The 54,406-nt window shown below is 71.9% G+C and carries 56 protein-coding genes, 1 tRNA gene and 1 pseudogene (1 of these 58 cut by a window edge); 27 read left to right on the plus strand and 31 right to left on the minus strand.

The window, feature by feature from the left end:
* The first annotated feature begins 81 nt into the window (after positions 1–81).
* Both ACLQ3K_RS08505 and ACLQ3K_RS08510 read left to right on the plus strand, forming a co-directional pair.
* Positions 82–381: a DUF2516 family protein gene (locus ACLQ3K_RS08505; RefSeq protein ID WP_224651762.1), complete on the plus strand. Its 300-nt coding sequence runs from the start codon at positions 82–84 to the stop codon at positions 379–381.
* A gap of 24 nt (positions 382–405) precedes the next feature.
* On the plus strand, positions 406–1,458 hold the full coding sequence (locus ACLQ3K_RS08510; protein WP_425998546.1) for an alpha/beta fold hydrolase: 1,053 nt from the start codon (positions 406–408) through the stop codon (positions 1,456–1,458).
* A gap of 103 nt (positions 1,459–1,561) precedes the next feature.
* Here the strand turns inward: ACLQ3K_RS08510 and purU are convergent, their stop codons facing one another.
* A complete protein-coding gene (gene purU, locus ACLQ3K_RS08515) occupies positions 1,562–2,437 on the minus strand; it encodes a formyltetrahydrofolate deformylase (RefSeq protein ID WP_425998548.1) in 876 nt (291 codons plus the stop codon).
* Positions 2,438–2,444: 7 nt separating this feature from the next.
* On the opposite strand from purU, the gene deoC reads away from it, so the two are divergent.
* Entirely contained in the window at positions 2,445–3,149 is a 705-nt protein-coding gene (gene deoC / locus ACLQ3K_RS08520) for a deoxyribose-phosphate aldolase (RefSeq protein WP_425998978.1), read from the plus strand.
* Between the two features lie 44 nt (positions 3,150–3,193).
* Here the strand turns inward: deoC and ACLQ3K_RS08525 are convergent, their stop codons facing one another.
* The 7 genes from ACLQ3K_RS08525 to ACLQ3K_RS08555 all read right to left on the minus strand — a co-directional run bounded on the left by ACLQ3K_RS08525 (position 3,194) and on the right by ACLQ3K_RS08555 (position 8,905).
* On the minus strand, positions 3,194–4,492 hold the full coding sequence (locus ACLQ3K_RS08525; RefSeq protein WP_425998550.1) for a cytochrome P450: 1,299 nt from the start codon (positions 4,490–4,492) through the stop codon (positions 3,194–3,196).
* Positions 4,489–5,058, minus strand: coding sequence for a hypothetical protein (locus tag ACLQ3K_RS08530; protein WP_425998552.1), 570 nt, complete (start codon positions 5,056–5,058; stop codon positions 4,489–4,491). Before ACLQ3K_RS08530 ends, ACLQ3K_RS08525 begins: the two co-directional genes overlap by 4 nt.
* Positions 5,059–5,069: 11 nt before the next feature.
* On the minus strand, positions 5,070–6,116 hold the full coding sequence (locus tag ACLQ3K_RS08535) for an LmeA family phospholipid-binding protein (protein WP_425998554.1): 1,047 nt from the start codon (positions 6,114–6,116) through the stop codon (positions 5,070–5,072).
* 17 nt (positions 6,117–6,133) lie between these two features.
* Positions 6,134–6,940, minus strand: a complete 807-nt coding sequence (locus ACLQ3K_RS08540; protein ID WP_425998980.1) for a carbon-nitrogen hydrolase family protein — start codon at positions 6,938–6,940, stop codon at positions 6,134–6,136.
* A gap of 148 nt (positions 6,941–7,088) precedes the next feature.
* Positions 7,089–7,856, minus strand: coding sequence for a class I SAM-dependent methyltransferase (locus ACLQ3K_RS08545; RefSeq protein WP_425998556.1), 768 nt, complete (start codon positions 7,854–7,856; stop codon positions 7,089–7,091).
* 5 nt (positions 7,857–7,861) lie between these two features.
* Positions 7,862–8,371, minus strand: coding sequence for a DUF2505 domain-containing protein (locus tag ACLQ3K_RS08550; RefSeq protein WP_425998558.1), 510 nt, complete (start codon positions 8,369–8,371; stop codon positions 7,862–7,864).
* Between the two features lie 18 nt (positions 8,372–8,389).
* Positions 8,390–8,905, minus strand: a complete 516-nt coding sequence (locus ACLQ3K_RS08555; protein WP_425998560.1) for a DUF2505 domain-containing protein — start codon at positions 8,903–8,905, stop codon at positions 8,390–8,392.
* A 24-nt stretch (positions 8,906–8,929) separates the two neighbouring features.
* Here ACLQ3K_RS08555 and ACLQ3K_RS08560 point away from each other — a divergent pair, with 24 nt between their 5' ends.
* From ACLQ3K_RS08560 to ACLQ3K_RS08570, 3 genes are read left to right on the plus strand one after another with little or no spacing between them, the layout of a single operon-like run.
* A complete protein-coding gene (locus ACLQ3K_RS08560; RefSeq protein WP_425998562.1) occupies positions 8,930–9,991 on the plus strand; it encodes a UDP-N-acetylmuramate dehydrogenase in 1,062 nt (353 codons plus the stop codon).
* Positions 9,992–10,010: 19 nt separating this feature from the next.
* A complete protein-coding gene (locus ACLQ3K_RS08565; RefSeq protein WP_224649798.1) occupies positions 10,011–11,186 on the plus strand; it encodes a L,D-transpeptidase in 1,176 nt (391 codons plus the stop codon).
* Positions 11,153–11,998 carry a transglutaminase-like domain-containing protein gene (locus ACLQ3K_RS08570; RefSeq protein WP_425998564.1) on the plus strand — a complete coding sequence of 282 codons (846 nt, stop codon included), beginning with the start codon at positions 11,153–11,155 and terminating at the stop codon, positions 11,996–11,998. Before ACLQ3K_RS08565 ends, ACLQ3K_RS08570 begins: the two co-directional genes overlap by 34 nt.
* A gap of 504 nt (positions 11,999–12,502) precedes the next feature.
* Here the strand turns inward: ACLQ3K_RS08570 and otsB are convergent.
* From otsB to ACLQ3K_RS08600, 6 genes are all read right to left on the minus strand, one after another.
* Entirely contained in the window at positions 12,503–13,267 is a 765-nt protein-coding gene (gene otsB / locus ACLQ3K_RS08575; RefSeq protein WP_425998566.1) for a trehalose-phosphatase, read from the minus strand.
* Positions 13,264–14,709 (minus strand): alpha,alpha-trehalose-phosphate synthase (UDP-forming), encoded by a 1,446-nt coding sequence (locus ACLQ3K_RS08580; RefSeq protein WP_224649780.1) that lies wholly within the window; start codon positions 14,707–14,709, stop codon positions 13,264–13,266. The genes otsB and ACLQ3K_RS08580 overlap by 4 nt, the downstream gene beginning before the upstream one ends.
* 7 nt (positions 14,710–14,716) lie before the next feature.
* On the minus strand, positions 14,717–14,878 hold the full coding sequence (locus ACLQ3K_RS08585; protein ID WP_170181081.1) for a hypothetical protein: 162 nt from the start codon (positions 14,876–14,878) through the stop codon (positions 14,717–14,719).
* A 55-nt stretch (positions 14,879–14,933) separates the two neighbouring features.
* Positions 14,934–16,361, minus strand: a complete 1,428-nt coding sequence (locus ACLQ3K_RS08590; protein ID WP_425998569.1) for a threonine/serine ThrE exporter family protein — start codon at positions 16,359–16,361, stop codon at positions 14,934–14,936.
* A 137-nt stretch (positions 16,362–16,498) separates the two neighbouring features.
* The gene (locus ACLQ3K_RS08595) at positions 16,499–17,845 is read right to left on the minus strand and encodes a flavin monoamine oxidase family protein (RefSeq protein ID WP_425998571.1); all 1,347 of its coding nucleotides are present in this window, start codon (positions 17,843–17,845) and stop codon (positions 16,499–16,501) included.
* Between the two features lie 99 nt (positions 17,846–17,944).
* On the minus strand, positions 17,945–19,144 hold the full coding sequence (locus ACLQ3K_RS08600; protein WP_425998573.1) for a PucR family transcriptional regulator: 1,200 nt from the start codon (positions 19,142–19,144) through the stop codon (positions 17,945–17,947).
* Positions 19,145–19,310: 166 nt separating this feature from the next.
* Between ACLQ3K_RS08600 and ACLQ3K_RS08605 the strand changes: the two genes are divergently transcribed.
* Positions 19,311–21,017 carry an aldehyde dehydrogenase family protein gene (locus ACLQ3K_RS08605; RefSeq protein ID WP_425998575.1) on the plus strand — a complete coding sequence of 569 codons (1,707 nt, stop codon included), beginning with the start codon at positions 19,311–19,313 and terminating at the stop codon, positions 21,015–21,017.
* A gap of 85 nt (positions 21,018–21,102) precedes the next feature.
* Here the strand turns inward: ACLQ3K_RS08605 and ACLQ3K_RS08610 are convergent, their stop codons facing one another.
* Both ACLQ3K_RS08610 and ACLQ3K_RS08615 read right to left on the minus strand, forming a co-directional pair.
* Positions 21,103–21,270: a hypothetical protein gene (locus ACLQ3K_RS08610; RefSeq protein WP_425998577.1), complete on the minus strand. Its 168-nt coding sequence runs from the start codon at positions 21,268–21,270 to the stop codon at positions 21,103–21,105.
* Between the two features lie 14 nt (positions 21,271–21,284).
* Positions 21,285–21,359: transfer RNA gene (locus tag ACLQ3K_RS08615), tRNA-Thr, on the minus strand.
* A 41-nt stretch (positions 21,360–21,400) separates the two neighbouring features.
* Between ACLQ3K_RS08615 and ACLQ3K_RS08620 the strand changes: the two genes are divergently transcribed.
* Genes ACLQ3K_RS08620 through ACLQ3K_RS08630 form a run of 3 tightly spaced genes read left to right on the plus strand, consistent with a single transcriptional unit; the run spans position 21,401 to position 23,237 of the window.
* Complete coding sequence (locus ACLQ3K_RS08620; RefSeq protein ID WP_425998579.1) at positions 21,401–22,279, plus strand: crotonase/enoyl-CoA hydratase family protein; 879 nt, start codon at positions 21,401–21,403, stop codon at positions 22,277–22,279.
* 49 nt (positions 22,280–22,328) lie between these two features.
* Positions 22,329–22,739, plus strand: a complete 411-nt coding sequence (locus ACLQ3K_RS08625; protein WP_425998581.1) for a VOC family protein — start codon at positions 22,329–22,331, stop codon at positions 22,737–22,739.
* 9 nt (positions 22,740–22,748) lie between these two features.
* Positions 22,749–23,237 carry a GNAT family N-acetyltransferase gene (locus ACLQ3K_RS08630; RefSeq protein ID WP_224649762.1) on the plus strand — a complete coding sequence of 163 codons (489 nt, stop codon included), beginning with the start codon at positions 22,749–22,751 and terminating at the stop codon, positions 23,235–23,237.
* A gap of 23 nt (positions 23,238–23,260) precedes the next feature.
* On the opposite strand, the gene ACLQ3K_RS08635 is transcribed toward ACLQ3K_RS08630, so the two are convergent.
* The 3 genes from ACLQ3K_RS08635 to ACLQ3K_RS08645 form a co-directional block, all read right to left on the minus strand.
* Positions 23,261–23,563 carry a hypothetical protein gene (locus tag ACLQ3K_RS08635; RefSeq protein ID WP_425998583.1) on the minus strand — a complete coding sequence of 101 codons (303 nt, stop codon included), beginning with the start codon at positions 23,561–23,563 and terminating at the stop codon, positions 23,261–23,263.
* A 134-nt stretch (positions 23,564–23,697) separates the two neighbouring features.
* A complete protein-coding gene (locus ACLQ3K_RS08640; RefSeq protein ID WP_425998585.1) occupies positions 23,698–24,537 on the minus strand; it encodes an alpha/beta fold hydrolase in 840 nt (279 codons plus the stop codon).
* 55 nt (positions 24,538–24,592) lie between these two features.
* A complete protein-coding gene (locus ACLQ3K_RS08645; protein ID WP_425998587.1) occupies positions 24,593–25,408 on the minus strand; it encodes a hypothetical protein in 816 nt (271 codons plus the stop codon).
* 144 nt (positions 25,409–25,552) lie between these two features.
* On the opposite strand from ACLQ3K_RS08645, the gene ACLQ3K_RS08650 reads away from it, so the two are divergent.
* Positions 25,553–25,918 (plus strand): hypothetical protein, encoded by a 366-nt coding sequence (locus ACLQ3K_RS08650; RefSeq protein ID WP_425998589.1) that lies wholly within the window; start codon positions 25,553–25,555, stop codon positions 25,916–25,918.
* 22 nt (positions 25,919–25,940) lie between these two features.
* Here ACLQ3K_RS08650 and ACLQ3K_RS08655 read toward each other — a convergent pair.
* Both ACLQ3K_RS08655 and ACLQ3K_RS08660 read right to left on the minus strand, forming a co-directional pair.
* A pseudogene (locus tag ACLQ3K_RS08655) lies at positions 25,941–26,480 on the minus strand (LacI family DNA-binding transcriptional regulator); the annotation flags it as partial.
* Positions 26,481–26,569: 89 nt separating this feature from the next.
* Entirely contained in the window at positions 26,570–27,034 is a 465-nt protein-coding gene (locus tag ACLQ3K_RS08660; RefSeq protein WP_425998591.1) for a carboxymuconolactone decarboxylase family protein, read from the minus strand.
* Between the two features lie 18 nt (positions 27,035–27,052).
* Here ACLQ3K_RS08660 and ACLQ3K_RS08665 point away from each other — a divergent pair, with 18 nt between their 5' ends.
* From ACLQ3K_RS08665 to ACLQ3K_RS08680, 4 genes are all read left to right on the plus strand, one after another.
* Positions 27,053–28,057: a pirin family protein gene (locus ACLQ3K_RS08665; RefSeq protein ID WP_224649751.1), complete on the plus strand. Its 1,005-nt coding sequence runs from the start codon at positions 27,053–27,055 to the stop codon at positions 28,055–28,057.
* Complete coding sequence (locus ACLQ3K_RS08670; RefSeq protein ID WP_224649749.1) at positions 28,054–28,377, plus strand: GNAT family N-acetyltransferase; 324 nt, start codon at positions 28,054–28,056, stop codon at positions 28,375–28,377. The genes ACLQ3K_RS08665 and ACLQ3K_RS08670 overlap by 4 nt, the downstream gene beginning before the upstream one ends.
* A gap of 108 nt (positions 28,378–28,485) precedes the next feature.
* A complete protein-coding gene (locus tag ACLQ3K_RS08675; protein WP_425998982.1) occupies positions 28,486–29,169 on the plus strand; it encodes a response regulator transcription factor in 684 nt (227 codons plus the stop codon).
* A 6-nt stretch (positions 29,170–29,175) separates the two neighbouring features.
* On the plus strand, positions 29,176–30,582 hold the full coding sequence (locus tag ACLQ3K_RS08680) for a sensor histidine kinase (protein WP_224649747.1): 1,407 nt from the start codon (positions 29,176–29,178) through the stop codon (positions 30,580–30,582).
* 6 nt (positions 30,583–30,588) lie between these two features.
* Here the strand turns inward: ACLQ3K_RS08680 and ACLQ3K_RS08685 are convergent, their stop codons facing one another.
* Positions 30,589–30,990, minus strand: coding sequence for an HIT family protein (locus ACLQ3K_RS08685; protein ID WP_224649745.1), 402 nt, complete (start codon positions 30,988–30,990; stop codon positions 30,589–30,591).
* A 39-nt stretch (positions 30,991–31,029) separates the two neighbouring features.
* Here ACLQ3K_RS08685 and purD point away from each other — a divergent pair, with 39 nt between their 5' ends.
* The 6 genes from purD to ACLQ3K_RS08715 all read left to right on the plus strand — a co-directional run bounded on the left by purD (position 31,030) and on the right by ACLQ3K_RS08715 (position 38,017).
* On the plus strand, positions 31,030–32,268 hold the full coding sequence (gene purD, locus ACLQ3K_RS08690; RefSeq protein WP_224649742.1) for a phosphoribosylamine--glycine ligase: 1,239 nt from the start codon (positions 31,030–31,032) through the stop codon (positions 32,266–32,268).
* Positions 32,269–32,356: 88 nt separating this feature from the next.
* Entirely contained in the window at positions 32,357–32,959 is a 603-nt protein-coding gene (locus ACLQ3K_RS08695; protein WP_224649740.1) for a TetR/AcrR family transcriptional regulator, read from the plus strand.
* A 58-nt stretch (positions 32,960–33,017) separates the two neighbouring features.
* On the plus strand, positions 33,018–34,445 hold the full coding sequence (gene purB, locus ACLQ3K_RS08700; RefSeq protein WP_224649738.1) for an adenylosuccinate lyase: 1,428 nt from the start codon (positions 33,018–33,020) through the stop codon (positions 34,443–34,445).
* An 87-nt stretch (positions 34,446–34,532) separates the two neighbouring features.
* Complete coding sequence (locus tag ACLQ3K_RS08705) at positions 34,533–35,423, plus strand: phosphoribosylaminoimidazolesuccinocarboxamide synthase (RefSeq protein WP_224649736.1); 891 nt, start codon at positions 34,533–34,535, stop codon at positions 35,421–35,423.
* The gene (locus ACLQ3K_RS08710) at positions 35,420–37,510 is read left to right on the plus strand and encodes a S9 family peptidase (RefSeq protein WP_224649734.1); all 2,091 of its coding nucleotides are present in this window, start codon (positions 35,420–35,422) and stop codon (positions 37,508–37,510) included. Before ACLQ3K_RS08705 ends, ACLQ3K_RS08710 begins: the two co-directional genes overlap by 4 nt.
* A 9-nt stretch (positions 37,511–37,519) precedes the next feature.
* Positions 37,520–38,017 carry a hypothetical protein gene (locus tag ACLQ3K_RS08715; protein WP_336671023.1) on the plus strand — a complete coding sequence of 166 codons (498 nt, stop codon included), beginning with the start codon at positions 37,520–37,522 and terminating at the stop codon, positions 38,015–38,017.
* Positions 38,018–38,085: 68 nt separating this feature from the next.
* Here the strand turns inward: ACLQ3K_RS08715 and ACLQ3K_RS08720 are convergent, their stop codons facing one another.
* Both ACLQ3K_RS08720 and ACLQ3K_RS08725 read right to left on the minus strand, forming a co-directional pair.
* Entirely contained in the window at positions 38,086–39,693 is a 1,608-nt protein-coding gene (locus tag ACLQ3K_RS08720; RefSeq protein WP_224649730.1) for a DHA2 family efflux MFS transporter permease subunit, read from the minus strand.
* Positions 39,690–40,184 (minus strand): MarR family winged helix-turn-helix transcriptional regulator, encoded by a 495-nt coding sequence (locus ACLQ3K_RS08725; protein WP_224649728.1) that lies wholly within the window; start codon positions 40,182–40,184, stop codon positions 39,690–39,692. The genes ACLQ3K_RS08720 and ACLQ3K_RS08725 overlap by 4 nt, the downstream gene beginning before the upstream one ends.
* 82 nt (positions 40,185–40,266) lie before the next feature.
* Here ACLQ3K_RS08725 and ACLQ3K_RS08730 point away from each other — a divergent pair, with 82 nt between their 5' ends.
* Positions 40,267–40,758: a glutathione peroxidase gene (locus ACLQ3K_RS08730; RefSeq protein WP_224649725.1), complete on the plus strand. Its 492-nt coding sequence runs from the start codon at positions 40,267–40,269 to the stop codon at positions 40,756–40,758.
* A gap of 68 nt (positions 40,759–40,826) precedes the next feature.
* The gene (locus tag ACLQ3K_RS08735) at positions 40,827–41,525 is read left to right on the plus strand and encodes a DUF2334 domain-containing protein (protein WP_224649722.1); all 699 of its coding nucleotides are present in this window, start codon (positions 40,827–40,829) and stop codon (positions 41,523–41,525) included.
* 22 nt (positions 41,526–41,547) lie between these two features.
* Here ACLQ3K_RS08735 and ACLQ3K_RS08740 read toward each other — a convergent pair whose 3' ends face one another.
* Both ACLQ3K_RS08740 and ACLQ3K_RS08745 read right to left on the minus strand, forming a co-directional pair.
* Complete coding sequence (locus ACLQ3K_RS08740; protein WP_224649720.1) at positions 41,548–42,912, minus strand: SLC13 family permease; 1,365 nt, start codon at positions 42,910–42,912, stop codon at positions 41,548–41,550.
* 90 nt (positions 42,913–43,002) lie between these two features.
* Positions 43,003–43,647, minus strand: a complete 645-nt coding sequence (locus ACLQ3K_RS08745; protein WP_224649718.1) for an MBL fold metallo-hydrolase — start codon at positions 43,645–43,647, stop codon at positions 43,003–43,005.
* 140 nt (positions 43,648–43,787) lie between these two features.
* Here ACLQ3K_RS08745 and purS point away from each other — a divergent pair, with 140 nt between their 5' ends.
* The 3 genes from purS to ACLQ3K_RS08760 are packed head-to-tail and all read left to right on the plus strand — an operon-like array spanning position 43,788 to position 45,972.
* On the plus strand, positions 43,788–44,027 hold the full coding sequence (purS, locus tag ACLQ3K_RS08750; protein WP_224649716.1) for a phosphoribosylformylglycinamidine synthase subunit PurS: 240 nt from the start codon (positions 43,788–43,790) through the stop codon (positions 44,025–44,027).
* Positions 44,024–44,698 (plus strand): phosphoribosylformylglycinamidine synthase subunit PurQ, encoded by a 675-nt coding sequence (gene purQ, locus ACLQ3K_RS08755; protein ID WP_224649714.1) that lies wholly within the window; start codon positions 44,024–44,026, stop codon positions 44,696–44,698. Before purS ends, purQ begins: the two co-directional genes overlap by 4 nt.
* Positions 44,695–45,972 carry a M18 family aminopeptidase gene (locus tag ACLQ3K_RS08760; protein ID WP_374201350.1) on the plus strand — a complete coding sequence of 426 codons (1,278 nt, stop codon included), beginning with the start codon at positions 44,695–44,697 and terminating at the stop codon, positions 45,970–45,972. Before purQ ends, ACLQ3K_RS08760 begins: the two co-directional genes overlap by 4 nt.
* Positions 45,973–45,994: 22 nt before the next feature.
* Here the strand turns inward: ACLQ3K_RS08760 and ACLQ3K_RS08765 are convergent, their stop codons facing one another.
* The 3 genes from ACLQ3K_RS08765 to ACLQ3K_RS08775 are packed head-to-tail and all read right to left on the minus strand — an operon-like array spanning position 45,995 to position 49,287.
* On the minus strand, positions 45,995–47,026 hold the full coding sequence (locus tag ACLQ3K_RS08765; protein ID WP_336671024.1) for a zinc-binding dehydrogenase: 1,032 nt from the start codon (positions 47,024–47,026) through the stop codon (positions 45,995–45,997).
* A gap of 11 nt (positions 47,027–47,037) precedes the next feature.
* On the minus strand, positions 47,038–47,808 hold the full coding sequence (locus ACLQ3K_RS08770; protein ID WP_224649242.1) for an SDR family oxidoreductase: 771 nt from the start codon (positions 47,806–47,808) through the stop codon (positions 47,038–47,040).
* Positions 47,809–47,817: 9 nt separating this feature from the next.
* Positions 47,818–49,287, minus strand: a complete 1,470-nt coding sequence (locus tag ACLQ3K_RS08775; RefSeq protein WP_224649240.1) for an MFS transporter — start codon at positions 49,285–49,287, stop codon at positions 47,818–47,820.
* Positions 49,288–49,479: 192 nt separating this feature from the next.
* Between ACLQ3K_RS08775 and ACLQ3K_RS08780 the strand changes: the two genes are divergently transcribed.
* Positions 49,480–50,952 carry an amino acid permease gene (locus ACLQ3K_RS08780; RefSeq protein ID WP_224649238.1) on the plus strand — a complete coding sequence of 491 codons (1,473 nt, stop codon included), beginning with the start codon at positions 49,480–49,482 and terminating at the stop codon, positions 50,950–50,952.
* Between the two features lies 1 nt (position 50,953).
* Here ACLQ3K_RS08780 and ACLQ3K_RS08785 read toward each other — a convergent pair whose 3' ends face one another.
* Together ACLQ3K_RS08785 and dinB are read right to left on the minus strand one after the other, a co-directional pair.
* Positions 50,954–53,164, minus strand: coding sequence for a molybdopterin-dependent oxidoreductase (locus ACLQ3K_RS08785; RefSeq protein ID WP_224649235.1), 2,211 nt, complete (start codon positions 53,162–53,164; stop codon positions 50,954–50,956).
* A gap of 75 nt (positions 53,165–53,239) precedes the next feature.
* Positions 53,240–54,406, minus strand: the 3' portion of a protein-coding gene (gene dinB, locus ACLQ3K_RS08790) for a DNA polymerase IV (RefSeq protein WP_425998601.1). 45 nt of this gene lie beyond the right edge of the window; 1,167 of the gene's 1,212 nt are visible here — the last part of the coding sequence; its start codon lies off the right edge, out of view; it ends in the stop codon at positions 53,240–53,242.

Genomic DNA, 54,406 nt, shown 5'->3' on the forward strand with positions numbered 1-54,406 from the left:
CGTGTATGCCGCGAAAGGCACAGCCCCCCCCCGGCCCCCCGGCGGACGGGCCGCCGGGCGCCCGACCTTTAGGCTGGTGTCATGGACGTCCTCCTCTACGGATTCGGCACCCTCAGCCTGCTCGCGTCGCTCGTGATCACGGTCGCGCTGCTCGCGACGGGCGCCTTCTGCCTCATCCACGCCCTGCGCGCTCCCGCCGACGCCTTCACGGCCGCGGGGAAGTGGCAGAAGAACTACTGGGTGATCACGCTGGTCGCGAGCCTGCTGCTCGTGCTGGCGGGCCTGAACTACATGGGCACGGTGATCGGCGCGGTCGGCATCCTGGTCTACCTCCTCGACGTGAAGCCCAAGCTCGACGAGATCCGCCGCCCGCGCTATTGAGTATTAGTTAGTAAGGTTGCTCGCATGAAGATCTCCAGGAAGCTCGTCGTCGGCGCCGCGGGCGCCCTCGGCGCCGGTGCCGCCGCCATCGCCGCGAGCGTCGCCGCCTACGCGCTGTCGTCCCCGGCGGAGCCGGCGAACGCCAAGCTGATCGACGACTACGACGGCGCGCACGAGGACGGCGTCGTCGTCTCCGGCGACGGCACCCGCCTGCACACCAGGGTGTGGGGCCCGGCCGACGGTCCGATCGCCGTGCTCATCCACGGCTGGACCTGCAACCTGGCCAACTTCCCGCGGCAGGTCGAGCACCTCGTCAGCCGCGGCTACCGTGTCGTGGCCTACGACCAGCGCGGCCACGGCGAGTCCGAGGCGGGGGCCTTCGCGTTCTCCGCCGGCGTCCTCGCCGACGACCTGCACGCCGTCCTCGCCGCCCACGTGCCGGCGGGCAAGAAGGCGCTGCTCGTCGGGCACAGCATGGGCGCGATCACCATCATGGCCTGGGCCGACAAGTACACCGACGAGGTCGCCGAGCGCGCCCACCACGCGGTGCTCGCCTCCACCTACGCTCGCGACGCCGTCGCCGGGTTCGCCGGCGCCACGCCGCTCGCCGCGCTCCCGCGCGTCGCGCCGCGGCTCACCCAGAAGGTCGGCGACGGGGTCCTCGGAGCCAACGTCAAGGTGCGGCACAACCGCGCGCACACGGCCGTGATCCGCTACACGGCGCTGTGCGGCTACGCCTCCTACGGCGCGGTCAAGTACACCGAGGACATGGTCGCCTCCTGCCCGTCGGACGTGCGCGCCGAGTGGGGCCACGTGCTCGCGAACGTCGACGTCACCGCCGGCCTGCGCAAGATCACGATCCCCACGTCGGTCGCGGTCGGCCAGTTCGACCACCTCACCCCGCCCGCGGACGCCGACATCATCGCCGGCGAGCTCCGCGTCGCCGGGAAGCTGGACCGCTTCGCCGTGATCCGCGACTCCGGCCACATGCTGCCGCTGGAGCAGCCGGAGAAGTTCAACGCCCTCCTGGACTCCATCCTCGACGGTCGCCCCGTCGCCTCCGGGGCGCCGGAGTAGCACCCCGTCGGAAAGTAGCACCCCGTCTGGAATTGAACGACGTTCTGGAGAGGAAAACCGCAGGTCGGACTCTCCAAAACATCGTTCAATCGCGGGGAGCGGGTCAGGAGAAGACGACGGTCTTGCGGCCGTGCACCAGCACGCGGTTCTCCAAGTGCCAGCGCAGGCCGCGGGCCAGCACGACCTTCTCGATGTCGCGGCCGCGGAGCACCATGTCGGCCGCGGCGTCGGCGTGGTCGACGCGCGCGACGTCCTGCTCGATGATCGGGCCCGCGTCGAGGTCCGCCGTCACGTAGTGGCAGGTCGCGCCGATCAGCTTCACACCGCGCGCGAAGGCTTGGTGGTACGGCCGCGCGCCGATGAAGCTCGGCAGGAAGCTGTGGTGGATGTTGATCGCCCGCCCGGCCCACGCCTCGCACAGCTCCGGCGGCAGCACCTGCATGAACCGCGCCAGCACCACCGCGTCGGGGTTCAGCGCGTCGGTGAGTTCCGCGACGCGGGCGAAGGCCGCCGACTTGTCCTCGCCCGCGCCGGGGAAGGGCACGTGGTGGAAGGGGATGTCGAGGCGCTCCACGAAGTCGCGCAGGTCCTCGTGGTTGCCGATCACCGCGGCGATCCGCGCGTTGAGCTCGCCCGTCGCCACCCGGCCGACGAGGTCGTGCAGGCAGTGCCCCTCCTTGCTGACCAGCACGACGATGTCCTTGGGCTCGGCGCTGGACGTCAGCCGCCACTCGGTCTCGGGGCCGAGCTCGGCGACGACCTCGGCCTCGAACCGCGCCCGCAGCTCGTCGAGCGGGATCGCGACGCTGTCCGCGCGCACGGCCTGACGGGTGAAGAACCAGCCGGAGTCGGCGTCGGAGTGGTACCCCGCCTCGACGATCCACCCGCCCACGTCGGCGAGGAAGGTCGAGATGCGCGCGACGATGCCGGTGGTGTCCGGGCAGCCGAGCGTGAGCACATAGCGTGTATCGCGGGTCACGCCCGGTATCGTCTCAGACGTGCTCACACGCTCCGAAGTCGCCGCCCTCGTCGATCACACGCTGCTCAAGCCCGAGGCCACGGAGGCCGCCGCCGCCGCGGCCTATGCGGAGGGGCTGGACCTGGGCGTCTACGCCGTCTGCCTCTCCCCGTCGATGCTGCCGTTGCGCGCCGCGATCGACGCGCACGAGGCGGATCGCCGCGCGCCCAAGGTCTGCGTCGTCGCGGGCTTCCCCTCCGGCAAGCACCACACCCTGATCAAGGCCGCCGAGGCGCGGATGGCGATCGAGGAGGGCGCGCACGAGGTCGACATGGTGATCGACGTCGGGCTCGCGCTGGCCGGCGAGCTGGACCGCGTCTTCTCCGATGTGCTGACCGTCCGTGAGGCCATCGGCGCCGACCCCGTGCTCAAGGTGATCGTCGAGTCCGCGGCGCTGCTCGAGTTCGGCGACGCCGACCTGCTCGCCGAGGTGTGCAAGCGGTCCGTCAAGGGCGGCGCGACCTTCGTCAAGACCTCCACCGGCTTCCACCCGTCGGGCGGCGCGTCCGCGGAGGCGGTGGCGCTCATGCGCGCGGCCGTCGGGCCCGACGTGGGCGTCAAGGCCTCGGGCGGCATCCGCTCCGCCGAGGCCGCGCAGGAGATGATCGACGCCGGCGCCAACCGCCTCGGCCTCTCCGGCAGCCGCGCGGTGCTCGCCGGCTTCCCCGAGTAGCGCTCGGTCCGCCTGCCCGACGGTGCCGCCCGGCCCCGTCGGGCTCAGGCGAGCTTCGCGGGCAGCGAGGCCCAGCCGTACAGCGTGGAGAGCCCGCGGTGCGTGCCGGGCCCGTCGAGCGCGAGGCCCGGATACCGCTCGAACAGTGCGGACAGGGCGACGACGCCCTCCATCCGGGCCAGCGCCGCGCCGATGCAGGCGTGGATGCCGTAGCCGAAGGCGACGTTCTTCTTGGCCTCGGGCCGCGCGACGTCGAACTCGTGCGGCCGGTCGAAGACGGCGGGGTCGCGGTTCGCGCCCGCCAGCAGCAGCGAGACGACGGTGCCCTCGGCGAAGGCGAAGCCCTCGATCTCGCCGGCCTCCCGCGCGACGCGGGCGGTGCGCTGGACGGGGCTGGAGTAGCGCAGGATCTCCTCGACGGCGTTCGGCCACAGCTCGGGCTCGGCGCGCAGTCGCTCCAGCTGCGCGGGGTGTTCCAGCAGCGCGACGACGCCGTTGCCGATGAGGTTCACCGTGGTCTCGAAGCCCGCGCCGATGAGTAGCGCCGCGTTCGTCACCAGCTCGTGATCGGTGAGCTCGCCGGAGGCTGCGAGGAGTGCGAAGGGATCGTCCGCGGCGGGGTTCGCGCGAACCCGCGCGAAGTGCGCGGTGAGGTACTCGTCGAGGCCGCGCAGCGCGTGCTGGGCGCGCCGGTAGACGGGCCAGTCGAGGCCCGGGTCCAGCAGCGGCGCGGCGGCCTCGCCCCACTCGAGCATGTACTCGTCGTCGGCCTCGGGCAGCCCCAGCAGCCGCCCGATCATCGTGACGGGCAGCCGCGCGGCGTAGCCCGTGACCAGGTCGGGGCGGGGCGCCGCGGCGAGCTCGTCGAGGAGTTCCTCGCTGACCGTCCGCGCGCGGTCGGTCAGCGTGGCGATCGCCTTGGGGGTGAAGGTCCGCGCGATGGGGTGCCGGTACGCGGTGTGCGCCGGGGGCTCGGTCACCAGCATCGACGGTGGCTCGACGGGGTTGGGCAGGTGCGGGTCGGACCGCTCGAGGACGGGGATCAGCGGCCGCGGGAAGCCGAAGTCCTTCGGCTGGATGGTCGCGAACCGCGGGTCGCGCAGCACGGCCTGGCACAGCGCGTGATCCGCCGTCGCCGCGCCGGCCTCGGTGCCGATGATCCGGCCCTGCTCGCGGATCCGGTCGAGCCGCTCGTACTGGCCGCCGGGCGCGCCGCTGTAGCCGAGGAGCATCTCCGCCATGGTGTCGCCGCGGGCCGCGCGGCGGGGCAGCGCGTAGCGCGGCAGCCCGTGCAGCACCGCCCAGCGCACCCGCAGCTTCAGGTCCGGCCGCGGCGCCCTCACGGCCGCACCACCGTCGGGTCGAGGACCTCGGCCAGCAGCGGACCGTCGGGCGTGGTGCGCCAGACCCGCACCGGCGAGCCGACGCCCGGGACCTGGGGCTGGAGCAGCTCCTCGCCGGTCGACCGCCACTGCGCGGAGAAGGGCGCACCGTCGCCGACGATCTCGAGGACGAACGCGGTGACGCCCCCGGTGTCCGAGGTGCGCACGCGCCGGTCGTCGACGGTGCCGTGGCCGAGCCGGGCGGTGCCGCGCAGGTCGGCCCACCGCCGCTCGACGTCCCGTTCCTTCGCCGCGTCCCCGAAGGAGGCGAGGTAACCGAACCAGAACCCGACCAGGACGAGGCCGGGGAAGGCGGTGAACAGGAGCTGGAACCAGAGGCCGGGCGGATCGTCGGCCGCCCAGAGCTGGTACACGAGGACGGCGACGCCGAGGGTGGCGAGCGCCAGCCCGGCGCCGAGGATCGCCTTCGCGGCCGCGGTCAGCCGGGTCGGCAGCCCCAGTGCGGCAGGTGGATCCGCGCTGAACTCACGCACGACGTGCACCACCTGGCCGACCGGGGCGTCCATGGCCATCGTCGTTAGACGACCGAGCAGTTCGTGGCGCCGACGTCGGAGCCGCTCTCGATGTCCTTCGGCAGGACGTTCTGGCCCGAGTAGCGCAGCGAGATGCCCTCGTCGGTCATCTTCAGGTCGCTGGCGGTGAGGCCCTTCGGGGTCGGGATGTCGGCGACGGCGGTGATCAGCTGCTGCGCCAGGTCGTCCGGGACGCCGATGCCGAAGACCGACGCCTTGCTCGCCGTGAGCACCACCTTGTTGTCCTTGATGGTGGGCTTGAGGTTCACGGTGACCGGCAGGATCACGGCGGTGCCACTGATCTCGATCTGGTTCGCGGCGGTGTTCAGCGTGACCTTCGGGTCCGAGATGACCTGCGAGCTGACGACCTTGTTCTTGATGCCGTCGGCGGTGAAGGTGCCGAGGATGGTCGCGTCGTCGATCTTGTTGTCGCCGCTCGGCTCGACGCCCTTGAGCAGGAGGTGCGCGTTGAGCCCGGCGGTGCCCTGCATGCCGTCGACCTGGATGTCGATCGACGGGATCTTGCCGCTCGCGTTCTGGATCAGCATCGGCGTCTTCTCGAAGCTGACCTTGACGTCGTTGGCGCTCGTACCCTTCTTGATGTTGTCCGCGAGGCAGTTCTGCACGTGGTTGCGGATGTACAGCTCGGAGCCGACGAGCACGATCACGAGCACCGCCACCAGGCCCGCGGCCGCCAGGCCGATGAGCTTGCCGGTGGAGCGCTGCTTGGCGGGCTTGGCGGGTCCGCCCTGGCCCGACGGTCCGCCGGGCGGGATCTGGGTGGGCGGCACCGGCGGCACGGGCGGCTGCTGGCCCGGCTCCTGGCGCGCGTGCGCACCCGAGGGCCGCGCCGCGGACTCGATCGGGCGGGTCAGGCCGTCCTGCGGGCCGGGGCCCTGCGGTGCCTGGGGCTGCTGCGCCGGCGGCTGCTGGGGCTGCTGCTGCGGTGCCTGCTGCTGCCGGTCGGCGGGGGCCATCGGCCGGGTCAGGTTCGGATCCTGCGGGCCGTTCGGGGGGCCGGGGTTCTGCGGGGCGTTCGGGTTCGTGTCCATCGGCGTTAGATTGTTCCTCATCCCTGGGTGGCGACGGTGAAGTCCCTGCGGTTGGCGAGCACGGGCAGCGCGGCCCGCACCTCGTCGACGCGCGCGAGCGGCAGGTCGACGACGATCTGTTCCGGCCCGTCGCCGGCGGAGGCGAGCACGGCACCGTCGGGCCCGACGGCGAGCGAGCCGCCCACCCCGCGCGGCGCGGTGCCGGGCTCCGGGTCGGACGGCCGCGCCTGGTCGACGGCGACGACGTAGGTGGTCGAGTCGAGCGCCCGCGCGCGGGCGAGCGTGGTGAAGGCGTCGAGCTTGCCGGGGCCGTCGCCCCACGAGGCGGGCGCGACGATGACCTGCGCCCCGGCGTCGGCGAGCCCCTGGTACAGGGCGGGGAAGCGCAGGTCGTAGCAGGTGCTCAGTCCCACGGTGACCCCGGCGACGTCGATCAGCACCGCGTGATCGCCCGGCTCGACGGTGCGCGACTCGGCGAAGCCGAAGGCGTCGAAGAGGTGGATCTTGTCGTAGGCGGTGCGGGTGCCGTCGGGAGCGACGGAGAGCAGTGTGTTGCGGACGCGACCGTCGGCGGCGGGGGTGAACATGCCCGCGACGACGTGCACGCCCGTCGCCCGCGCGGCCTCGGCGACGCGCGTCGCCCACGGCCCGTCGAGCGGCTCGGCGACCGGCCCGAGGGGCACCCCGAACCGGCACATCGTGGCCTCGGGGAAGACGGCGAGGGCCGCCCCCGTCTCCGCGGCGCGCCGCAGACCGTCCTCGACCAGCGCGGCGTTGGCCGCCGGGTCGGTCGTGGCCTCGATCTGCGCCAGCGCGACGGTCAGCGATGTCATGCGCACCACACTACTGACTCGCGCTCGATACGGGACGCCGCGCCGAGACGAGCTGCTCCTGCCTCACGATGTCGACTTCTACGGCGACGCGCGTGCGTGAGAACGCCTCCGATGCCGCGGACGTCGACATCGTGAGCCGCTACGGCGCGACGAACGACCAGTCGACCGTGAGCAGGTTGTCGCGGACCGGGCGACGGGGCGGGCGGGCCGCGCCATCGGTGCGGGCGGCGAGCGCGGCGGCCGCCGCGCGCCAGCGGATCCGGTTGCCGTAGGGCGCGTAACCGGCGGCCTCGTCCCAGCAGCGATCCGCCAGCGCGAGCAGGGTGTGGATCCGCTCGCCCGGCACGTTGTGGTGGATCAGCGCCTTCGGCAGCCGCTCGGCCAGGTCCGACGGACGGTCGGTGTACCCGGGGTGCCAGGCCAGCGTGAGCGTCCGCGGGCCGGAGGCGTCGAGGGTGAGCCAGCAGCACCGTCGGCCCAGCTCGTCGCACGTCCCCTCGACGAAGACCCCGCCGGTCGCGAGGCGCGAGGTGACCATCGCCCAGGCGTCGGCCACCTCGGATTCGTCGTACTGCCGCAACACGTTGAAGGCGCGCACCAGGTTCGGGCGCAGGCCCGCGAGCTCGAAGCCGCCGCGGGCGAACTCCACGCCGTCGCGGCCGGGGACCACGCGGTCGGGATCGATCTCCAGGCCCGTCACGCGCACCGTCGGCGACACGCGCCGCAGCCAGGAGGCCCACTCGAGGGTGGTGTTCGGGCGCGCGCCGTAGCCCACGTCGACGGCGAGCGGCGACGGCCCGCCCAACGCCGCGGCCACGAGCGGCGAGTGCACCGACCAGCGGTCGCTGCGCCGCAGCCGGTTCAGGCCGGTGGTGCCGCGGGTGATGCGGCCCTCGGGCGAGGGCACAGCGGTCAGTGGTTCTTGTCGACCCAGTACTTGAGGTACTCGGCCTCGGCGCGGAACAGGTCCACGAGGTTGATGAGGATGAGCTGCTCGAGCTTGGTGCCGACGAAGGGCACGAAGACCTTCACCACGGTGGTGTACCGCATGGTGCAGCCGGTCTCGGTGTTGAACAGCGAGGCCTCACCCTTGAGCGAGCCGGGCCCCGCGGGGATCGACGCCTTGTAGTCGCCGATCGAGCTCTCGCCGTCCCACGCGCCGTAGAACTCCTCGCGCGTGATGATCATGTCCTTCTTCACGACGCCCTGCGCGATCGGCGGCAGGTACTCGTGCGGCAGGTTCTGCTTCTGGACGACCGTGATGCCCTCGTCGTCGACGTCGAACTCGGAGAGCTCCGACAGCGGGGTCAGGTTCCGGAAGTCGGTCATCTTCTCGGTCCAGTACTCCTTGGTGGAGTACGCGTTGTAGAAGACGTCGGCGGGGAACGGGAAGCGCGCCGAGTAGCTGAGACGTCGTGCCATGTGGGGGAACCTTACCGGTCAGGGATGCTCCGCGATCCACTGCAGGGTGAACTCCCGCTCGCTCTCCATGAGCTCCTGCAGGTTCTCGACCACCAGCGACTCGACCTTCTTCGCGACGAACGGGATCGACACGCTGGCCTCGCCGTCCGCGGTGATGCGCGCCCCGTCGGGGCCCGCCTCCAGGACGGCCGTGCCCGACAGCTGCGCGGGAACGCCCTGGATCTCGGCCGAGAAGGCGCCCTGGCAGCGCGTGCCGTCGAACGGGCCCCACTCCTCGACGCGGTGGATCTCCAGCCCGCCGGGGCGGATCGCGGTCACCACGGGCGGCAGCTTGTCCTCGCCGATCACGTGCACCACGAGCACGCGCACCGAGCGCGCGGCGCCCTCGCCGGTGATGGACAGCTCCGCGACGCGGGCGCCCTCGCCGCCGACCTCGGCCACGCGGGCGGGCCAGTACGCATCGTCGGTGAACGCGGCGTGCAGCGCGGCCGGACTGGTGGCGTAGTCGAGCGAGCGCTCGAGACGGGTGGTCATAGCCGGACACGTTACCGTTGCGGGGTGCCTGAACTGCTATCGGAGTTGACCACGCTGCGCCTGGGCGGCCCCGCCCGCGCCTACCTGCGTTGCGATTCCGCCGCCGCGGTCGCCGAGGCCGTCGCGCGCTGCGACGCCGCCGGCGAGCCCGTGCTGCTGGTCGGCGGCGGCTCCAACCTGGTGGTCTCCGACGCGGGCTTCGCCGGCACCGTCGTGCACCTCGCGCACGACGCGATCACGATCGACGGCACGGTGCTCACCGCCGACGCGGGCGCCGTCTGGGACGACGTCGTCGCCGCGTCCGTCGCCGCCGGACTCGGCGGCCTCGAGTGCCTCTCCGGCATCCCAGGCTCCGCGGGCGCGACGCCCGTGCAGAACGTCGGCGCGTACGGCGTCGAGGTGTCCGCGTGGCTCGATGCCGTCGAGCTCTTCCACCGCGCCACCGGCGAGACCGCGTGGGTCGCGCCCGAGACGCTGGGCCTCGCCTACCGCACGTCGCGGCTCAAGCAGCACGACGCGACCTCGGGCCCGGCGGACGTCGTGCTCCGGGTGCGGTTCGCCCTGTCCGACGGTGCGTCGGCCCCCGTCCGGTATGGCGAGCTCGCGCGGGCCCTGGGCGCCGAGCCCGGTGCCACCGTCGACCCGGCACTCGCGCGCGAGCACGTGCTGGCGCTGCGCCGCGGCAAGGGCATGGTGCTCGACCCGGCCGACCACGACACCTGGAGCGTCGGCTCCTTCTTCACCAACCCCGTCGTGCCGGCCGCGACCGCCGCCGCGACGGTGCGGCGCATCGAGGAGGCGACGGGAGAGAGCACGCCGCAGTACCCCGCGCCCGACGGCGTGAAGCTCTCCGCGGGCTGGCTGATCGAGCGGGCCGGCTTCGGCAAGGGCTACGACGGTGGCCGCACGGGAGTCTCGCTGTCGACGAAGCACACCCTCGCGCTGACCAACCGCGGCACCGGCACGACGGCGGAACTGCTCGCCCTCGCGGGCGAGGTCCGGGATGGGGTGTTCGCCCGGTTCGGCGTCGAGCTGCGGCCCGAGCCCGTGCTCGTGGGTGCGGAGCTTCCCCCGCTGCGCCAGTAGAATTCATACGGTGTTCGACATGTTTCGCGCGCCCGTGCGTCGGCGTGCCTTCCTCGGCGGTGCCGCGGCGACGGTGGCCGTCGCCGCGACCGCCTGCACCCGCGACGGCGGCATCGGTGAGACCAGGGCCGATGCTCCCACCTTCGAGTACGCCCCCGGGGCCGGGAAGAAGATCGGCCCCCGCGACACCGTCTCCGTGCGGGTCCGCGGCGGCACCTTCCGTCCGGGCGTCGCGCTGACCAACACCCAATCGGGCAAAAAGGTCGAACTGACCGCGTCGCCCGACGGTGTGACCTATTCGACGAGCGAGCCCCTCGGCTTCGGCGCCACCTACCGCTGGTCCGGCGCCGCGGACGGTGAGGGCGGCACCTGGTCGAGCCTCGACGGCGAGGTCTCCGTCGTCTCGCCCGACGCGACGATGTCCGTTCAGGTCAACATCGCCGACGGTGCCGAGGTCGGCATCGCCGCGCCGCTCATCCTCAAGTTCGCGGGCACCGTCGAGAACAAGGCGGCCGTCGAGAAGGCCCTCGAGGTCACCACGACCCCGCACACCGAGGGCGCCTGGGCCTGGCTGCCCGAGGACAACGGCTCCCGCGCCCACTGGCGCCCGCGCGCGTACTTCGCGCCCGGCACCAAGGTGGCGATGAACGCCAAGCTCTACGGCCTCGACCACGGCGGCGGCCAGTACGGCGCCAGCGACGTGACCAGCGACTTCGTCGTCGGGCGGTCGCAGATCGTCAAGGCCTCGGCACCGTCGCACCGGATCCGGGTGATGCGCGGCGACCAGGTGCACCTCGACCTGCCCTGCTCGTACGGCGAGGGCGACCTGCCGCGCAACGTCACCCGCTCGGGCATCCACGTGGTGAGCGAGAAGCACGAGGACTTCGCCATGTCCAACCCCGCCGCCGGGTACTTCAACGTGCGCGAGCGCTGGGCGGTGCGGATCTCCAACAACGGCGAGTTCATCCACGCCAACCCGAACACCGTCGGGAACCAGGGCGCGTCGAACGTCACCAACGGCTGCATCAACCTCTCCCTCGAGGACGCGCAGCGCTACTTCGAGAGCGCGCTGTTCGGCGATCCGGTCGAGGTCACGGGCACGTCGATCGAGCTCTCGGAGGCGGACGGGGACATCTACGACTGGACCCTAGACTGGCCGACGTGGCAATCGATGTCGGCGCTGTCGAAGAACTAGTGATCCCCGGCGCGCGGAGGATGTCCGCGCGGGTGGCGTGCACCGTGCTCGCCCCCACCGTGCTGGAGTATCAGGCCACCGTCGCACGGGTGCCGGGCCTGCAGGTGCAGGAGTCGCTCGTCGTCACGCTCGACGGTGCGCCCCTGCCGGTCCACGAGGTCGTCGGGCCGCACGGCGGCCGCATCCACCGCGTCGACGCCGGGCCCGGGACGGTGCTGCTGGAGTACCACGCGCAGGTCGCGGGCTTCGCGGCGCCGGAGCCCGGCGACGCGTACCTGCGGTCGCTGTACCTGCGGCCCTCGCGCTACTGCGAGGTGGACCGGTTCTACGGCTACGCCGCGAAGCAGTTCGCGGGCGTGATCGGGGATGCACAACGTGCTGTGGCGGTGCGGGAGTTCGTGGCGAACCGGCTCGACTACCTGCCCGGCGCCAGCCGCTCCGTCGACGGTGCCTCCGACACCCTGCTCGCCTCCGCCGGCGTCTGCCGCGACTACGCCCACCTGACGATCGCGCTGCTCCGCGCCCTGAAGATGCCCGCCCGGATGAGCGCGGTCTTCGCGCCGGGCTGCGACCCGATGGACTTCCACGCCGTCGCCGAGGTGATGGTCGACGGCCGCTGGTGGGTGCTCGACGGGACCGGGCTCGCCCCGCGCGGCGCGATGGTGCGCATCGCCACCGGCCGCGACGCCGCCGACATCGCCTTCCTCGACAACCACGGCGGCTCCATCCGCTTCGACCGCCTGACGGTGACCGCCGAGTCCGCCGCGCCCCTGCCCTACGACGACCCCCATGCGCTGATCCCCATCGCCTGAGCCGCGCCTCCCCGCTGCTCGGCGGGGCGGTGTTGCTGCGCGAGAGTCATGCGCGCCACGCATGCCTGATGAATTCGCAGTTCACGCGGTGTTTCTGAATCAGAGGGCATGCGTCCCGCGCATGCCCTCCGAGCCGGCTACCCGTGCCCGCGCCGCCACGGGACGGCCGCACCGCACGGTCAGGGGCCGCCGCCCGTCGGATGTGCGCGGCTGCGGGTGGGGGAGGGAACGTGGCGCGGGGGACGGCCCGTACCCCCACGGGAAGTGTGTGGCGTGCGGTGGGGGAGGGAAACGCCGCGTGGGGGTCGGCCGAGCCCCTGCTCCACGAGCGGCGTGTGGTGGGGGACCGAATGCGGGGTCCGCGGATCGGCGCGGCGCGGGGGACGACTGCGCGGCGCGGTCGGCGGCCACCGCACATGCACCCGGCCCGGCGATCCCAGCCATGCGTACCGCGCATGGCCTGCCGCGGAGACGCACCCGCCTCCGGCGGAGCTTCGACGAGACTCAGCCGCGACGCAGCGCGAGCAGCTCCTCGAAGACGGACCGCGCGGCGGCGGGCCCGGCGCCGCGGAAGCGGGCGGCGGTGGCACCGTCGCCCACCTTCACGGAGACGTCCTCGGCCTCGGTGAGCACCGCGAAGGCCTTCTCGTCGGTGACGTCGTCGCCGAGGTACAGCACAGCGGCGGCGCCGGTGCGCTCGCGGAGCGTCTGCAGCGCGCGGCCCTTGGACGCGTCGAGCACCGTCAGCTCCAGGACGGCTTTGCCGTCGGTGGCGTGCACGCCGGGCAGGGCGGCGGGGCCCCGTCGGGCCTCCTCCAACGCGACCGGCCCCGCGGACGGATCGACGACGTTGCGCACGTGCAGCGCCGCGCCCAGCGGCTTGGGCTCGACGGCCGCGCCGGGGAAACGCTCGGCGATCGCGGTGAGGCCGGACAGCACCGTCGCCCGCAGCTCCACCAGGTCGGCGGTCAGGGCCCCCTCGAAGCCCTCGTCCCACTCGGCCCCGTGGCTGCCCACGGTCACGATCGGCTCACCCGCTCCGGACAACCTTCCCAGCGTCGCGCGGTCGCGGCCCGAGACGAGCGCCACCGTCATGCCGGGCAGCCCCGCGAGGGACTCCAGCGCGGCGACGGTCCCCGGCAGCGGGAACGCCGCGGCGGGGTCGGCGACGATCGGCGCGACGACCCCGTCGTAGTCCGTGGCCACGAGCACCGCCGGCAGCCCGGCGAACCGCGTCAGCGCCTGCGACAGCTCGGCGGGCAGGCTCACGCGGGCGTCTCGTCGACGGTGCCGGCGAGGGTCTGCAGGAAGGAGCGGGCCCAGCGGTCGACGTCGTACTGCAGGACCTGGCGGCGCATGGTGCGCATGCGGCGCTTGCCGTCCTCGGATTCCTGGTGCACGGCCTCGTCGATGGCGTTCTTGACGCCCTCGAGGTCGTGCGGGTTGCACTGGTAGGCCTGGCGGAGCTCGGCGGCGGCGCCGGTGAACTCGCTGAGCACCAGTGCGCCCGTGGAGTCGTTGCGGCAGGCGATGTACTCCTTGGCCACCAGGTTCATGCCGTCGCGCAGCGGGGTCACGAGCATGACGTCGGCCGCGGCGAAGAAGGCGAGCAGCTCGCGGCGCGGCACGGGGCGGTGGACGTAGTGGATCACCGGCCGGCCGATGCGGCCGAAGTCGCCGTTGATGCGGCCGACCTGCCGCTCGATGTCGTCGCGCATCACCTTGTAGGACTCGACGCGCTCGCGCGACGGGGTCGCCAGCTGCACGAAGACGTGCCGCTCCGGATCGAGGCGGCCCTCCTGGTACAGCTCGCCGATCGCGCGCAGCCGCACGTCGATGCCCTTGGTGTAGTCCAGCCGGTCGACGCCGAGCAGGATCTTCTCGGGGTTGCCGAGTTCCTTGCGCAGGGCCCGCGCCCGCTGCTTCGTCTCGGGCAGCTTCGCCGTCGCGGAGAGGTCGGCGGAGTCGATGGAGATGGGGAAGGCGCCCACCCGCACGGACCGGAAGCCGACGGTGACCACCCCGAACTTCGAGCGCACGCCGATCGAGTTCTTGCTCGTCGCGTAGCCCGCGAGCTTGCTGGCGAGGTAGAGGAAGTTCTGCGCGCCGCCGGGCAGGTGGAAGCCGACGAGGTCGGCGCCGAGGATGCCCTCGATGATCTCGCGCCGCCACGGCATCTGCATGAACAGCTCGACGGGCGGGAAGGGGATGTGCAGGAAGAAGCCGATCTTCACGTCGGGCCGCAGCATCCGCAGCATCTTGGGCACCAGCTGCAGCTGGTAGTCCTGCACCCAGACGGTGGCGCCCTCGGCCGCGACCTTGGCGGTCTCCTCCGCGAAGCGCCGGTTGACCTCGACGTAGGTGTTCCACCATTCGCGGTGGTACTCGGGCTTGACGATGACGTCGTGGTACAGCGGCCACAGGCTGCCGTTGGAGAAGCCCTCGTAGTGCTCCTCGACCTCCTGGGCGCTGAGCTTGACCGGCACGAGGAGCATGTCCTCGCCCTCGATCGGCTCGCCGCCGACGTCCGGGGCGCCGGGCCAGCCGACCCACGCGCCGTTGCGGGCGCTGAGGATCGGCTTGAGGGCGGTCACGAGGCCGCCGGGGGCCTCCTTCCAGGTCAGCGTCCCGTCGGGCGCCTTCTCGACGTCGACCGGAAGCCGGTTCGCCACGACGATGAAATCAGATGATCCGAACGCCGCAGCGGCCATGAGTGGGCTACGCCTCCTTGGGGCCGATGCCCAGCATCGACAGCAGCATCCGGCACTCGTCGGCGTCCTCCGCGTACGCAGCGACGACCCGCTGGGCCTGGTAAGCCGTCTCGTCCGCTACGGGCTCGAGTTCGTCTTCGCTGATGTCCTGCGTGGTCTTCGGGGGCATGAACGCACCTTCGTTCGGGAATTGACGAGCAAGGACAGTTTACCTGCGAAACGTTTCAGTCGCGGACCCGGCGGAACGTGATGCCCCCGATGCGCGGTCGCAGGGTCGGCGGGAGGTGCGGCCGGCGCAGCGTGCGGGCCACCCATTCGCCCAGCGTGACGCCCGCGGCCAGCGCGCAGCCGACGGTGAGCGCGGTCGCCATGTTGGTCAGCGCGGAGGTCGTCTGCCCCTCCATCAGCTCGGACAGTCCGCGGTACACGGCGAGGCCCGGGACCAGCGGCGTGATGCCCGCGACGGCGACGATGAGCGGGGGGACCACGGCCCGTCGGGCGAGGAGACCGCCGGCCAGGCCGACGACGGTGGCGGCCACCGTCGACGAGACGATGGGCCCGAGGCCCAGGTTGAGGACGGACCCCGCGACGCCGGCGCCCGCGCAGCCCGCGAGGAAGGACGCGGTGAGCGCCCGGATCTGCGCGTACCCGGCCAGCGCGAAGGCGGCCGCGGCCACGCCCGACGAGGCGACGAAGATCGGCAGCGGCGCGTAGTCGAAGGGCTGTTGCTGCAGCGGCGGCAGGGTCGCGCCGAGCTGGGCGGTGACGCTCAGGGCCATGCCGACGCCGGCCACGACGCCGCCGGTGAACACGACGACCTCGAAGAACCGGGCCGCGCCCGTCACCGGCGCCCCGGTGATCGCGTCCTGCACCGAGCCGACCAGCGACAGCCCCGCCATGAGCACGATGATCCCGGCGACGATCACCCGGTAGGGCTGCACGTCCCACCCGTACTCGACGGACAGCCGGTAGATCAGCGCGGCCGGCAGCGTCGCGAGGAAGCCGCCGACGACCTGCTGGAAGAAGTAGGGGAGCCCCCACTGGCTCAGCCGCACGTTGACGGCGTAGATCAGTGCGGTGCTGACGAAGGCGACCGCCGCGAGCGCGGGGGCGCCGCCGAGGAGCAGCGTCAGCGCGCCGGCCATGAGCGCCCAGCCGAAGGTCGCGACGGCGCGCGGGTAGGGGTGCCCGGCGGTCATGATCGATTCGAGGGCGGCGAGCGCCTGGTCGGGGCGGATGCGCCCGCGGCCGATCCGCCGCACCAGAGTGTCGACCTGGGAGAGCCGCGTGTAGTCGAGGGACCGGTGGCTCACCATCCGGATGTAGGTCGACGGGGGCAGGCCGCGCCCGCGCTGCACGGAGACGGTGATCGCGTTGTAGGTGACGCTCACGGTCACGTCGTCGATGCCGTAGGTCGCGGCGACGTACCGCACCTGCGCCTCGGTGTCGACGGCGCCGGTCCCGGAGTCCAGCAGCACCTCGCCGACCTTCATCGCGACCTCGAGGACCTCGCCGACGGTCTCGTTGTCGCGGAGGTCGACGGGCTGCAGCGGCGTCAGGACCGGCATTCCGGCGGTGTCGACGGTGGCAGCGTTCCGGCCGGTCAGGGCCTGGACTGCGTGCGCGAGGCGATCGCGGAACGCGGGCTTCACGGTGGGGCACCTCCTCGGGGGTAACACGTCGGTGTCGTGGCACGGACCTCGTTCGTTACTGTGCCAGATCACGCCGGTTTCCGGCCCCCTCGCGGCGCTGTGATCCGCGTCGGATCCGTGCCGCGCCCGCGCCCGTCTCAGCCCAGTGCGGCGAGCACCTCCGCGGCCGCCCGCTCGCCCGATTCGAGGGCGCCCTCGATGTACCCGGCGTGCTCGCCGGCGGTCTCCGTCCCGGCCCAGTGCACGGCGCCCGCGGGCGCGTGGCCGAGGGGGAAGGGCATCCCGCCCGCGGCCGGGTCGGGGAAGGCGAGGTAGCCGCCGCCGACGTACTCGTCGAGGTGCCAGGACTTCTCGTGCCAGCCCGCCGGGCGGCGCACGGCGTCGCCGAGGTGGTGGGCGAGGCGCCCGAGCAACGCGTCCCGACGGTCCGCCGGGCTCAGGCCGTCGAGCGTGCGCGCATCGGTGCCGCCGACCAGCAGGCAGAGGTGCCCGGGGCCGTCGGCCGACGGGGGCGAGGTGTCGAAGACGCCCACCCCCGGGTCGTCGATCGCGATCAGCTCGGCGTGGCCGCGCTTGCGCCAGAACGGCCGGTCGTAGACGGCGAGCGCCTTGTACACCGAGCCCATGTACATGCCCCGCTCGGCGCGGGCGCGCTCGGCGGGCAGGGCCGGACGGTGCTCGATCGCCGCGGCGATCGGCGGGGGTGCGGTGACCACGACGCGGCGGCAGCGCACGGCGCCCGTGGCGGTGTGCACCGTCGCGCCCGCGTCGTCGCGGTGGATCGCGAGCACGGGGCTCTCGGTGCGGACGCGGTCCCCGAGCCGCGCGGCCATGCGGACCGCGAGGGTGCCGGCACCGTCGACCACCAGGGAGTCCTGCGCCCCGCCCCGCGTGGTCATGGCGGTGGTCAGGCCCTCCATGGTGCGGACGGTGGCGGCGAAGTCGCGCAGCGTGAGGCGTTCCGGATCGGCGGTGGAGGCGATCTCGAACAGCACCCGCAGGAGCCGGCGGGCGCGGCCCGGGACGCGGCGCAGCAGGTCTGCGACGAGGACGTCGCGCCCGATGTGCGGCCCTCCGAGGCGGACGAGGCCCTCCCACGCGGCGAGCGCGGCGCCGGCGAGCAGGAATGTCGGGCTCGTGACGCCGACGGTCCGCGGGCCGTCGACGAGCCTCGGGAGCCGGGGCGTCTCCATCCGAAAGACCTGCGCGCCGTACTCGGCGGCGAGCGCGGTGAACCGGTGGTGGCCCGTGCCGATCCACTGTCCGCCCAGGTCCACGTGGCTGCCGAGCGCGGTGGTCTCGGTCAGCACGCGGCCGCCCACGCGGGGCGCGGCCTCGAGGACGAGGACGTCGACGCCGCGGTCGTGCAGGTCGAGCGCGGTGCGCAGGCCGGCGACGCCCGCCCCGACCACGACGACGGTGCGCTCCTCGACGGTGTGCTCGTCGGGTTGCGCCTGGGAGTGCGCCTCGGGCCGGTCCGTCATGGCGTCTCCGTTCCGCGGCGAGCGCCGCAATAAAGTCGGTCGTATGACTGATTGTAGGGATGGTCCGACGCCAGCGGGACGTTTCGCCTGATCCGGTGCCTAGCTGCGGCCGAACAGCCGGTCCGCGAGGACCGCGGCGTACAGCTCCGCGGCGGCCCGCGGGTCGGAGCGGTCCCGGCCCGTGAGCTGCTCGATCCGGCGGAGCCGGTGGTTGATCGTGTTCCGGTGGTAGTGCAGCCGCTCCGCGGTGGCGACGAGCGAACCGCCGCAGTCGAACCAGGCCCGGACGGTGGCGATGAGGGCGTCGCGGTCGGCCTCCGGCAGCGCGAGCACCGGGCCGAGCACCGCGTCCCGCAGCTCCCGCGCCGCGGCCGGGGAGTGCGCGAGCGCGAGCGGCAGCGCCGACTGTCCGTAGGTCTCGGTCGCCGCCTCGCCGGGGATCAGGCTGGCCATCGCGAGCTCCGCCTGCCGCAGCCCGTCGCGCGCGTCGAGCGGCGAGGTGAAGGGCGCGCTGATGCCCACACGTCCGGTCGCCTCGGTGCGCAGCAACTCCAGGACCTGCGGCAGCACGTGCGGGGTGCTCAGGCTCAGCAGTCCGATGCGGGTCTGCACGTCGGACATCCAGTGCGCGGCGACGAGCCGGTCCCGGAGCCGGCGGTCGATGCCGGCGTACGGCTCGCCCGCGCCGCTCGCGGCGGGGTCCGCGCCTGCCTCGGCGCAGACGACGAGGAAGGTCCCGGTCGCGGGGAGCTGCAGCGTCTGCGCCGCGGCGTGCAGGCGGCCGGGCTCGAGCACCCCGTCGAGCAGGGCGCGCAGCTCCACGCGGAGCAGCTCGGTGTGCCGGGTGGTGCGGTCGGCGACAGCGCGCCCGTACTCCTCGGCGGCAGCGGTCGAGTAGTCGTCGATGATGCGCCAGACGTCGCCGCCGATGTCGGGCAGCAGTTCGGGGTGGTCGACGCACGCGGCGCGCATGTGGTCCCAGACGAGGCGCCCGGCCAGCCGGTAGGCGTGCAGCAGGGCGGCCAGCGGGAAGCCGTACTCGGCCTTGAGGCGGCCGGTGGCGCGGGCGGCGTGCAGGTCCTCCTCGGGGTCGCCGCCCAGCTGCCGCAGCACCGATTCGAGGTTCGCGTGCACAGCCTCGCGGAGCTCGTCCGGGGTGATGAGCGTGCTCTCGGCGTAGGCGTGCTCGCCCGTGAGGATCCGCTCCACCAGCTCGTCGGCGAGCGCGTCCACGTCGTCCACCAGCAGCCGGGCGAACTCCGCGGGGGAGGCACCGGACGGTGCTGTGATCGTCGACACCCCTCGATGGTAGCCGCCAGTCCCCGTCCGGTCGTTGTGCGTGAGCACAACAGTGCCCGTGTGCAGGCGGAACTCCGGCACGATGCCCGCGGCGCCGTGGGCGGTCAGACTCGAAGGGGAACAGTGACCCGGCTCACCCCGGGGCCGTACGGAGACCGGAGAGCCCATGACCACTACCGAATCAGTCCTCGACGCCGCCGTCGCCGACCTGCAGCAGGGCGAGCGCACCTGGGCCGCCACGACCCTCGCGGGGCGCCGCGCCCTGCTCGACGAGGTGCGCGCGGCCACCGCGGCCGTCGCGCAACAGTGGGTCGACGCGGCCGCCGGCATCAAGGGCCTGCCCGCCGACTCCACGCTGCTCGGCGAGGAGTGGCTCTCCGGCCCCTACTCGGTGATCACCGCCTGCGAGGCCCTCGCGACCTCGCTGGCGGCGCTCGAGGAGGGCCGCAGCCCCGTCGACGGCTTCACCATCAGCCCCGCGCCCGGCGGCCGCTCGGCCGTCGAGGTGCTGCCGCACAGCGCCTTCGACCAGCTCCTGCTCAGCGGGTTCAGCGCGCAGGTCTGGACCGTCTCGGGCGTCGACGCCGCGTCGGTCCGCGACCGCGCCGGCCTCGGCTCCCTCGATCCGACGGTGACCCACGGCATCGCCGGGGTGCTCGGCGCGGGCAACATCTTCTCCATCCCGCCGCTCGACACGCTCTACCAGCTCTATGCCGACAACCGCGTGGTGCTGCTCAAGCTCAACCCGGTCACCGACCCGCTGCTGGACACCTACAAGGCCGCCTTCGCGCCGCTCATCGACCACGGCGTGGTCCGGATCGTGACCGGCGGCGCCGACGTGGGCGGGGCCCTGGTCAACCACCCCGGCATCACGACGGTGCACATGACCGGCAGCGCCCGCACCCACGACGCCATCGTCTTCGGCACGGGTTCCGAAGGGGCGCAGCGCAAGGCCGAGAACCGGCCGCTGCTCGACAAGACGATCACCAGCGAGCTCGGCGGCGTCTCGCCGACCATCGTCGTGCCGGGCGAGTGGTCGGCCGCCGACCTGCGGTTCCAGGCCGAGCACCTCGCCACGCAGCGCCTGCACAACAACGGCTACAACTGCGTCGCCTCGCAGGTGGCCGTGATCAGCGCCGACTGGCCGCAGAAGGAGGAGTTCCTCCGCGAGCTGCGCGAGGCCTTCGACCGCGCACCGTCGCGCCGCGACTACTACCCGGGCTCGGCCGATCGCGTCGCCGCCGCCCGGGCCGGGTACGGCGAGCGGGCGCAGGCCGTCGGGCCCGACGGTGCCCGCACCCTCGTCTTCGGCCTGCAGGCCGACCGGACCGAGGAGGCGCTGCACACCGAGTACTTCGCGCCGGTCTACGGCGTGCTCGAACTCCCCGGCGACGCAGCCGGCTTCCTCTCGACGGCCGTCCGTGCCGCCAACGAGGACTTCGAGGGCACCCTCGGCGTGAACATCGTCGCCGACCCCGCGACCATCAAGGCCCTCGGTTCGGTGTTCGATCGCGCGATCGCGGACCTGCGCTACGGCACCATCGCGGTGAACGCCTGGACCGGCGTCGGCTACCTCACCGCCCGCGCGTCGTGGGGCGCCTTCCCCGGCCACACCATCGACGACGTGCAGAGCGGCATCGGCGTCGTCCACAACGCGCTGCTGCTCGACGACGTGGAGCGGACCGTCGTGCGCGGTCCCTTCCGCCCGTCGCCCCGCTCGTTCGCGGGCGGCGAGCTGTCGATGTCGCCGAAGCCGCCGTGGTTCGTCACCAACCGCACCGGCGCGACGACGGGCCGCCGGCTCACCGAGTTCGCCGCGAAGCCCTCGTGGCTGAAGCTGCCCGGCATCTTCGCCTCCGCCCTGCGCGGCTGACCGCCGAGTGAAAGATCGACGCCGCATCGCCGCGACCCGCCGACCTCATGTCCGCGAAACGGCGCAGCGGCGTCGATCTTTCACATCAACGGTCGAAGAACCGATCGCTGAGCCGGTCGAAGAAGCCGTCGATCTTCTGCTCGCGGGCGGTGCCCTCGACCTTGGAGTTCCAGAGGTACACGAGCCCGAAGACCATGGCGACGAGGCCGAGCACCAGCGCGGTGATCAGGACGACCTGAACGGTGGTGGACATCGTCGCTCCTTTCGTGGAGCCCCCCGTCGGGATTGAACCGACGACCTTCGCTTTACAAGAGCGGTGCTCTACCACTGAGCTAGGGAGGCGCGCGGCCTCGCGGCCGCGGCGCCAGCATATCGTGACCAGCATGACTGACTCCTTCGAGACCATCAGCTGGACGCTCGACGACGACGGCATCGCCACCCTCGTGCTCGACCGCCCGGATCAGCTCAACGCCTTCAGCGTCACGATGGCGCGGGAGCTGACGGAGTTCTTCGAGGTCCACGCCCGGCGCAACGAGGTGCGCGCCGTCGTCGTCACCGGCGCCGGCCGCGCCTTCTGCGCCGGCATGGACCTCACCGGCGAGGGCAACGTCTTCGGGCTCGACGAGTCCGTGCAGCCGACCCCCGAGGAGTTCGCCGCCGCGTACGACCAGGCCCCGTATCAGGACGGCGTGCGCGACACCGGCGGCAAGCTCACGCTGGCGATCTACTCGCTGCCCAAGCCCGTGATCGCCGCGATCAACGGCCCCGCGGTGGGCATCGGCGCGACGATGACCCTCGCCATGGACACCCGACTCGCGTCGACGAAGGCGCGCATCGGCTTCGTCTTCGGCCGGCTCGGCATCGTCATGGAGGCCTGCTCCAGCTGGTTCCTGCCGCGCATCGTCGGTCCCGCGCAGGCGCTGGAGTGGGTCTACTCCGCCGATATCCTCACCGCCGAGCAGGCGCGCGAGGGCCGCCTGGTCCGCAGCCTGCACGAGCCCGACGAGCTGGTGCCCGCCGCGCAGGAACTCGCGCGCTCCTGGGTGAAGGGCCGCTCGGCCGCCGGCGTCGCGCTCAACAAGCAGCTGATCTACCGCGGCCTCGGCTCCGCGAAGCCGCTCGACGCGCACCTCGCCGACTCGCTGGCGATGTACTACTCGTCGATCGGCGACGGCAAGGAGGGCGTGGCAGCCTTCCTCGAGAAGCGCGCGCCCGAGTTCACGGCCAAGGCCTCCGAGACGCCCCGCATCGTCGCCGACTAGCTGTCGCGAGGACCGGCGCCGGGCCGGGGAGCGCGCCTACCCTGGGCGCATGGCACCTCCCCTCTTCCGGCAACTGGTCATCGACGCCGCGGACGCACGACGGTCCGCGGAGTTCTACCGCGCCCTCCTCGGTCTCGCGTACCTCCCCGGCGACGAGCCGCGCGACGGCGCGGAGGATCCCGCGTTCATCGTCCTGCTCGGCACCGACGGCCGCCGCCTGCTGGGCTTCCAGACGGTGCCCACGTTCGCCCGGTCGACGTGGCCGTCGATGGACGTGCCGCAGCAGCTGCACCTCGACTTCGCCGCACGCGACGACGCCGAGCTCGCGGAGCACCACCGCCGCGTCCTGGAACTCGGCGGCACGCTCATCGAGGACCGACTCGACGACCCGGAGGACCCGCTGCGCGTCTACGCCGACCTCGACGGGCACCCGTTCTGCATCTTCGTGGCCGAGCAATAAGCTGGCCGCATGGAGATCCGCGACGCCCAGCCGGCCGACCTGCCGGCGATCCTCGTCATCCACAACGATGCCGTGGAGAACTCGACCGCCATCTGGTCCGAGGAGAAGGCCGACCTCGCCGAGCGCGAGGCATGGCTCGCCGAGCGTCGGGCCGGTGGCTTCCCGGTCCTCGTCGCTCTCGTCGACGGTGAGTTGGGTGGCTACGCCTCGTACGGGCCCTTCCGTGCGAAGTCGGGATACCGGCACACCGTCGAGAACTCGGTGTACGTGGCCGACGGCTTCTACCGGCGTGGCATCGCCGAGGCCCTGATGAACGCGCTCATCGAGCGCGCGCAGCAGTCCGACGTGCACGTCGTCGTCGCGGCGATCGAGGAGTCCAATCACGCCTCGGTCGCCTTGCACCGCAAGCTCGGCTTCCGAGTGACCGGTCAGATGCCCCAAGTGGGGATCAAGTTCGGTCGTTGGCTGGACCTGGTCCTGATGCAGCGGATCCTCTAGCGGGATCGCTCGAACACCCGCGCCTACGGGGAGCGGGCCGCGACGGGGCCCGCGGACGTTCGGCGCCGTCGGCCGACGGGGCGTTCCCCCGGGCGGAACGTCGAACGGACGGCGGCCCCGGCCAGCCGCACTCGCGCCGGACCGCTGGTCGGACACGACGTCTCGGACGCCTTGACCGACATCGAAGTATCCGCGTACGCAGCCGATTCCGCGGCGTCGAGTTCGGCGATCTCGTCGGCGATCGCGGTCGCGAGAGCGAATTCCGCGATGCTCCTCTCGGCAGCCTCGTGCCACGTGATGTGGTCGTTCCCTGCGCTGCCGTTCATGACGCACCCCCGCGTTCGATGATGCCTCCAGTCTACCATCGACGTTCGATCACAACATCACGAAACTATAACGAAATCGAATGATGTTCGAACAACCTGTTGGTCGTGGGAGGGCGGCCACGGCGGAATCCCGCTCAGGCCAGCGCCGCCGTACCCACGATCTCCGCCGCGAGCTCCTCGGGCCGCTCGTCGGGGATCCAGTGGCTCACCCCGTCGAGCACCACGAACCGGTACGGCCCGTCGACGTACTCACCCGCGAGCTCGGCTCCGGCCCTGGTCAGCGCGACGTCGTCGGTGCTCCAGATGTAGGTCACCGGGCATCCGATCCGCGTGTTCTGCCCCGGCTTCACCGTGGTGAACGGCATCCCGCGGTAGTAGTTCAGGCCGCCGCCCAGCAGCCCGGGCGTCACCACCTCGTCCACGACGGTGCGGATCGCATCGTCGGGCATGCCGCTCCCGCGGAGGAACCCCTCGAAGCGCCCCGGGAACCGCCGGGTCAGCAGCTCCGGCACCGCGGGGATCTGGAACAGGTACATGTAGTACGACTTCAGCGCCTGGTCCGAGCGGAGGAACGCCCGCAGGAAGGCGAAGGGGTGCGGCACGGAGACGGCGGTCAGCGTGCGCACCAGGTCCGGGTAGGTGGCGGCGGTGAGCCACGCCGTCGACGAACCCCAGTCGTGCCCGACGAGGTGAGCCGGCCCGGTCCGCTCCAGTAGCGCCGCGGCGTCGGCGGCCAGTTCGGAACTACGGTACTGCCAGCGCCGCGCCGGGCTCGCCGTCCGCGCGTACCCCCGCTGCCACGGCACGACGGTGCGGTACCCCTGCTCGTGCAGGTGCTCGGCCGTCGCCGCCCAGGAGGTGGGTGTCTGCGGAAAGCCGTGCAGCAGTAAGACGATCTCGCCGTCGATCGGCCCGCTGTCGACCACCGGGAAGGTCAGTCCCGAGCGCGTGAACTCCGTGATCCGTTCCGTCATGCCCTCAGCCAACCACTTCAGTGGCGGCGGAGCATCCGACCGTGGGTGGAGACCGTCACCCCGCGTACGTCCGGCCCACCCACGCCTGCCTGCAGAGCCGGTCCCCGTACCCGGTCGCGGTCACGCCCGCGTCGCCCAGGGCCCGGGCCTGCTCCGGGGTCGGCGTCTTTGCGCGGCATGCCGTGTTGCGGTTGGTCACCACCGGGCCCGAACCGTCGAGATCGATGTCGGGCGAGCCCGCCACCGCGACGGGCAGGGAGAACAGGCCGACGATGCGGTCGCCGACGAGTCGGAAGATCGTGTAGCCGCCGCTCGCGGCCGAGGCGTGGGCGTACAGCGCGGTGAAACCCTCCTCGGTCGTCGCCGTCCGCCACGGGAACCCGAACAGCTCACCGCCGCGGACGAACGGACCCTCGGGGCCGCGCGCCCGCCAGACCGCGAGGCCGACTCCGCCGGAACCGCCGGAGTTGGTGACGACGGCCAGTTGGCCGTCGCCGTCGTTCGCCCACCGCGGGGCGAAGGGCGGCCCAGGCGCGTAGGAGATCGCGCGTTCGGTGATCGTCTGCACGACCCGATCGCCTTCTCTTACGACGATGACCTGGTCCCGGCCGTCAGGGCCGGCGAATCCGGGATCGGAGTAGTCGAACGTCAAGCGCGGGAACCGGGCGTCGTGCAGCACGCAGCGCAGCGGAGCGCCGTAGTCGGAGCGCTTCGTGACCGCGTCCGCATCGCACGCGGGCGGAGCCGGTGCAGCGCTCGACGACGGGGAATCGGGGGCGCTCGACGGTGCCGGGGCGTCGCACGCCGCCGCTGCCGCGACCGCCGCGACGGCGACGAGCCCGGTGATCCGCAGGGGGACGGCGATTCTCATGCCGTTCATCATCGTCCGCCCAGCGCCCGGATGCGAGGCGTAACGACCGCCTCTGAGCTGGGCTTTAAGTGTTTCTTGAGCGAGGCTCAAGACCTGCGCGCGACGGTGGGGAGGTCAGCGAACGTCCACGGAGTGGGAGCCGTCATGATCACGCAGAAGAAGATCGTCGCCGCCACCGCCGCCCTGGCGGCAGCTGCAGGGATCGCCGCCGTCGCCCCTGGTGCCGCCAACGCCTCGCCCAACGGCTGCGACGTGCATCAATGGACGGTCACGCACCTCGAGACGCCCAGCTCCAGTGTGTCCATCTGCCGCTGGCAGGGCGACGGCCGCACGGAGTACCGCGGTTTCGGCAAGGGCAACGGCCTCGCCGTGACCGCGCCCGTGGTGTGGTCGAACGGCGCGTCGTACAGCGCCGTCAACAACGGTTACACCTACCGCGTCGACGTGGGCCGCGGCCTCGCCGTCATCGCCCCGAACGGCTACCAGATCTCCTACGAGCCCGCGATCTGAGGGTTCGAATCCGGCGCGGCGACTACTCCGCCGGGGATCCGGTCGAGTGGCGGACGATGAGGCTGGTCGCGAACTGGCGAGAATCGGCCGCCTCGCCCGCCAGCATGGACTCGACGATCGTCGCCGCCGCACGCCCCTGCTCGAATGCCGATTGGGAGATCGTGGTCAGGTCCATCAGCTCTGCCATCGGGTGGTCGTCGATGGCGATCACCGACATCTGGCGGGGGACGTCGATGCCCGAGCGGCGGAGGGTCCGGAGAGCCCCGATCGCGACCTCGTCGGAGTAGCAGAAGACCGCGGTCGGTGGCGGATTCACGGAGAGCAGATCCTGCATAGCCCGAGCGCCTCCGTCGATCCCCCAGGGTGCCTTCACAACGAAGGTGTCGTCGAGTTCGATGCCCGCCGCGGCGAGGGCGTCCGCGTATCCCTGCGCGCGTTCGACGTCGGCGAGCCACTCCTCGCCCCCAGGGTCGGCGCCGCGGATCAGTGCGATGCGGCGGTGTCCGCTGCGGGTCAGGTGGCTGACGGCGAGGTGAGCCGCTTGCCGGTCGTTGATGCCGACCGAAGGGAATCCCGCGTACTACGACCCGACGAAGATCTCCGTCTTCGACCCCTCGACGGGGAGCAACCTGAGTCGGTGATCGGGGAGGCTCAGGCCTTCTTCCGCACCTCGTACCCGCTGATCACGGACACCCGGTTGAACGCGTTGATCGTCACCGCGGCCCAGATGAGCACGGAGGTCTGGGCCTCGTCGAGCACGTCGGTGGCCCGGTCGTACGCGATGTCCGCCGCGTGGTGCGGGGGCAGCTGCGTCACCAGCTCGGCGATCTCGAGCGCGGCGCGCTGCACGTCGTCGAACAGGACGGGCGCCTCGCGCCAGGCGGCCAGCACGTCGAGCTGCTGGTCGGAGAGCCCCGCCGCGCGCCCGGCGCGCGCGTGCAGGTCGAGGCAGTAGGCACAGCCGTTGAGCTGCGAGCACCGCAGGTTCACCAATTCGACCACGTCACGGCCGATTCCGACGGCGGCGGCCGCCTCGGCCACCTCCGTCGAGACCGCGATCAACTGCTTGTAGATCCGAGGGGAGGCCTTGTCGATCCGCACGCGCTGGGCTGGCATGGCACTAGGCTAGCGGTCATGAGCAACGTCGACCGACAGCCCGAAGAGGTCGAGTGCGGGGCCACGGTGGACGGGCCGGCCCCCGCCGCCGGCGTGGAGGTGATCGAGGCCCGCGAGGTCCCGCTCGGCGGCCCCCGCGCGATGACGGTCCGCCGCACCCTCCCCACGCACGAGCGCTCGATGATCGGGGCGTGGTGCTTCGCCGATCACTACGGCCCCGACGAGGTGGACCGCTCCGGCGGGATGAACGTCCCGCCGCACCCGCACACCGGCCTGCAGACCGTGAGCTGGCTGTTCGAGGGCGAGATCGAGCACCGCGACAGCGCCGGCGTCGAGGCGCCGGTCCTGCCGGGCGAGATCAACCTCATGTCCGCCGGCTACGGCATCAGCCACTCCGAGGTCTCCACCCCGGAGACCCGGCGCCTGCACGGCGTCCAGTTGTGGCTCGCCCTCCCGGACCGGGCGCGCAATGCGCCCAACGGCTTCCAGCACTACGCGCCACCCGCCGTCGACCTGCCCGACGTGCGGCCCGGCGGCCCGGGCGGCACCGCCCGCGTCTTCATCGGCGAGCTCGCCGACAGCACCTCGCCGGTCTTCACGGCCACCCCGCTGCTCGGCGCGGAGCTGATCCTGCGCCCCGGCGCGCGGGTCAGCCTCGCCGTCGACCCCACCTTCGAGCACGGCGTCCTGCTCGACACGCAGAAGCTGCTGTTCGACGGTGTCGCCCTCGCCTGGGGCGACCTCGGCTACGCCGGGCCAGGCCTCGGCGGCCTCCGCCTGCACAACCCCACCGAGGAGGACGCGCGCGTGGTCCTGCTCGGCGGCGTCCCCTTCGACGAGGACATCGTCATGTGGTGGAACTTCGTCGGCCGCACCCACGACGAGATCGTCGAGTACCGCGAGGAATGGCAGGCGCGTGCCGCGCGTTTCGGCAGTGTGAGCGGATGGCGCGACGATCAGTACCTGCCGGCGCCCCCGCTTCCGACCACCCGGCTCAAGCCCCGCAGGAGGAACCCGCAATGACCGAGAACACCGAGACCGTCGCCGTCGCCCGCAACGACGCCGAGGGACGCTACGACATCACCGTCGACGGGGAGCTCGCCGGCTTCACCGTGTTCATCGACCGCGGTGAGCAGCGCATCTTCCCGCACACCGAGCTCGACGAGAAGTTCTCCGGCCGCGGCCTGAGCGGCATCCTCGTGCACGACGCGCTGGAGGACACCCGCGCCGCGGGCAAGCGCGTGGTCCCGGTGTGCCCGCTGGTCAAGCGGTACGTGTCCAAGCACCCCGAGGTGCAGGACATCGTCGACCCGGTGACCCCGGAGATCCTCGCCTCCCTGTAGCGGGCGAGGCGCGAGCGCGACGTTCACAGGGAACTGACAGCGAGTCGTCAGAGTCCCGGACGCCCGACGGTGCACTATGGCGGTGTGTCCAGTGCGAAAGACGAATCGATGCCCCGCGTGCTCGTGGTCGACGACGAGCAGAGCATCCGGGAGCTGCTGCAGGTCAGCCTGAAGTTCCAGGGCTTCGACGTGGCGGTTGCCCCGGACGGCCCCGCCGCGCTCGATCGCGTGCGCACCTTCCGGCCCGACGTCATGGTGCTCGACATCATGATGCCGGGCATGGACGGCCTCGGCCTGCTCAAGCGGCTGCGCCAGGACGGCATCGAGGCGCCCGCGCTGTTCCTCACGGCGCGCGATTCGGTCGAGGACAAGGTCGCCGGCCTCACGCTGGGCGGCGACGACTACGTCACCAAGCCGTTCAGCCTCGAGGAGGTCGTGGCCCGGATCAACGTGCTGCTGCGGCGCCACGGCTTCGGCGAGGACGAGGCCTCGACCCGCCTGACCTTCGCCGACCTCGAGCTGGACGACGAGACGCACGAGGTGTGGAAGGCGGGCGAGCTGGTCTCGCTCTCACCCACCGAGTTCACGCTGCTGCGCTACTTCATGGTCAACGCCGGGGTGGTGCTGTCGAAGCCGAGGATCCTCGACCACGTCTGGCACTACGACTTCGGCGGCGACGTCAACGTCGTCGAGTCCTACGTCTCCTACCTGCGCCGCAAGGTCGACACGGGCGAGAAGCGGCTGATCCACACCCTCCGCGGCGTGGGGTACGTACTCCGCGAACCCCGGTAGGCCCGCATGGGTTCGACCCCGAACACCTCGTTCGCGTCCCGCGTGCCGCTGCGCCTATCGCTCGTTGCGCTGGTCGTCGGCCTCGTCTTCCTGGGCCTGCTCGCCTCCGGCACCGCACTGACCGCGGCGATGAAGGATCAGCTCCTCTCCCGCGAGGATCAGACGCTGCGGCAGGCCGCCGACACCTGGGCCCGCCCGAAGCCGAGCCTGCCGGAGCCGGTGCGCGGCAGCAAGCCTCCGCCCACCCGCTTCTACCAGGCGGTCTTCCTGCCGGACGGCACCCAGCTGCGGATCAGCAACCCCGATTTCACCGAGCAGCCGGACCTGTCCGGCCTCGGCGACCTGCACGGCGACGCCGTCACCGTGCGCTCCGTCGGCGGCAAGGGGCCGCAGTGGCGCGTCGTGCAGTCGAGTTCGCAGTACGGCGTGGCCTTCGTCGCGGTCACGCTCTCGGACGTCGATTCGACCCTGCGCGCCATGATCGTGCTGGAACTGCTCATCGGCGGCGGCGTCCTCGTCATCGCGGGCGGCCTCGGCTACCTCGTGGTGCGGCGCTCGCTCCGCCCGCTCGAGGAGGTGGAGGCCACCGCCGAGGCCATCGCGGCGGGGGACCTCACGCGCCGCGTCCCCGAGGCGCCGCCGCACACCGAGGTCGGCCGGCTCTCGACGTCGATCAACACGATGCTGCACCAGGTCCAGGACTCGTTCGACCGCGTCGCATCGTCGGAGGAGCGGGCGCGCGCCGACGAGGAGCGGATGCGCCGTTTCGTCGGCGACGCCTCGCACGAGCTGCGTACCCCGCTCACGTCGATCCGCGGCTTCGCCGAGCTGTACCGGCAGGGCGCCACCGACGACACCGGCTTCGTCATGTCGCGCATCGAGTCCGAGGCGGAGCGGATGGGCCTGCTCGTGGAGGATCTCCTGCTGCTTGCGCGCCTGGACGCCCGCCGGCCGCTGGCCTCGGACACCGTCGACCTCACCGCGGTCGCCGACGACGTGGTGCACGCCGCGCAGGCACGCGAGCCGGGCCGGGACATCGCGCTCGAGGTCGACGGTGCCGGCCCCGTCGCACTGACCGGCGACCGGGACCGCCTGCACCAGGTGGTCACCAACCTGGTCTCGAACGCGCTGCGGCACACGCCCGACGAGGCGACGGTGCGCGTCCGGCTCGCCGAGGAGCCGGGCGCGGTGGTGCTGTCCGTCGCCGACACCGGGCCGGGGATGGAGCCCGACGAGGCCGCGCGCGTCTTCGAACGCTTCTACCGCACCGACTCCTCCCGCAGCCGCGGCAGCGGCGGCGCGGGCCTGGGCCTGTCGATCGTCCACGGCATCGTCGAGCGGCACGGGGGCACCGTCACCGTCGACACCGCGCCGGGGGAGGGCGCGACGTTCACAGTGCGCCTGCCCCGCTGACCGCGGTCACTCCGCGGCGAGCGCCTCGACGATCTTGGTCTGGGCCTCGTCGAGCGAATCGGCGCTCGGGTTCGGGTCGACGTTGGTGAAGTCGAAGTCGGTGAGCCCGTACGCCGGGAAGACGTGCAGGTGCAGGTGCGGGATCTCGAAGCCGGCGACGATCAGGCCCGCGCGCGGCGCGTCGAAGGCGCGCTTGACCGCCCGACCGATCTTGCGTGCGACGTCGTTGAGGTGGGCCCACAGCTCGTCGTCGATCGACTCCCAGTGGTCCACCTCCTCGCGCGGCACCACCAGCACGTGGCCCTGCGTGAGGGGGCCGATGGTCAGGAACGCCACCACCGAATCGTCCTGGTACACGAACCGGCCCGGGAGCTCGCCGGCGATGATCTTCGAGAAGACGGATGCCATGGGGCCAGGCTAGTGGAGGTGCCCGGTAGTGTCATGGCCGTGCGAGTACTCGTCATCGGCACCGGCGGCCGCGAACACGCCCTCCTCGACGCGCTCACCCGTGACCCGCAGGTCACCGAGCTCCATGCGGCCCCGGGCAACCCGGGCACCGCGGCGATCGCGACGAACCACGACGTCGACGCCTCCTCCGGCGACGAGGTCGCGGCGCTCGCCGAGCGCCTCGGCGCCGACCTCGTGGTGATCGGCCCCGAGGTCCCGCTGGTCCTCGGCGTCGCCGACGCGGTCCGGGCCAGCGGCATCGCCGTCTTCGGCCCGTCCGCCGCCGCGGCGCAGATCGAGGGCTCGAAGGCCTTCGCCAAGGACGTCATGGACGCCGCCGGCGTGCGCACCGCGCGCAGCGAGATCGTCGACAGCCCCGCGGAGATCGACGCCGCGCTCGACCGCTTCGGACCCACCTGGGTCGTCAAGGACGACGGCCTGGCCGCTGGCAAGGGCGTCGTCGTCACCGCGGACCGCGCCGCGGCCCGGGCGCACGCCGCCGACCTCATCGAGTCCGGCCGGCCCGCGCTGCTCGAGTCCTTCCTCGACGGCCCCGAGGTCTCCCTGTTCTGCCTCGTCGACGGTGAGGATGTCGTCCCGCTGCTGCCCGCGCAGGACCACAAGCGCGTCGGCGACGGCGACACCGGCCCCAACACAGGCGGCATGGGCGCCTACGCCCCGCTGCCCTGGCTCGCCGACGGCGCGGTCGACGAGATCGTCGAGACCGTCGTGCGGCCCGTCGCGCGCGAGATGGTGCGCCGCGGCACCCCGTTCTCCGGCCTGCTCTACGCGGGCCTCGCCATGGGCTCCGAGGGGCCGGCCGTCGTCGAGTTCAACTGCCGCTTCGGCGACCCCGAGACGCAGGCCGTGCTGAGCCTCCTGGAGTCGCCGCTCGGCGAGGCGCTGAACGCCACCGCCACGGGCGCGCTCGGCGCGCTGCCCCCGCTCCGGTGGCGCGACGGTGCGGCTATCACCGTGGTGCTCGCCGCCGAGAACTACCCGGCGACGCCGCGCAAGGGCGACGTCATCACCGGCGCCGACGGCGCGGGGATCTACCACGCCGGGACGGCCGTCGACGCCGACGGACGCCTCGTCTCGAACGGCGGCCGCGTGCTCAACGTGGTCGGTGTCGGCGACGACCTGGGAGCGGCCCGCGCGGACGCCTACGCCAAGCTCGAGCGGATCAAGCTGCCGGGCAGTCATTTCCGCACGGACATCGGTCACCAGGCCTTGCAGTAGCGCTTTTGTCCGATGTCGGCGCGGATGGGTGCCGACGATTTGGTCGAAACCCTCAGGCCGGGCGGGACGTGCTGGCAGCATGTCCCAGATGACAGCCGCGACCACGCCCAAGGGTGAGCGCCGGCGCGCGGCCCTTGTGGCGGCGGCCGGGGAGCTCCTCGTCGAGGGCGGCTTCGAATCGGTGCGGCACAGGGCGGTGGCGCACCGTGCGCACATCCCCCTGGCGGCCACGACCTACTACTTCGAGTCGCTGGGCGACCTGCTGTCCAACGCCGTCGCGTACGCGGGCGAGCTGGACCTCGCCGCGGTCCGCGGCCGCGTAGAGGCCGTGAGCCGGCGCAAGCGCGGCGATTCGGCGCTCGCGAAGCTCCTCACCTCGGTCTTCTTCGCCTGCGACACCGCCGCCGAGCGCGGCGCGCTGGTCTCGCGGTACGAGCGGATGGTGCTGTGCACGCGGGATCCCGAGCTCACCCGCCTGCAGGCGCAGGTCCGGAACGTCCTGGCGGAGCTGCACGTCGAGGTGCTCACCCGCTCGGGTCGGCGGGCGACGGGGCCGGGCGTCGATCGGCTGATGGCCATCGAGGACGGCGCCGTCCTCGCGGCGTTGACCACCCACGGGGCGGACGTGCCCCGCGCCGTGCGCGAGGCGCTCGGCACCGTCGTCGACGATCTCGCGCCCCTGCATCCCTGAGCGGAGCCCCGTTCCTTCCACGGTCGGGTGCGTCATCCGTGCATGAGATAATCGCGGGGTGAGCACTCCCCGCATCCCCGACGTCCTCGCCAACCGGTACGCCAGCCCGCGCATGCGCGAGCTGTGGTCGCCGGAGTACAAGATCGTGCTGGAGCGCCAGCTGTGGATCGCGGTGCTCAAGGCGCAGCGCGACCTCGGGATCGACGTGCCCGACGGTGCCGTCGAGGCCTACGAGAAGGTCGTCGACCAGGTGGACCTGGCGTCGATCGCGGAGCGCGAGCGGATCACCCGGCACGACGTGAAGGCGCGGATCGAGGAGTTCAGCGACCTCGCGGGCTTCGAGCAGATCCACAAGGGCATGACCTCGCGCGACCTGACGGAGAACGTCGAGCAGCTGCAGGTGCTGCGCTCGCTGGAGTACGTCCGCGACCACGCCGTGGCCGTGGCGGCCCGGCTCGCCGAGCGGGCCGCGCAGTACTCGTCCGTCGTGATGGCGGGCCGCTCGCACAACGTCGCGGCGCAGGCCACGACGCTGGGCAAGCGCTTCGCGTCCGCCGCCAACGAGCTGCTGGTGGCGATCGCCCGCCTCGAGGACCTCATCGGCCGCTACCCGCTGCGCGGCATCAAGGGCCCGATGGGCACCTCGCAGGACATGCTCGACCTCCTCGGCGGCGACGCCGCCAAGCTCGCCGAGCTGGAGTCGCGGGTGGCGGAGCACCTGGGCTTCTCGCAGTCCTTCGTCTCCGTCGGCCAGGTGTACCCGCGCTCGCTCGATCACGACGTGGTGAGCGCCCTGGTCCAGGTGGCGGCGGGACCGTCGTCGATGGCCACGACGATCCGGCTCATGGCCGGGCACGAACTGGTCACCGAGGGCTTCCAGCCCGGCCAGGTGGGCAGCTCCGCGATGCCGCACAAGATGAACACCCGCTCCTGCGAGCGCGTCAACGGCCTCACCGTGATCCTGCGCGGCTACGGCTCGATGGCGGCCGAGATGGCGGGCTCGCAGTGGAACGAGGGCGACGTCTTCTGCTCCGTGATCCGCCGCGTGGCCCTGCCGGACTCGTTCTTCGCGATCGACGGCCTCTTCGAGACCTTCCTGACCGTCCTCGACGAGTTCGGCGCCTACCCGGCCGTGATCGAGAACGAGCTGAACCGCTACCTGCCCTTCCTCGCCACCACCCGCGTGCTCATGGCCGCGGTGCGCGCGGGCGTCGGCCGCGAGGTCGCGCACGAGGCGATCAAGGAGCACGCCGTCGCCGTCGCGCTGGCGATGCGCGAGGAGGGCAAGGAGCCCGACCTGTTGGATCGCCTCGCCGGTGACTCCCGCCTCGGCCTGTCGCGCGCGGATCTCGATGCGGCGCTGGCGGACCGCGCCGCCTTCACCGGCGCCGCCGAGGCCCAGGTCGCCCAGGTCGTCGCCGACGTCGAGCAACTGGTCGCGAAGTACCCCGACGCCGCCGGCTACACCCCCGCCCCCATCCTCTGACCCACCGGTTCCCTGCGGTTCCGGCGGCCGCGACCTGCGATTCGCCCGCCGAATCCGCGGGGAACCGTCAGGCGATAGGGTGGCGGAGTGCGTCCTGAACTGAGCGAATACACGCCGATCTACTCGGGCAAGGTCCGCGAGCTGTACGAGATCGACGACGAGCACCTGCTGCTCGTCGCGAGCGACCGGATCAGCGCCTACGACTACATCCTGGACACCGCGATCCCCGACAAGGGGCGCGTGCTCACGGCGATGTCGGTCTTCTTCTTCGACGCGCTCGGCGTGCCGAACCATCTGGCCGGGCCGGCCGATGATCCGCGCATCCCCGAGTCGGTGCTGGGCCGCGCGCTCGTCACGCGCCGGCTCGACATGGTGCCGGTGGAGTGCGTCGCCCGCGGCTACCTCACGGGCTCCGGCCTCAAGGAGTACCGCGCGAACGGCGAGGTGTGCGGCGTGCCCCTCCCGGAGGGCCTGGTCGACGGCAGCCGCATCGACCCGCCGATCTTCACCCCCGCGACCAAGGCCGCCGTCGGCGACCACGACGAGAACGTCTCCTTCGAGCGCGTCGCCGAGGACGTCGGCCTCGAGCTGGCGACGCGGCTGCGCGAGCTCACCCTCGACGTCTACGCGCGCGGCGCCGACATCGCCCGCGAACGCGGGATCATCCTCGCGGACACCAAGTTCGAGTTCGGTCGCAGCTCCGACGGGGACCTCCTCCTCGCCGACGAGGTGCTCACGCCCGACTCCTCCCGCTACTGGGACGGCGCGCTCTACGAGCCCGGCAAGGCCCTGCCCAGCTTCGACAAGCAGATCGTGCGCGACTGGCTCACCAAGGAATCCGGCTGGTCCACCGACACCGGCACCCCGCCGCCACCCCTGCCCGCCGACGTGGTGGAGCGCACCCGCGCCCGCTACATCGAGGCCTACGAGCGCATCTCGGGCCTGAGCTTCGCCGACTGGCCGGGCGGAGCGGCATGAGCGCCCCGGCCCAGCCCGTCGCGAAGAAGGTTCCGGCCCCGCGGACCTTCCACGGCGACACCGTGATCGACGACTACGCCTGGCTCGCCGACACCTCCGACGCGGAGGTGCTCGACTACCTCCGCGCCCACAACGCCTTCACCGAGGCGGCCACCGCGGCCCACGAGCCACTGCGCGAGGCGATCTTCGGTGAGATCAAGGCGCACACCCAGGAGACCGACATGTCGGTCCCGCAGCGCCGCAAGGGATACTGGTACTACGCGCGCACCGTCGAGGGTAAGCAGTACGGGATCCACTGCCGCGCACCGATCACCGGACCCGACGACTGGACCCCGCCGGTCCTCTCCGACGAGCCGCTGCCCGGCGAGCAGGTGCTCCTCGACCTCAACGTCGAGGCCGAGGGGCACGAGTACATCGCCGTCGGCGCCGCCTCCGTCTCGCCCGACGGTGCCCTCCTCGCCTTCTCGCTGGACACCGACGGCGACGAGCGGTTCACGCTGCGCGTGCGGAACATCGACACGGGCGAGCTGTTGCCCGACACGGTCGAGAACGCCTTCTACGGGGCCACCTGGGCCCTCGACGGGCGGCACCTGTTCTACACCACCGTCGACGACGCGTGGCGCGCCGACACGATCTGGCGACACGAGATCGGTTCGACCGCAGCTGACGTGAAGGTCTTCCACGAGACGGACCAGCGCTTCGGCGTCGGCATCGGGCTGACCCGCAGCGAGAAGTACCTCATGATCGCCGCCTCGTCGACGCTGAGCTCCGAGACGCACGTCCTCGACGCCACCGATCCGACGGGCGAGTTCCGCGTTCTGCGGCCCCGTGAGGAGGACGTCGAGTACTCGGTGGAGCACGCGGTCCTCGGCGGCGAGGACCGGTTCCTGTTCCTGCACAATCGCACCGGCATCAACTTCGAACTGGCGTCGGCCTCCGTCGACGCTCCCGAGGAGTGGACGGTCCTCGTTCCGCACCGTGACGACGTGCGGCTCGAGTACGTGGACGCCTACGCCCGACGGCTCGCCCTCGGGTACCGACGGGGCGGCCTGCCCCGCCTCGCGCTCGCCGCGGCCACGGCCGCGCCGGAGTTCACCGAGTGGGACCCGGGCGAGGAGCTGGTGAACCTCGGTCCCGCCGCGAACCCGGAGTGGGACGCGCCGCGGCTGCGCCTCGCCTACGAGTCCTTCGTGACCCCGGGCACCGTCCTCGAGCTCGACCCGGCGACGGGGGAGCAGACGGTGCTCAAGCGGGCCAACGTCCCCGGCTACGACGCCTCGCTGTACACCGCCGAGCGGCTCTGGGTGACCGCCGGCGACGGTGCGCGGATCCCCGTGTCCGTGGTGCGTCGCAAGGACACCGGCGACGGTCCGGCCCCCACCCTGCTGTACGGGTACGGCTCGTACGAGGCCACGCTCGACCCGTGGTTCTCGGTCGCCCGGCTCTCGCTCATGGACCGCGGCGTGGCGTTCGTCGTGGCGCACGTGCGCGGCGGCGGCGAGATGGGGCGCGCCTGGTACGACCATGGCAAGCAGCTGGAGAAGCGGAACACCTTCACCGACTTCGTCGACGTCGCACGACATCTCGTGGACACCGGCCGCGCGGAGCCGCGGCGGCTGGTGGCGATGGGCGGCAGCGCCGGCGGCCTGCTCGTGGGCGCCGTCGCGAACCTGGCGCCGGAGCTGTTCTCCGGCATCGTCGCCGACGTGCCCTTCGTGGACCCGCTCACCTCGATCCTCGACCCGAGCCTGCCGCTCACCGTGGGGGAGTGGGACGAGTGGGGCAACCCGCTCGAGAGCGCCGAGGTGTACCGGTACATGCGCGACTACTCGCCGTACGAGAACGTCGCCGCGAAGCCCTACCCGGCGATCCTCGCCACCACCTCGCTCAACGACACCCGCGTGCTCCCCACGGAGCCCGCGAAGTGGGTGGCGAAGCTCCTCGACCACAGCACGTCCGGCGACCAGATCCTGCTCAAGACCGAGATGGTCGCCGGCCACGCCGGCGTCAGCGGGCGGTACGCGAAGTGGCGCGAGACGGCGTTCGAGTACGCCTGGGTCCTCGACAGGCTGGGCGCCGCGCAGTAGCTTGCAGTCATGAAGAAGCTCGTCGCGGGCGTCGCGTGCGCCGCGCTCCCGCTCGTAGCTGTGGCCCCGGTCCAGGCGGAACCCGATGCCGGCAGCCCGACGGTGACCTACTCGCACGTCGGGCCGTCCACGGCGCCGGAGTACCACGTCGAGTACGTCATCACGGTGCGCGGCGGCGTCGCCACGGCGAAGGTCGGTGGCTACGGCACCGTCGACGGGACGGCCGATCCCGCGAAGACGGAGACGAAGCGGCTCGACTACGCGACGCAGCGGGCGCTCGTGCAGAACGCGGCGTCGCTGCCGGCGCCGGCCACGGGCACGCCCTGCCCCGGCGCGTCGACCACCCGCCTGACGTACCGGGCGGCCGGCGCTGCGCCACGCCGCACCGTCGCCTACACCTGCGCCGCCGGTGATCGGGGCGACGCCGCGGCGATCAGCCGCTACACGGCCCCGGTGGACACGCTCTTCACCGTGCTGCCGAGCGTGACCTTCACCGTCACCCGGTAGCGCTCCCGCGGAAACGAGAAGTGCCCGGCCCCCATCGGGGACCGGGCACTCGTCGTATCAGGCGATGATCAGTGCGGCATGACCATCTGGCGCTCGGCGGCCTCGGTGTCCGCCTCGTGGGTGCGGGGCAGGAAGAACGCCGGGATGATGCACAGCGCGACCAGGATCGCGGCCACGAAGTAGGTGTTCCCGAACGCCTCCGCCGCGAACGGCAGGTTGTCGTGCAGGAACTTCGAGAAGCCGCTCTCGCCCTGGAACATCGCGATGCCGCCCTCGCGGGCCTCGGGGCTCGAGTTCAGGCCGAAGGCCAGCGCGCCGGTGTGCTTCTCGCCCTGCGGGGTCTGCATCGCCGGGCCCGCGTTGGTGAGCCAGTTGGTGAACAGCACCGAGAAGATCGCGGTACCCATCGACGCGGCGATCTGCTGGACGATGTTCGTCAGCGTGGAACCGCGGGAGATGGACTCGGGTGCCAGGGTGCGGATCGCGGCCGACATGGTCGGCATCATCGTCATCCCCATGCCGAGGCCCTGGATGAGCAGCGAGCCCAGCAGGATCCAGTACGGGGTCTCCGCGGTGAGCTGCGTGAAGGCGATCATGCCGCCCGTGATCAGCGCGAGGCCGGTCATGACGAACTTGCCCGGGCCCATCTTGTCGGTGAGTACGCCGGCGATCGGCATGGTCAGCATGGCGCCGAGGCCCTGCGGGGCGAGCAGCAGGCCGGCCATCAGGGTCGACTCGCCGCGGATGCCGATGAAGTACTGCGCGTACAGGATCGAGCTGCCGAAGAAGGCCATCGCGAACATCGCGAAGGTGATCATGGCGACGGTCATGTTCCGGTTCTTGAACAGCCGCAGGTCGAGCAGCGGCAGCCTGGCGCGCAGCGCCCAGAACACGAACGCGACGATCAGCACGAGGCCGACGATGGTCGCCGGAATGACGCGCTCGGTGTACATCGACGAATCCGACTGCGCCTCGGGGATCGAGGAGATGCCGAACAGGAACAGGGCGAGGCCGGGCGAGAGCAGGACGAAGCCGACGAGGTCGAACTTCTGGCCCTTGACGGGCTCGTCCTTGTCGAGCACGAACCAGGCGTAGATGATCGCGATCGCGCCGATCGGGACATTGATCAGGAAGATCCAGTGCCACGAGAAGGACTCGATCAGCCAGCCGCCGAGGATCGGGCCGCCGATGGGGCCGAGCAGCATCGGGATGCCGAGCACGGCCATGACGCGGCCGATGCGCTCCGGGCCGGCGGCCCGGGTCAGGATCATCATGCCGAGCGGCATGAGCATGCCGCCGCCGAGGCCCTGGAGGACCCGGTACAGGATCAGCAGGTCGATCGAGGTCGCGGTGGCGCACAGCGCCGAACCCGCCACGAACAGCGCCGTGGCCGTCATGTAGAGCCGCTTGGTGCCGAATCGGTCTGCGGCCCAGCCGGTCACGGGGATCACGGCGGCGAGCGCCAGGGTGTAGCCGGTCATCGTCCAGGCGACGGTGGCGGGCGATGCGCCCCACTGCGACTGGAAGGTGTTCTGCGCGACCGCCACGATCGTCATGTCCAGAATGGCCATGATCGACCCGAGGACGACCACGCCGGCCACCATCAGGACGCGACGGTCGAGGCCCTCACCCGCGTGCGGGATCTCGCTCTTGTCGAGCGTGTTCTCGGTACTCATGCGTTCTCTTTCATTGCGGTGAAGAAGGGGTTCGGAGGGATCAGGCCCTCGTCGAGGATCTCGACCATCACGTCGTGCAGCCTGATGCGCAGCGCGAGCGGGAGCCGCTCCGCGAAACTCAGCACCTCACGGTGCTTGTCGCTGACCGCGGACGCAACTGTTTTTCGCCCGAGGTCGGTGATGGTCAGGTTCTTGATCCGGCGGTCCGAGGCGTCCTCACGCCGATCCACCATCTCGAGCTGGACAAGTTTCTCCACGTTGCGTCCCGTGGCGGCGACGGACAGCCCCAGATCATCGGCGAGCCGGTTGATCGGGAGCGGGGCCTCGGCGGCCGTGAGCTGCAGCAGGATGTGGAACTGGTGCGCGGTGATGTCCGACGACAGCATCGTGCCCAGACTCTCCTGCGTGACATTGCACATGAGTCGGCCCATGAACTCGCCGAAGACCGCGGTGAGGTCCTCGGGAGTCACGTCCGTGGAGGTTGCTTGCACCTAAAAACGATAACTCTCGCGCAACCATTGCGCAATCGAGATAGATGTGTCCTGCGTTACACCTCCGCGTAGGCTCGGGCGCATGACCGCTCTCGACTCCATCGCCCTCACCACGCTCGACGGTGCCGCCACCTCCCTCGCCGACTACGCCGGCCGGGCCGTGCTCGTCGTCAACGTCGCCAGCAAGTGCGGCCTGACCCCGCAGTACGCCGGCCTGGAGGCCCTCGCGACCCGCTACGCCGACCGCGGCCTGACGGTGCTCGGCGTGCCCTGCAACCAGTTCGCGGGCCAGGAGCCCGGCACCGCCGAGGAGATCGCGACGTTCTGCTCCACGAGCTACGGCGTCACCTTCCCGCTGCTGGAGAAGACCGAGGTCAACGGCGAGAACCGGAACCCGCTCTACGCGGAGCTGACGAAGACCGCCGACGCCGAGGGCGAGGCCGGCGACATCCAGTGGAACTTCGAGAAGTTCCTGATCGCGCCGGACCACGCGAGCGTGCAGCGCTTCCGCCCGCGCACCGAGCCCGAGTCCGACGAGGTCGTCGGCGCGATCGAGGCCGTTCTCCCCGCCTGACCGGCCAGTTGGGCGACACGTAACCTTCCATCCCCGAACGGGACACCTGGGGCGCGCACACTGCGGATATGAGCTCGCCGCTGTACGTCTCCGTCTCCGCCCTCTCCGACGCCACCCGCGCGGACGCGGAACGGTTCGCGGCCCGGATGGACGAGCGCGGCGTGCCCGTCTCGCTGCTCGTGGCGCCCCGCCTGAAGGGCAAGTACAAGCTGCTCGACGACCCGTCGACCCAGTCCTTCCTGCGGGAGCGCCGGGCCGGGGGCGATGCGATCGTGCTCAACGGCTACGACCAGGCAGCGACGAAGCGGCGCCGCGCCGAGTTCTCGACCCTCGGCGCGCACGAGGCGGGGCTGCGGCTCGCCGCCGCCGACCGCGTCCTGGAGACCGTCGGCCTGCGCACCCGGGTCTTCGCCGCGCCCCGCTGGAACGCCTCCACCGGCGCGGTGCTCGCGCTGCCGAACGCCGGGTTCCGGACGAACCTCGGCTACACCGCGATCACCGACCTCGTCACCGGCGAGGAGGAGAAGGCGCGCGTGCTCGGCATCGGCGACGGCTTCCTCAGCGAGCCCTGGTGGTGCCGTGCGCTGCTCGCGCAGGCCAACCGCATCGCCCGACGGGGCGGCACGCTCCGTCTGGCGGTCGACGCCCGCCGGCTCGCCTCGTCGACCGTCTCGCGCACGATGCTCGACGCCGTCGACCTCGCCCTGCACCACGGCGCGGCGGCCACCGTCTACGAGCACCGCGCCCGGATCCTCGTCGCCGCCTGATTCACCCGCGGCCGACCGCGGGTCAGGCGGTCGGCACGACCAGCACCGCCCAGGCGATGAGCGGACCGAGTACGACGATCGACATCCCCCACTGCATGAGCCGCCGGAAGACCATGTCGCGGCGATCGGGCTCGGAGTTCGCGACCACCAGGGCGCCGTTCGTGGAGAACGGGCTGCAGTCGACGACCGAGCTCGAGATGGCGAGTGCGGCGATCAGTCCGACGGCGCTTACCTGATCGGTGAGCAGGAAGGGCACGGCGAGCGGGATCAGCGCGCCGATGATGCCGGTGGTGGAGGCGAACGCGGAGACCACGGCGCCGATCAGGCAGATCAGCAGGGCTGCGACCAGCGGCGAACCGACCTTCGCCACCCCGTCGCCGAGCCAGTCGACCACGCCCTGTTTCTGGAGCAGGGCCACGTAGGTGACGATGCCGGCGATGAGCAGGACCGTGCTCCAGCTGATCTTCTCCACGGCGTCCTTCGCGGAGTCCGGGAAGGCGAGCGTGAGGACGACCGCGATGCCCAGGGCGGTGAAGCCGACGTCGAGGTCGAAGCCGAGGGCGCCGACGATGAGGGCCACGAGACCGGCGAGGGTGCCGATCCGCTGTGCGTCGAGCCGCGTCGCGTCATCGCCGCGGTCGTCGGCGCTGTCCGCGGCGAGGCGTTGCACCTCGACGGCCGAGTGCGGCTCGGTCGTCGGGCGGGCGGCCGACGTCGCGGCGTGGGAGGCGGCCTCGGCGGTCGTTCCCAGCGTTGCCATGGCGTCGGCGTCCGCTCCGCGTGCGACCAGTTCGCGCCCGCCGAAGGCGGCGAACGCGACGACGGCGATCGCCGCGCAGGCGAGGAACGTCGAACCGAACAGGAAGAGCGGGCTGCCCGGCAGGTGGTTGGCGTCGACCACGCCGTTGGTGATCGATCCGAAGATGCCGATGGGGGAGAAGCTCCCCGCGGTGGCGCCCTGCACCACCATCATCCCCATGAGCACGGGGTGGATGCGGTAGCGCACCGCGAAGCCGGCGGCCACCGGCGCGACGATGGCGACGGCGGCGGGGCTGACCGCGCCGATCGCGGTCACCACGGCGCACACCGCGAACATCGCCCAGGGGATCAGCGCCACCCGGCCGCGGACGGCCCGCACCGCGCCGTGCACGATCCAGTCGACGGTGCCGTTGTTCTTCGCCAGCGCGAACAGATAGGTGACGCCGACGAGGATCACGAAGAGCTCGGCGGGGAAGCCCTTGAGCACCTCCTTCGAGTCGACGCCGAACACCGCCAGGCCGACGACGAAGGCGGCGACGAGGGCGAGCGCGCCCATGTTGGCGCCGCGGACCGTCGCGATCAGAAAGACGACGACGAGGACGGCGAGCGCGATCACCTCGGGTGACACTGTGAAGTTCCCCTTCCGAAGGATGTGACCTAGGTCATACCACGGTGTGCAGGGGTGGCGGGGCCGCCCGCCCGGATCGGCGGCCGCCGGTCAGAACTCGCGCGTCTCCTCCGCGCCCCACGGGATGAAGTCAGCACCGTCGGGGCGCATGTCCGCGAGCCGGCCGAGGTAGATGCCCGAGCCCTCCGCGGAGAGAAGGGCGTCGTGGATGGGCACCGCGACGGTGGGGTTCACGGCCCGGAAGAAGTCGACCGTCTCGCTGATCCGGCACCACGGTGCGTTCACTGGCAGGCCCAGCACCTCGACGGGGACGTCGGGCACGAAGAGCGCGTCCCCGGGGTGGTAGAAGCGGCCGATGCGCTCCTCGTCGCCCAGCAGGATCGACGTGTTGTCGATCGTCGGCAGGTCGGGGTGGATCACCGCGTGCGTGCCGCCCACGGCCCGCGCGATGAGGTTGCCGATCCCGTAGTCGTGGCCGGGGAGCGCCGCGATCCAGCGCCCGCCGCGCGCGGCCGCGGTGGTGGGATCGGCGAACAGCTGGGCGTCGGGATTGGCGTCGACGAGGGCGTCGATCCGGGCGGGGTCGATGTGATCGGGGTGCTGGTGGGTGACGACGATCGCGTCCAGCCCGGTGAGGCCCTCGAAGCCGTGCGAGAACGTGCCCGGGTCGAAGAGGACGCGCGTCTCGGACATCTCCACGAGGACGCACGAATGGTGGAAGTGGGTGAGTCGCATGTCGCCAGTATCGCTCAGTTTCCGCGGGGCCACGGCGGTTGTCGCGACGCGCTCCGCCGCTCGGTTCCGAGCGGACGTAAACTGTCATCACAGCGCGATCGACACCCGAGCGCGCGGTCGAATCGAGAGGGAGCCGCAACGTGGCACGGATTGTGGTGGACGTGATGCCGAAGGCCGAGATCCTGGACCCGCAGGGGAAGGCGATCGTCGGCGCACTCGACCGCCTCGGCTTCGCCGGTGTCGCGGATGTGCGGCAGGGCAAGCGGTTCGAGCTCGAGGTCGACGGCGACCTGAGCGACGACCAGCTCGAGAAGATCGCGGCCGAGGTGCTCACCAACACCGTCATCGAGGACTTCACCGTCACCCGGGTCGACGCATGACCCGCGTCGGCGTCATCACGTTCCCCGGCACGCTCGACGACGTCGACGCGGCGCGCGCGGTGGAGCGGGCCGGCGGCGAGGCCGTCGCCCTCTGGCACAAGGACCACGACCTCCAGGGCGTCGACGCGGTCGTCGTGCCCGGCGGCTTCTCCTACGGCGACTACCTGCGCGCCGGCGCCATCGCCTCCCTCGCCCCCGTCATGACCGAGGTCGTCGAGGCCGCGGGCAAGGGCATGCCGGTGCTCGGCATCTGCAACGGCTTCCAGATCCTGTGCGAGGCGGGCCTGCTCCCCGGCGCGCTCACCCGGAACGAGGGGCTGCACTTCGTCTGCCGCGACCAGTGGCTGCGGGTCGAGGCCACGAACACCGCGTGGACCTCGCGCTACGAGTCCGGCGCCGAGATCCTGATCCCGGTCAAGAACGCCGAGGGACGCTTCCAGGCGTCCGAGGCGGTGCTCGACGAGCTGGAGGGCGAGGGCCGCGTCGCCTTCCGCTACGTGGGCGGCAATCCGAACGGCTCGCAGCGCGACATCGCCGGGATCAGCTCGGCCGACGGCCGCATCGTCGGCCTCATGCCGCACCCGGAGCACGCCACCGAGGCGCTCACCGGACCGTCGGACGACGGCCTGGGCATCTTCTACTCCGCGCTGGACGCGGTGCTGTCGGCCTGATGGCTACCGGCCGAGCCACCGCGGACGGGTTGTGCGCCTTCGTCGACGCCTCCCCGTCGCCCTTCCACGTCTGCCAGACGGTGGCCCGCCGGCTCGGTGACGCGGGGTACACCGAGCTCGTCGAGCACGACGTGTGGCCGGGCCCCGGCAAGTACTTCGTGGTGCGCGGCGGCTCGATCATCGCCTTCGACTCCTCGCACTGCGAGCACGGCGAGCTCCCGGCGTTCCGCATCGTCGGCGGCCACACCGACAGCCCGAACCTGCGCGTCAAGCAGCATCACGACGCGGAATCGGCGGGGCTGGCGCAGGTGCTCCTGGAGCCCTACGGCGGGGCGTGGCTCAACTCCTGGCTCGACCGCGACCTCGGCGTGTCCGGGCGGATCGCGGTGCGCGAGGGCGGCAGGGTCGTGCACACGCTGGTGCGCATCGACGAGCCGCTGTTGCGCGTGCCCCAGCTGGCGATCCACCTCTCGGAGAACCGCAAGGGCGTCGAGCTCGATCCGCAGCGGCACCTGCACGCGATCTGGGGCACCGCCGGCGCCGGCGGCTTCCTCGCGCGGGTGGCCGCCTCGGAGGGCTACGCCGCCGACGACGTGCTCGGTTTCGAGCTGATGACGCACGACCTGGCGCCGTCGCGCACCGTCGGGGCCGACGGTGCCCTCGTCTCCGCGCCCCGGCTCGACAACCAGGGCACCTGCTACGCGGGCACCGAGGCGCTGCTGGCGGTCACCCCGGTCGACGGGATCGTGCCCGTGCTGGCGCTGTTCGACCACGAGGAGGTGGGCTCGGGCTCCGATCGCGGCGCCGCGTCCGACTTCCTCATCACGGTGCTGGAGCGGATCGGCCTGTCGCACAGCCTCAGCCGCGAGGACTTCCTGCGCACGCTGAGCCTGTCCGCGGTGGCGTCGGGCGACATGGCGCACGCGACCCACCCGAACTACCCGGACCGGCATGAGCCCGCGCACCACATCGCGGTGAACGGCGGCCCCGTGCTCAAGGTGAACCAGAACCTGCGCTACGCGTCGGACTCCGACGGCGAGGCGCTGTTCGCCCTCGCCGCCGAGCAGGCGGGCGTGCCGCTGCAGCGCTACGTGCACCGCGCCGACCTGCCCTGCGGCTCGACGATCGGCCCGATCACCGCGGCGCGCACGGGCCTGACCACGGTCGACGTGGGCGCCCCACAGCTCGCGATGCACAGCGCGCGCGAGCTCATGGGCTCCGCCGACATCGGCTACTACTCCGCGGCCCTCGCCGCCTTCCTCGCGCCCGCCTGAGTCGGGCCGACCTGCACCGGGCTCAGCCCCGGAAGTCCAGCAGCACCTTGCCGGACGCGGCGGAGTCGCGGGCGATCGCGAAGGCCTCGAGCGCGTCCGCGGCGGGCAGCACGTGGGTCACCACGCCGCGCACGTCCAGCGTGCCGTCGGCGAGCGCCGCGATCACGTCGTCGATCTCGTCGTTGAACCGCAGCGCACCGCGCAGGTCCAGTTCGCGGGTGATGGCCTGCGCCGCGGGGAAGTCGATGTCGCCCGCGCGCTGCAGCCCGAGCAGCACGACGACGCCGCCGCGCGCCGCCGCGTCGACGGCAGCGTGCAGGCCCGGCACCGTGCCGGAGGATTCGATCACCACGTCGGCGTGCAGCGCCGCGATCGCAGCGGACTCGCGGGCGTCGAGAACCGTCGCGGCGCCCAGCGCCAGCGCGCGCTCCCGCGGCTCGGCCGCGATGTCGGTGGCCACCACCTCGGCGGCGCCGTGGTGCAGCGCGACGGCGACGGCGAGCAGCCCGATCGGGCCGGCGCCGATCACCGCGACCCGCTTGCCCGCGACGTCCCCGGCCCGCTCCACGCCGTGCCAGGCGACCGCGGCCGGCTCGATGAGCGCGGCGTCCCGCGGGTCGATCCCGGCGGGCAGGACGCGCAGCATCCGCGCCGGGAGCGCCACCCGGCGGGCGAAGGCCCCGTCGCAGTGCGGGACGTGCGCGGCCGAGCCGAGATACGTGGACGCGGGCGCGAGGTTCGGGCGCTCGGGCGGGTACGGCACCCCGTCGACCCCGTGCGGCGTACCTGGATGCACGGCGACGGGCGTCCCCGCCGCGGGCCCGGACCCGTCCGCCGCCGCCCGCTCGACGGTGCCGACCACCTCGTGCCCGAGCACCATCGGGGCGCGCAGGATCGAGGCCCCGGCGGCACCGTGCAGCCAGTAGTGCAGGTCGGAGCCGCAGACCCCGCCGTACGAGATCGCGATCACGGCCTCGTCGCCGGCGGGCACCGGCTCGGGGAGCGCCTCCACCCGCAGGTCCTCGGCCGCGTGCGCGACGACACCCAGGTTCACAGTGCTCTCCTTCATACGACGGCCGTCATGCCGCCGTCGACGTACAGGACCTGCCCGTTGACGAACGCGGACGCCTCGGAGGCGAGGAAGACCAACGGGCCCACCAGGTCCGCGACGTCGCCCCACCGCGCGGCCGGGGTGCGGCCGGCCACCCACGCGGAGAACTCCGCGTCGTCGACGAGGGCCTGCGTCAGCTCGGTGGCGAAGTACCCGGGGGCGATCGCGTTGGCGGTGACGCCGTGCGGCGCGAGCTCGGCGCACAGCCCCTTGGTCAGCATGACGATGCCGCCCTTGGTCGCCGCGTACGGCGTGATGTTCGGCCGCGCCAGCTGCGACTGCACCGAGCCGACGTTGACGATGCGGCCGCTGCCGCGCGCGATCATGCCCGGCGCGACCCGCTTGGCGAGGAGGAAGGCGCTGGTGAGGTTGGTCGACACCAGGGCGTTCCAGTCGGCGACGGGGAACTCGGTCAGCGGGTGCCGGATCTGCATGCCCGCGTTGTTGACCAGGACGTCCGGGGTGCCGTGCTCGGCCTCGATCGCGCCGATCGCCGCGTCGACCGCGGCCTCGTCGGTCACGTCGAAGGCGCTGGAGTACACGGGATTCCCCGTCGTGATCTCCCCGGCCGCCCGACGGGCCGCCTCCGGGTCACGGCCGTGCACGATCACGGTGGCGCCGGCCGCGGAGAGGCCCTCGGCGAGGCGGCGGCCGATGCCGCGGGTGCTGCCGGTGACGAGGGCGGTGCGGCCGGTCAGGGCGAAGGCGGAGGTGTCGCTGGGCATGGGGGCCTTTCAGTGCGCGGCCGGAGCGGCGGACGAAATCGGCGCCGACGGGGCGGAGACCGCGGCGGGGGAGGGGAAGTCGAGGGTGCTCAGCGCGGCGGTACCGGGCACCGCGTAGCCCGGGCCGGCCTCGGCGTCCGAGATCTTCACGGCGTCGTCGGTGCGGGTGAGGTCGCGGCCCACCGTCTCGGGCACCAGGAAGGTGCTCGCGGTGGTGATGGTGCACAGCGCCACCATGTAGAGGCCGAGGACGAGCCAGTTCCCGTCGGTGACCTTGATCAGGTAGGCGCCGAGCACGCCCGCCACGCCGCCGGCGAGGACCGCGGAGATCTCCCGCGCCATGGCGACGCCCAGGTAGCGGTGCCGCGCGCCGAACATCTCGGGGATGAGCGCGCACTGCGGGCCGAGCATGGAGTTCACGCCCACGCCGATGCCGATCGCGATGACCGCGACGGCGATCGCGTGGTTGTGCAGCGTCAGCGCCCACCAGGCGGGCAGCGCGTAGACGAGCAGGAACAGGGCCCCGGCCCGGTAGACGATGCGGCGGCCGAACCGGTCGGAGAGGTGCCCGGTGAACGGGACGGAGAAGACTCCGATGAGCGAGCCGATCGTGACGCCCCAGGTGAGCACGCCCTTGTCGGCGCCTGGTCCGGTGACGGTGACGAAGAAGGACAGGGCCAGCGCCTGGAACATGTACGAGCCGCCGTTCTCCGCCATGCGCAGGCCGATGCCCACGAGGACGCCGGGGAAGCCGTGCTTGAACAGCTCGCGGACGGGCTTGTCAGCCACCTGCTCGTGCTTCTCCAGCTCGACGAAGGTCGGCGTCTCCTGCAGCTTCATCCGGATGACCACGGCCAGCAGGATGAGCAGGAACGAGGAGAGGAAGGGCACGCGCCAGCCCCAGCTCAGCATCGCCTCCTCGGGCAACTGACTGATCAGCGTGAAGACCAGCGCGGCGAGCAGCGTGCCGGCCTGGATGCCGATGAACGGCAGCGCCGAGAAGAAGCCGCGGCGTTTCACCGGCGCGTACTCGGCCATGAGCACCGTCGACCCCGCCTGCTCGGCGCCGGCGCCGAAGCCCTGGAGGAGGCGCAGCGTGACCAGCATGATGGGCGCCCAGATGCCGATCGACTCGTAGGTGGGCAGCAGGCCGATCAGGGTGGAGGCGCCGCCCATCAGCATGATCGTGATGACCAGCACCGCCTTGCGGCCGACCTTGTCGCCGAGGCGGCCGAAGAACAGGCCGCCGAAGGGGCGGGCGGCGAAGCCGACGCCGAACGTCGCGAAGGCCGCCACCGTCGCCATCGCCGGATCGCCCTGCGGGAAGAACAGCACGTTGAAGATCAGGGCCGTGGAGAGGCCGTACAGCGCGAAGTCGAAGTACTCGAGGGCGCTGCCGATGCTGGAGGCCAGGGTCGCGCGCTTGAGGTTGGCGGCGTACTCGGGGTCCTGCTCGGGCGAGGTGGTGGTGGTCGACAACAGCGTCTCCTTCGAACCATCGGCTCGTGACCGGCGTCACATCCGATGCCTCGAAGCTAACACTAGATCGAACGGTGTACAACCAGCTGAACGAAATCGAGGTCGACGGTGCGCCGCGGGATCGGCCGGGGAGCCCCCGTCGCGCCTCCCGAGTGAGCTGCGACTCACCGGGATCGATTAGTGTCCCGAAGCATGACCACCTCGCCCGCGGCACCGTCGGACCCGGAGGAGGGTGAGCAGCTCACCCGAGCCCTGAGTAACCGCCACATCCAGCTCATCGCGATCGGCGGCGCCATCGGCACCGGCCTGTTCATGGGCTCCGGCAAGACCATCTCGGTGGCCGGGCCGTCGGTGATCGTCGTGTACATGGTGATCGGCTTCATGCTGTACTTCGTCATGCGCGCGATGGGCGAGCTGCTGCTCAGCCGCACCGGGTACCGCAACTTCTCGGACTTCGCCGGCGACATCCTCGGCCCGTGGGCGGCGCACTTCACCGGCTGGACCTACTGGTTCTGCTGGGTGGTCACCGCCGTCGCCGACGTGGTCGTCATCGCGTCCGTCTACATCACGTTCTGGGCGAAGGACATTCCGCCGTGGATCCCGGCGGTCGTCGTGATCGTGCTGCTCATCGGCCTCAACCTGCCGACGGTCCGCGCCTTCGGCGAGACCGAGTTCTGGTTCGCCATGATCAAGATCGTCGCGATCGTGGCGCTCATCGTCGTCGGCGCAGTGCTCATCATCACCGGCTTCGAGCACGACGGCGCCCGCGCCTCGCTCGCCAACCTCTGGGAGCACGGCGGCGTCTTCCCGCAGGGCTTCATGGGCTTCGTGGCCGGCTTCCAGATCGCCGTCTTCGCCTTCGTCGGCATCGAGCTCGTGGGCACCGCGGCCGCCGAGACGAAGAACCCCGAGAAGAACCTGCCCCGCGCGATCAACGCCATCCCGATCCGCATCCTGCTCTTCTACGTCGGTTCGCTGGTGATCCTCATGTCGGTCGTGCCGTGGGACCGGTTCAGCAAGGACGAGTCCCCGTTCGTCATGCTCTTCACCCTCGCCGGGCTGGGCGCCGCCGCGCACCTGGTCAACGCCGTCGTGCTCACGTCGGCCATGTCGTCGGCGAACTCGGGCATCTACTCCACCTCGCGCATGGTCTACGGCCTCGCCACCGAGGGCGACGCCCCGAAGGTCTTCGCCAAGCTGTCCGGGCGCAAGGTGCCGCAGAACGCGCTCTTCCTCACGGGCGTGATGATGCTGTCCTCGGTCGTGCTGCTCGGCTTCGGCCTGGACAAGTCCGCAGGCTTCACCGTGGTCACCACGGTCTCGTCGCTGTGCTTCATGTTCGTCTGGACGATCATCCTGGTCAGCTACCTGGTGTACCGCTCGCGGCGCCCGCAGGCGCACGCGGAGAGCGCCTTCAAGATGCCGCTCGGCACCGTCATGCCGTGGGTGATCTTCGCCTTCTTCCTGTTCCTGCTGTGGGCCTTCACCCGCGAGACCGACACGCTGCAGGCCATGCTCGTGACGCCGATCTGGTTCCTCATCGTCGGCGCCGCGTACCTCGTGCTGCGCCGCAACCCCGAGCACCTCGCCGCGCGACGGGCCTTCGCCGCTCGCGTCGAGGAGGAGAAGAAGGCCGCCGCGCAGTGGCGGGCCGCGCGGGGCTGAGTCAGGCGCGGGTCGCCGTGCGGGACTCGGCCGTTGGTGCGGTGCGTACGGCGGGGGCGCCGACGGGGGTGACCCGGACCCAGGTGTCGTTGACCGCGGAGTTGCCCGAGAGCCGGTCCACGCGCGCGGGATCGTGCAGCAGGTTCACGTTCTGGCCCGCGAGCTCGTCCGCGACGCGCCAGCCGGTCCCGCCGTGGCCCCATCCGTGGGGGATGGCGATCGTGCCCTGACGGATCTCGTCGGAGATCTCCAGCGCCACGTCGATGGTCCCGGTCGTCGAGGCGACGGTGACGTCCTGTTCCGCCGCGATGCCCAGGCGTTCCGCATCCGCGGGGTGCATCAGCACCGTGCATCGGTTCGATCCGGTGACCATCGTGGGCACGTTGTGCAGCCACGAGTTGTTGCTGCGCTGGCGGCGGCGGCCGATCAGCTTGAGGTCGTATCCGTCGCTCGCCGTCGTGTGAGACCGGCCCGCGAGGGCGTCCGGAAGGATCCGGCGGGCCTCCTCGAGGAACGATGCCGGTGCCAACTCGATCCGGCGCCCGCGGGTGGCGATCACCTCGCGCAACCGGGGCTCGAGGGCGCCGAGGTCGATGCCGCCGACGCTCTCGCGCATCCGCTTGAGCGTGAGGCCGCGCCGCCCGCGGCGGAGCACCCCGTACGGGCCGAGGGCGATCGGCAGGACCAGCATCCGCTCGGGCGTGAACAGGTCCGTCAGGCGGCGCAGGGGGCGGCTCAGGAGGCGCCGGGCCGGTATCGGTAGCACCTCGAGGATCAGGCGGTTGAGGATCTGCCAGTCGTCGAAGCCGTCGGCGGGCTTGTCGAGGATCTGGTGGGTGTACCGCGCGTTGTTCCGCACGCTGAACGCCGAGACCAGGAGGTTGAAACCGCCCCGTTCCAGGTGCGAGATCGGGGGCAGGACGAAGTCGGCGTGCCGCGTGGTCTCGGTGAGGTAGATGTCGACGGAGACCATCAGGTCCAGGCCCGCGAGCGCGGCGTCCATGCGACCGCGGTTCGGTACCGACGAGACGGGGTTGCCGGCGTAGGTGACCATCGCGCGGATCCGGCCCCGGCCGGGTGTGGTGAGCTCGTCGGTGAGGGCGGCGATGGGGAGCTCGCTGCGGAACGAGGGATAGCGACCCGACCGGTCGGTCCACCGGCCGTAGGCCACGGGGATGAACCTGGCGAGCCGCGGGATGTCGACCGGCGGGGTCGGGAACATCATGCCGCCGGGCCGGTCCAGGTTCCCGGTGACGATGTTGATCGCGGAGATCAGCCACGTGACCAGCGTTCCGGTCTGCTGCTGGCAGATGCCGATCCGGCAGTAGATCGCCGCCGACCGCGCGGCCGCGTGCTCGCGCGCCAGCTCGGTGATCGTCTCCGCGGGGACCCCGGCGAGCGGCGCCATGGCGGCGGGGGTCGCGTCGGCGACGAGGTCGCGGAGTGCATCGAGACCGCGGGCCGAGCGGGCGAGGAAGGCGTCGTCGCACAGGTTCTCGGTGAACAGGACGTGCAGCATCCCCATCAGCAGGTAGACGTCGCCGCCCGGTTCCACCGCCACGTGCTGGTCGGCCAGCTTCGCGGTCTCGGTGCGGCGGGGGTCGATCACGACGACCTTCCCGCCCCGCTCGCGGATCGCCTTGATCCGCCGGGGCGCGCCGGGCATCGTCGACAGCGAGCCGTTGGAGACCGCGGGGTTCGCGCCGACGATCACCAGGCGATCGCTGTGGTCGATATCGACCACGGGCACCAGCGCATTGGAGCCGAACATGCGCCACGCGGTGAACTCGTGCGGATACTGATCGATCGACGAGGCGGTGTAGAAGTTCGGCGTCGCCAGCGCCACCCGGAGCGTCAGCCCGTTGGCGACGCTGGTGTTGTGGGCCGCCGGGTTGCCCAGGTACATCGACAGGGCGCGGAAGCCGTGCTCCTTGCGGATCGCGCGCAGTCGCCGGCCGATCTCGTCGAAGGCCTCGTCCCAGTCCACCGGCTCGAACGTCTCGCCCACGCGGCGCATCGGCGTGCGCAGCCGGTCGGGATCGTGGTGCAGCCCGCCCATCGCGGTCGCCTTCGGGCAGATGTACCCCTTCGACAGCACGTCGTCGGGGTCGCCGGTGACGCGTGTGACCTGCTGGTCCTCGTCGACGGTGACCAGGATCCCGCAGTGCGCCTCGCACAGGCAGCAGTGGGTGGGACGGGTGGTGGCGGGCATGGCTCCTCCTCGGTCTGCCCCGCCCACGGTAATCGCAAAGGCGCGCCTCCGGTGCCATTATGTGAATGAACGTTCTCAATCCTGTTCGGTGAGCATCGGCGCGTCCGGGCCCAGCGGGCGGTGCAGGAGCGAGCCGCGGGTCACCGCCGCCCGGCCGAACCGGATGCGCAGCGAATCCATGGCCAGGTCCAGGTCCGCATCGTGCTCGCCGCCGTCGAAGGGCAGCGCGAGCTGGACGGCGCCGTGGTTCTCCAGGTTCGCCAGGGAGAGCCCGATCAGGGTGCACCCGCGATCGCGCACCAGGGGCATCGCCTCGTCGAGCAGGGCGCGCGCGGTGGCGAGCACGACCTCGGTCGCGTCGGTGGGCTCGCGCAGGGATCGGGAGCGGGTGACGGAGGAGAAGTCGTCGAACCGCAGCCTCAGTTCGACGGTGCGCGTGACGCGCCGGGCGGCCCGGAGCCGCTCGCCGAGGCGATCCACGATCGCCAGTGCCGTGCCCTCGATCTCGGCCTCCGACTTCATCCGGCGGCCGAGGGCGCGTTGCGCGCCGATGGATTTCCGGCGCCGGCCGGTGTCGACGCGGCGGGGGTCGTGCGCCATCGACAGCGCGTACAGGTGTCGCGCGGTGCCGCGCCCGAGGAAGGCGGCGAGGCGGTGCTCGCCCAGCTCGGCGATCTGCCCGACGGTGGCGATCCCCACCTCGTGCAGCCGGGCCTCGGTCTTCGGGCCCACGCCCCACAACCGCCGAACCGGGAGCGGGTGCAGGAACTGCAGCTCCGTGCCGGGCGGGACCTCGAGCAGACCGTCGGGCTTGCCGACGGCGCTCGCCACCTTGGCGAGGAACTTGCTGCGTGCGACGCCGACGGTGATCGGCAGCCCGACCTCCTTCGCCACCCGATCCCGGAGGCGGGCGGCGATCTGCACCGGGGTGCCGCGGATGGCGCGGAGGCCGCCCACGTCCAGGAAGGCCTCGTCGACCGACAGACCCTCCACCAGGGGCGTGGTGTCCCGGAAGATCTCGAAGACCCGGCGGCTGGCCTCCATGTACGCGTCGAACCGGGGCGGCTGGGTGATCGCGAACGGCGCGAGCGCGAGGGCCTCGCGGTGCGGCATGGGGGAGCGGACGCCCTTCGCCTTCGCCTCGTAGCTGGCGGCCAGCACGACGCCCGAGCCGACGAGCACGGGCCGGCCCCGCAGCCAGGGGTGATCGCGCTGCTCGACCGAGGCGTAGAACGAGTCGAG

The sequence above is a fragment of the Tsukamurella sp. DT100 genome (genome assembly GCF_049844855.1).
Taxonomy (GTDB): domain Bacteria; phylum Actinomycetota; class Actinomycetes; order Mycobacteriales; family Mycobacteriaceae; genus Tsukamurella.

What these genes read in the sequence shown, in the direction of transcription:
- ACLQ3K_RS08730 (WP_224649725.1), top strand. Translation starts at nt 40,267, where the DNA reads ATGACCGCTCTCGACTCCATCGCCCTCACCACGCTCGACGGTGCCGCC.
- ACLQ3K_RS08785 (WP_224649235.1), bottom strand. Translation starts at nt 53,164, where the DNA reads ATGCCCGCCACCACCCGTCCCACCCACTGCTGCCTGTGCGAGGCGCAC.
- ACLQ3K_RS08720 (WP_224649730.1), bottom strand. Translation starts at nt 39,693, where the DNA reads ATGAGTACCGAGAACACGCTCGACAAGAGCGAGATCCCGCACGCGGGT.
- ACLQ3K_RS08605 (WP_425998575.1), top strand. Translation starts at nt 19,311, where the DNA reads ATGACCACTACCGAATCAGTCCTCGACGCCGCCGTCGCCGACCTGCAG.
- ACLQ3K_RS08555 (WP_425998560.1), bottom strand. Translation starts at nt 8,905, where the DNA reads ATGACCACCCGTCTCGAGCGCTCGCTCGACTACGCCACCAGTCCGGCC.
- ACLQ3K_RS08565 (WP_224649798.1), top strand. Translation starts at nt 10,011, where the DNA reads ATGTTTCGCGCGCCCGTGCGTCGGCGTGCCTTCCTCGGCGGTGCCGCG.
- ACLQ3K_RS08695 (WP_224649740.1), top strand. Translation starts at nt 32,357, where the DNA reads ATGACAGCCGCGACCACGCCCAAGGGTGAGCGCCGGCGCGCGGCCCTT.
- ACLQ3K_RS08635 (WP_425998583.1), bottom strand. Translation starts at nt 23,563, where the DNA reads ATGAACGGCAGCGCAGGGAACGACCACATCACGTGGCACGAGGCTGCC.
- ACLQ3K_RS08620 (WP_425998579.1), top strand. Translation starts at nt 21,401, where the DNA reads ATGACTGACTCCTTCGAGACCATCAGCTGGACGCTCGACGACGACGGC.
- ACLQ3K_RS08685 (WP_224649745.1), bottom strand. Translation starts at nt 30,990, where the DNA reads ATGGCATCCGTCTTCTCGAAGATCATCGCCGGCGAGCTCCCGGGCCGG.
- ACLQ3K_RS08710 (WP_224649734.1), top strand. Translation starts at nt 35,420, where the DNA reads ATGAGCGCCCCGGCCCAGCCCGTCGCGAAGAAGGTTCCGGCCCCGCGG.
- ACLQ3K_RS08645 (WP_425998587.1), bottom strand. Translation starts at nt 25,408, where the DNA reads ATGAGAATCGCCGTCCCCCTGCGGATCACCGGGCTCGTCGCCGTCGCG.
- ACLQ3K_RS08630 (WP_224649762.1), top strand. Translation starts at nt 22,749, where the DNA reads ATGGAGATCCGCGACGCCCAGCCGGCCGACCTGCCGGCGATCCTCGTC.
- ACLQ3K_RS08530 (WP_425998552.1), bottom strand. Translation starts at nt 5,058, where the DNA reads ATGGACGCCCCGGTCGGCCAGGTGGTGCACGTCGTGCGTGAGTTCAGC.
- ACLQ3K_RS08535 (WP_425998554.1), bottom strand. Translation starts at nt 6,116, where the DNA reads ATGGACACGAACCCGAACGCCCCGCAGAACCCCGGCCCCCCGAACGGC.
- ACLQ3K_RS08675 (WP_425998982.1), top strand. Translation starts at nt 28,486, where the DNA reads ATGCCCCGCGTGCTCGTGGTCGACGACGAGCAGAGCATCCGGGAGCTG.
- ACLQ3K_RS08680 (WP_224649747.1), top strand. Translation starts at nt 29,176, where the DNA reads ATGGGTTCGACCCCGAACACCTCGTTCGCGTCCCGCGTGCCGCTGCGC.
- ACLQ3K_RS08770 (WP_224649242.1), bottom strand. Translation starts at nt 47,808, where the DNA reads ATGCCCAGCGACACCTCCGCCTTCGCCCTGACCGGCCGCACCGCCCTC.
- ACLQ3K_RS08610 (WP_425998577.1), bottom strand. Translation starts at nt 21,270, where the DNA reads ATGTCCACCACCGTTCAGGTCGTCCTGATCACCGCGCTGGTGCTCGGC.
- ACLQ3K_RS08595 (WP_425998571.1), bottom strand. Translation starts at nt 17,845, where the DNA reads ATGACGGACCGGCCCGAGGCGCACTCCCAGGCGCAACCCGACGAGCAC.
- ACLQ3K_RS08505 (WP_224651762.1), top strand. Translation starts at nt 82, where the DNA reads ATGGACGTCCTCCTCTACGGATTCGGCACCCTCAGCCTGCTCGCGTCG.
- ACLQ3K_RS08510 (WP_425998546.1), top strand. Translation starts at nt 406, where the DNA reads ATGAAGATCTCCAGGAAGCTCGTCGTCGGCGCCGCGGGCGCCCTCGGC.
- ACLQ3K_RS08640 (WP_425998585.1), bottom strand. Translation starts at nt 24,537, where the DNA reads ATGACGGAACGGATCACGGAGTTCACGCGCTCGGGACTGACCTTCCCG.
- ACLQ3K_RS08670 (WP_224649749.1), top strand. Translation starts at nt 28,054, where the DNA reads ATGACCGAGAACACCGAGACCGTCGCCGTCGCCCGCAACGACGCCGAG.
- ACLQ3K_RS08665 (WP_224649751.1), top strand. Translation starts at nt 27,053, where the DNA reads ATGAGCAACGTCGACCGACAGCCCGAAGAGGTCGAGTGCGGGGCCACG.
- ACLQ3K_RS08780 (WP_224649238.1), top strand. Translation starts at nt 49,480, where the DNA reads ATGACCACCTCGCCCGCGGCACCGTCGGACCCGGAGGAGGGTGAGCAG.
- ACLQ3K_RS08745 (WP_224649718.1), bottom strand. Translation starts at nt 43,647, where the DNA reads ATGCGACTCACCCACTTCCACCATTCGTGCGTCCTCGTGGAGATGTCC.
- ACLQ3K_RS08550 (WP_425998558.1), bottom strand. Translation starts at nt 8,371, where the DNA reads ATGGCACGACGTCTCAGCTACTCGGCGCGCTTCCCGTTCCCCGCCGAC.
- ACLQ3K_RS08715 (WP_336671023.1), top strand. Translation starts at nt 37,520, where the DNA reads ATGAAGAAGCTCGTCGCGGGCGTCGCGTGCGCCGCGCTCCCGCTCGTA.
- ACLQ3K_RS08580 (WP_224649780.1), bottom strand. Translation starts at nt 14,709, where the DNA reads ATGGCCGCTGCGGCGTTCGGATCATCTGATTTCATCGTCGTGGCGAAC.
- purQ (WP_224649714.1), top strand. Translation starts at nt 44,024, where the DNA reads ATGACCCGCGTCGGCGTCATCACGTTCCCCGGCACGCTCGACGACGTC.
- ACLQ3K_RS08650 (WP_425998589.1), top strand. Translation starts at nt 25,553, where the DNA reads ATGATCACGCAGAAGAAGATCGTCGCCGCCACCGCCGCCCTGGCGGCA.
- ACLQ3K_RS08585 (WP_170181081.1), bottom strand. Translation starts at nt 14,878, where the DNA reads ATGCCCCCGAAGACCACGCAGGACATCAGCGAAGACGAACTCGAGCCC.
- ACLQ3K_RS08660 (WP_425998591.1), bottom strand. Translation starts at nt 27,034, where the DNA reads ATGCCAGCCCAGCGCGTGCGGATCGACAAGGCCTCCCCTCGGATCTAC.
- ACLQ3K_RS08735 (WP_224649722.1), top strand. Translation starts at nt 40,827, where the DNA reads ATGAGCTCGCCGCTGTACGTCTCCGTCTCCGCCCTCTCCGACGCCACC.
- ACLQ3K_RS08625 (WP_425998581.1), top strand. Translation starts at nt 22,329, where the DNA reads ATGGCACCTCCCCTCTTCCGGCAACTGGTCATCGACGCCGCGGACGCA.